The organism is Roseomonas sp. 18066, from assembly GCF_902706185.1.
GTDB lineage: Bacteria > Pseudomonadota > Alphaproteobacteria > Acetobacterales > Acetobacteraceae > Pseudoroseomonas.
Genome location: NZ_CACSJM010000032.1, coordinates 1 through 44725, shown reverse-complemented (window position 1 = coordinate 44725; position 44725 = coordinate 1). Strand labels below are relative to the sequence as shown.

The 44725-nt window shown below is 71.7% G+C and carries 39 protein-coding genes; 16 read left to right on the top strand and 23 right to left on the bottom strand.

Going from position 1 to position 44725, the window contains the following annotated elements; translation table 11 throughout:
- Positions 1 to 22 precede the first annotated feature (22 nt).
- From iolC to GVN67_RS09095, 12 genes are all read right to left on the bottom strand, one after another.
- A complete protein-coding gene (iolC, locus tag GVN67_RS09150; protein ID WP_159995027.1) occupies positions 23 to 1969 on the bottom strand; it encodes a bifunctional 5-dehydro-2-deoxygluconokinase/5-dehydro-2-deoxyphosphogluconate aldolase in 1947 nt (648 codons plus the stop codon).
- Between the two features lie 105 nt (positions 1970 to 2074).
- The gene (locus GVN67_RS09145) at positions 2075 to 2923 is read right to left on the bottom strand and encodes a MurR/RpiR family transcriptional regulator (protein ID WP_159995025.1); all 849 of its coding nucleotides are present in this window, start codon (positions 2921 to 2923) and stop codon (positions 2075 to 2077) included.
- A 52-nt stretch (positions 2924 to 2975) separates the two neighbouring features.
- Positions 2976 to 4052 (bottom strand): ABC transporter ATP-binding protein, encoded by a 1077-nt coding sequence (locus GVN67_RS09140; RefSeq protein WP_159995022.1) that lies wholly within the window; start codon positions 4050 to 4052, stop codon positions 2976 to 2978.
- Entirely contained in the window at positions 4046 to 4897 is an 852-nt protein-coding gene (locus tag GVN67_RS09135; RefSeq protein ID WP_159995020.1) for an ABC transporter permease, read from the bottom strand. The genes GVN67_RS09140 and GVN67_RS09135 overlap by 7 nt, the downstream gene beginning before the upstream one ends.
- Complete coding sequence (locus GVN67_RS09130) at positions 4894 to 5826, bottom strand: ABC transporter permease (RefSeq protein WP_159995018.1); 933 nt, start codon at positions 5824 to 5826, stop codon at positions 4894 to 4896. Before GVN67_RS09130 ends, GVN67_RS09135 begins: the two co-directional genes overlap by 4 nt.
- Before the next feature lie 16 nt (positions 5827 to 5842).
- Positions 5843 to 6946 carry an ABC transporter substrate-binding protein gene (locus GVN67_RS09125; protein ID WP_159995016.1) on the bottom strand — a complete coding sequence of 368 codons (1104 nt, stop codon included), beginning with the start codon at positions 6944 to 6946 and terminating at the stop codon, positions 5843 to 5845.
- 71 nt (positions 6947 to 7017) lie between these two features.
- Entirely contained in the window at positions 7018 to 9075 is a 2058-nt protein-coding gene (tkt, locus tag GVN67_RS09120; RefSeq protein ID WP_159995014.1) for a transketolase, read from the bottom strand.
- A gap of 154 nt (positions 9076 to 9229) precedes the next feature.
- A complete protein-coding gene (locus tag GVN67_RS09115) occupies positions 9230 to 11701 on the bottom strand; it encodes a glycogen/starch/alpha-glucan phosphorylase (RefSeq protein WP_159995012.1) in 2472 nt (823 codons plus the stop codon).
- A gap of 24 nt (positions 11702 to 11725) precedes the next feature.
- On the bottom strand, positions 11726 to 13162 hold the full coding sequence (gene glgA / locus GVN67_RS09110; RefSeq protein ID WP_159995010.1) for a glycogen synthase GlgA: 1437 nt from the start codon (positions 13160 to 13162) through the stop codon (positions 11726 to 11728).
- A 13-nt stretch (positions 13163 to 13175) separates the two neighbouring features.
- Complete coding sequence (glgC, locus tag GVN67_RS09105; RefSeq protein ID WP_235035200.1) at positions 13176 to 14426, bottom strand: glucose-1-phosphate adenylyltransferase; 1251 nt, start codon at positions 14424 to 14426, stop codon at positions 13176 to 13178.
- Between the two features lie 221 nt (positions 14427 to 14647).
- On the bottom strand, positions 14648 to 15985 hold the full coding sequence (locus tag GVN67_RS09100; RefSeq protein WP_235035199.1) for an MFS transporter: 1338 nt from the start codon (positions 15983 to 15985) through the stop codon (positions 14648 to 14650).
- A 58-nt stretch (positions 15986 to 16043) separates the two neighbouring features.
- Positions 16044 to 16463 carry a MarR family winged helix-turn-helix transcriptional regulator gene (locus GVN67_RS09095; RefSeq protein ID WP_159995006.1) on the bottom strand — a complete coding sequence of 140 codons (420 nt, stop codon included), beginning with the start codon at positions 16461 to 16463 and terminating at the stop codon, positions 16044 to 16046.
- Between the two features lie 94 nt (positions 16464 to 16557).
- Here GVN67_RS09095 and GVN67_RS09090 point away from each other — a divergent pair, with 94 nt between their 5' ends.
- From GVN67_RS09090 to GVN67_RS09050, 9 genes are all read left to right on the top strand, one after another.
- Positions 16558 to 18018 (top strand): DUF4403 family protein, encoded by a 1461-nt coding sequence (locus GVN67_RS09090; protein WP_159995004.1) that lies wholly within the window; start codon positions 16558 to 16560, stop codon positions 18016 to 18018.
- 192 nt (positions 18019 to 18210) lie between these two features.
- Entirely contained in the window at positions 18211 to 18297 is an 87-nt protein-coding gene (gene kdpF / locus GVN67_RS30545) for a K(+)-transporting ATPase subunit F (RefSeq protein ID WP_159995031.1), read from the top strand.
- A 2-nt stretch (positions 18298 to 18299) separates the two neighbouring features.
- The gene (kdpA, locus tag GVN67_RS09080; RefSeq protein ID WP_159995002.1) at positions 18300 to 19997 is read left to right on the top strand and encodes a potassium-transporting ATPase subunit KdpA; all 1698 of its coding nucleotides are present in this window, start codon (positions 18300 to 18302) and stop codon (positions 19995 to 19997) included.
- 3 nt (positions 19998 to 20000) lie between these two features.
- Positions 20001 to 22037, top strand: a complete 2037-nt coding sequence (gene kdpB / locus GVN67_RS09075; RefSeq protein ID WP_159995000.1) for a potassium-transporting ATPase subunit KdpB — start codon at positions 20001 to 20003, stop codon at positions 22035 to 22037.
- A gap of 4 nt (positions 22038 to 22041) precedes the next feature.
- The gene (kdpC, locus tag GVN67_RS09070; protein ID WP_159994998.1) at positions 22042 to 22608 is read left to right on the top strand and encodes a potassium-transporting ATPase subunit KdpC; all 567 of its coding nucleotides are present in this window, start codon (positions 22042 to 22044) and stop codon (positions 22606 to 22608) included.
- 50 nt (positions 22609 to 22658) lie between these two features.
- Positions 22659 to 25355 (top strand): sensor histidine kinase KdpD, encoded by a 2697-nt coding sequence (locus GVN67_RS09065; protein ID WP_159994996.1) that lies wholly within the window; start codon positions 22659 to 22661, stop codon positions 25353 to 25355.
- Positions 25352 to 26032, top strand: a complete 681-nt coding sequence (locus tag GVN67_RS09060) for a response regulator (RefSeq protein WP_159994994.1) — start codon at positions 25352 to 25354, stop codon at positions 26030 to 26032. The genes GVN67_RS09065 and GVN67_RS09060 overlap by 4 nt, the downstream gene beginning before the upstream one ends.
- A 55-nt stretch (positions 26033 to 26087) precedes the next feature.
- On the top strand, positions 26088 to 27242 hold the full coding sequence (locus GVN67_RS09055; protein ID WP_159994992.1) for an FIST signal transduction protein: 1155 nt from the start codon (positions 26088 to 26090) through the stop codon (positions 27240 to 27242).
- Entirely contained in the window at positions 27235 to 27978 is a 744-nt protein-coding gene (locus GVN67_RS09050; RefSeq protein WP_159994990.1) for a GGDEF domain-containing protein, read from the top strand. The genes GVN67_RS09055 and GVN67_RS09050 overlap by 8 nt, the downstream gene beginning before the upstream one ends.
- On the opposite strand, the gene GVN67_RS09045 is transcribed toward GVN67_RS09050, so the two are convergent.
- The 3 genes from GVN67_RS09045 to GVN67_RS09035 are packed head-to-tail and all read right to left on the bottom strand — an operon-like array spanning position 27975 to position 31218.
- On the bottom strand, positions 27975 to 28967 hold the full coding sequence (locus GVN67_RS09045; protein WP_159994988.1) for a tripartite tricarboxylate transporter substrate binding protein: 993 nt from the start codon (positions 28965 to 28967) through the stop codon (positions 27975 to 27977). The two genes, GVN67_RS09050 and GVN67_RS09045, sit on opposite strands and share 4 nt — an antisense overlap.
- A 42-nt stretch (positions 28968 to 29009) precedes the next feature.
- The gene (locus GVN67_RS09040) at positions 29010 to 30425 is read right to left on the bottom strand and encodes an FAD-binding oxidoreductase (protein ID WP_159994986.1); all 1416 of its coding nucleotides are present in this window, start codon (positions 30423 to 30425) and stop codon (positions 29010 to 29012) included.
- Between the two features lies 1 nt (position 30426).
- Positions 30427 to 31218 carry an HpcH/HpaI aldolase/citrate lyase family protein gene (locus tag GVN67_RS09035; RefSeq protein ID WP_200845186.1) on the bottom strand — a complete coding sequence of 264 codons (792 nt, stop codon included), beginning with the start codon at positions 31216 to 31218 and terminating at the stop codon, positions 30427 to 30429.
- Positions 31219 to 31342: 124 nt separating this feature from the next.
- On the opposite strand from GVN67_RS09035, the gene GVN67_RS09030 reads away from it, so the two are divergent.
- A complete protein-coding gene (locus GVN67_RS09030; RefSeq protein WP_159994984.1) occupies positions 31343 to 32053 on the top strand; it encodes a FadR/GntR family transcriptional regulator in 711 nt (236 codons plus the stop codon).
- A gap of 7 nt (positions 32054 to 32060) precedes the next feature.
- Here GVN67_RS09030 and GVN67_RS09025 read toward each other — a convergent pair whose 3' ends face one another.
- Positions 32061 to 32447, bottom strand: a complete 387-nt coding sequence (locus tag GVN67_RS09025) for a hypothetical protein (protein ID WP_159994982.1) — start codon at positions 32445 to 32447, stop codon at positions 32061 to 32063.
- A 210-nt stretch (positions 32448 to 32657) separates the two neighbouring features.
- Between GVN67_RS09025 and GVN67_RS09020 the strand changes: the two genes are divergently transcribed.
- The 5 genes from GVN67_RS09020 to GVN67_RS09000 all read left to right on the top strand — a co-directional run bounded on the left by GVN67_RS09020 (position 32658) and on the right by GVN67_RS09000 (position 36246).
- Positions 32658 to 33080, top strand: a complete 423-nt coding sequence (locus GVN67_RS09020; protein WP_200845185.1) for a hypothetical protein — start codon at positions 32658 to 32660, stop codon at positions 33078 to 33080.
- Positions 33081 to 33120: 40 nt separating this feature from the next.
- On the top strand, positions 33121 to 33480 hold the full coding sequence (locus tag GVN67_RS09015; protein WP_159994980.1) for a hypothetical protein: 360 nt from the start codon (positions 33121 to 33123) through the stop codon (positions 33478 to 33480).
- A gap of 101 nt (positions 33481 to 33581) precedes the next feature.
- Positions 33582 to 34529, top strand: a complete 948-nt coding sequence (locus GVN67_RS09010) for an NAD(P)-dependent oxidoreductase (RefSeq protein WP_159994978.1) — start codon at positions 33582 to 33584, stop codon at positions 34527 to 34529.
- Positions 34526 to 35479, top strand: coding sequence for a tripartite tricarboxylate transporter substrate binding protein (locus GVN67_RS09005; protein ID WP_159994977.1), 954 nt, complete (start codon positions 34526 to 34528; stop codon positions 35477 to 35479). The genes GVN67_RS09010 and GVN67_RS09005 overlap by 4 nt, the downstream gene beginning before the upstream one ends.
- Positions 35476 to 36246 carry an enoyl-CoA hydratase gene (locus tag GVN67_RS09000; RefSeq protein WP_159994975.1) on the top strand — a complete coding sequence of 257 codons (771 nt, stop codon included), beginning with the start codon at positions 35476 to 35478 and terminating at the stop codon, positions 36244 to 36246. Before GVN67_RS09005 ends, GVN67_RS09000 begins: the two co-directional genes overlap by 4 nt.
- 38 nt (positions 36247 to 36284) lie before the next feature.
- Here GVN67_RS09000 and GVN67_RS08995 read toward each other — a convergent pair whose 3' ends face one another.
- The 7 genes from GVN67_RS08995 to GVN67_RS08965 all read right to left on the bottom strand — a co-directional run bounded on the left by GVN67_RS08995 (position 36285) and on the right by GVN67_RS08965 (position 43354).
- Complete coding sequence (locus GVN67_RS08995; RefSeq protein WP_159994973.1) at positions 36285 to 36779, bottom strand: hypothetical protein; 495 nt, start codon at positions 36777 to 36779, stop codon at positions 36285 to 36287.
- Positions 36780 to 36854: 75 nt separating this feature from the next.
- Entirely contained in the window at positions 36855 to 37847 is a 993-nt protein-coding gene (locus tag GVN67_RS08990) for a GTP-binding protein (RefSeq protein WP_159994971.1), read from the bottom strand.
- Positions 37844 to 39454 carry an amidohydrolase family protein gene (locus tag GVN67_RS08985; protein ID WP_159994969.1) on the bottom strand — a complete coding sequence of 537 codons (1611 nt, stop codon included), beginning with the start codon at positions 39452 to 39454 and terminating at the stop codon, positions 37844 to 37846. The genes GVN67_RS08990 and GVN67_RS08985 overlap by 4 nt, the downstream gene beginning before the upstream one ends.
- Before the next feature lie 79 nt (positions 39455 to 39533).
- Positions 39534 to 40364, bottom strand: a complete 831-nt coding sequence (locus tag GVN67_RS08980) for an ABC transporter permease (protein WP_159994967.1) — start codon at positions 40362 to 40364, stop codon at positions 39534 to 39536.
- 4 nt (positions 40365 to 40368) lie between these two features.
- Complete coding sequence (locus GVN67_RS08975; RefSeq protein ID WP_159994965.1) at positions 40369 to 41409, bottom strand: extracellular solute-binding protein; 1041 nt, start codon at positions 41407 to 41409, stop codon at positions 40369 to 40371.
- A gap of 48 nt (positions 41410 to 41457) precedes the next feature.
- Positions 41458 to 42513 (bottom strand): ABC transporter ATP-binding protein, encoded by a 1056-nt coding sequence (locus tag GVN67_RS08970; protein WP_159994963.1) that lies wholly within the window; start codon positions 42511 to 42513, stop codon positions 41458 to 41460.
- Positions 42514 to 42544: 31 nt separating this feature from the next.
- Positions 42545 to 43354, bottom strand: a complete 810-nt coding sequence (locus GVN67_RS08965; protein ID WP_159994961.1) for an ABC transporter permease — start codon at positions 43352 to 43354, stop codon at positions 42545 to 42547.
- 146 nt (positions 43355 to 43500) lie between these two features.
- Between GVN67_RS08965 and GVN67_RS08960 the strand changes: the two genes are divergently transcribed.
- On the top strand, positions 43501 to 44472 hold the full coding sequence (locus GVN67_RS08960; RefSeq protein ID WP_235035198.1) for a P1 family peptidase: 972 nt from the start codon (positions 43501 to 43503) through the stop codon (positions 44470 to 44472).
- Positions 44473 to 44725: the final 253 nt, after the last annotated feature.

Sequence of the window (44725 nt, the reverse complement as noted above, 5' to 3'; positions counted from 1 at the left end):
GGCATCGGGCGGTCTCCCGGGATCAACGGGCCAGTGGGGGGGCCAAAGTGGAGGCCGGGGCGCGGCGCGCTTCCCAGGCCTCGGTCAGGGCGGCGAAGCGCTCGGCCATCACCGTCTCGGCGGTGGCGTCGTCGATGCGGCCCGCCAGCCAGGCGCGCGCCGGCTCCGCGAAGATGCTGCGGCCGACGGCGAAGCCGCGCACCCGCGGGGCGGCGATGCTGGACTCGAAGGCGGCGACGAGCTCAGGCAGCGGCGCGTCGAGCCCGAGCATGACGATGCCGCGGCAATGCGGATCGTTGTCGGCAATGACGCGGTCGATGGCGGCCCAGGCGCGCGCATCGGCCTGCGGCTCCAGCTTCCACCAGTCGGGGCGGAGGCCGAGGCCGTAGAGATGCGCCAGCACCCCCGCGATGGTGCCGCTGTCCAGCGGACCATGCGGCCCGGCGATGATTTCGATCAGCAGCTCGCGGCCCAAACGGCGGCAGGCGTCGAAGACGCGGAGCAATTCGCGTTCCTGCTTCGCGCGCAGCTCGGCCGGGTCGGCCGGGTGCCAGAAGCACAGCGCCTTGACCGTGTGCTCCAGCGGCCATTCGACGAGGGAAGACCCCAGGTCGCCGCCGCCCTCGAAATCCAGCGGGCGGGAGCCGGGCTCCTCCACCGGGCGGCCAATCCAGAGGCCCTGGCGCGAGGCCTCGAACAGCGCCTCCCGCCCATAGCGGCCGTCGAGCAGCATGCCGAAGCCCGGCCGCCCCTTGGCCACCCGCGCCGCGGCGCGCACCGCCAGCAGCTTGAATTCGCCGATCTTCTGCGGCGCCTCGGCGGCGGGGATGCCGGCCTCGGCGGCCATGGCGGCCAGCTGCGGCCGGTGGTCGATGGCCAGCGCCATCAGCGTGTCCGGCTGCGGCCGCCGCGTGGTCGACCAATGCAGCGCCGACAGCGCGTCGTCATGCCGCAGCGCCGGCGTGGTGACGCCGCGCTCGAGGAAGAAAGCGAGCTCTTCCCAGGTGGCGTATTCCGGGGCGCAGAGCAGGCGCGACACGGCGATGGCGCCACAGGCATTGGCGAAGGCGCAGGCGCGCTGCAGGGGCTCGCCACGCAGCCAGCCGCGCAGGAAGCCGGCCATGAAAGCGTCGCCGGCGCCGAGGACATTATAGACCTCGACCGGGAAGCCGGGGCCGGCGATGCCGTCCTCCAGCCGCGCCGGGATGGCGTCCGGGAAGACCAGGCAGCCCATCGGGCCGCGCTTGCAGACCAGCAGGGCCTTGCTGACGGCGCGGATATTCTTCAGCGCCTGCAGCGTGTCCTCGGACCCGCCGGCGATATGCAGCTCTTCCTCGGTGCCGACGATCAGGTCGCAATCGGGCAGCAGCGGCGCCAGGCTCTCGGTGACGGAATCGGCCCGGATATAGCGGCTCTCGCCCGCATCATGCCCGGCGACGCCCCAGAGGTTCGGGCGGTAGTCGATGTCGAAGGCGACGCGGCGACCGTTCTCGCGGGCGATGCGCATCGCCTTGCGCTGGGCGGCGGCGGTATTGGCGCGGGCGAAATGCGTGCCGGTGACGACGATGCATTCGGCCGAGGCGATGAAGGCCGGGTCGATATCGGCTTCGTCCAGCGCGGCATCGGCGCAGTCGGTGCGGTAGAAAATCAGCGGGAAGGACGCGGAATCGCGCACGCCCAGCACGGCCAGCGCGGTCAGCCGCTGCGGGTCGGTGCGGATGCCCTGCGTGTCCACGCCTTCGCGCGCCGCCTGCTCGCGGATGAAGCGGCCGAAGGCTTCGTCGCCGACGCGGGTGACCAGCCCGGCGCGCAGCCCAAGGCGTGACGCGCCGATGGCGATATTGGCCGGGCAACCGCCGACCGCCTTGGCGAAGCTCGCCATATCCTCGAGCCGGCCACCGATCTGCTGGCCATAGAGGTCGACCGAGGCGCGGCCGATGGTGATGAGATCCAGCGTCGCTGCCGGCATCCTGGCGATATCCCCTCCAACAAACGGCCCGGTTCTGCGCCGGGCCTCGATGCCGGATGGAATTCTTTTTTCCTTATCCGGTCAAGGATGGAATTTTAATTCCATTCACGCTGTCGCGCGGTGCCGTGCCTCGGCGGTGCCCACCGCCAGCGTCATGGCGAGCGCGAAGGTGCCGGCCAGGGAGCGGAAGCCGGCATGGTCGGCCTCGGCCACCTCCAGCCAGGCGCTGGCCGAGGCCGCCAGCGGCGAGAAGGGCGTGTCGGTCAAGGCGACCACGCCATGCCCCCGCGCGGCGGCCGCCGCCACCAGCTCCAGCGTCGCCGGGGCATAGGGGGAGAAGCTGACGGCGAGCAGCACATCGCCCGGGGCCATCAGCGCCACCTGCTCCGGCGCCAGCCCGCCGGCCTGGTCGATCAGGTGGCAGCGGATTTCCAGCTTGCGCAGCGCATAGGCGAGGTAGGCGGCGACCGGGAAGGCGCGGCGGCTGCCCAGCAGGTGGATGGTGGGCGCTGCCGCCAGCAGCCCGGTGGCGCGGTCCAGCGCGCTGGCATCGAGGGTTTCCGACAGCCGTTCCAGCGAATGCATCGCCGCGCCGGTGAAGCCGCGCAGCAGCGCCGCCGGGCCGTCGCCGCCTTCCTCGCTGCGCAGATGCTCCAGCCGCTCGCGGTAATCCGGCCAGCGGTCGCGGGCATGCGCGCGGAACACCGCCTGCAGCTCGCTGAAGCCGGAATAGCCCAGGCTCTGGGCGAAGCGCACCAGGGCCGAGGGCTGCACCCCCGCCTGCTGCGCGATGGCGCCAATGGTGGCGAAGGCGAATTCCTGTGGATGCGACAGCGCATAGTCGGCCGCCTGCGACAGCCGCTTCGGCAGCGCCTCGCGGCTTTGCAGGATCAGCGCCCGCAACGCGGTCAGCGTCGCGGGCGGGGCGGCGGAATCGGGGGCGTCTCCGGTCATGGCCCCCTTTCTAGCCGCTCTCGCCGCCGGCCGGCGCGGTTTTCCGGCCGCGTCAGGCCGGGAGGGCATGGCCGCATTCGGCCGGCCAGTGGCAGGTGACCCGGCTGCCCAGCGGCAGGACCGGCTCGCCGGCCGGGGCCGCGACCTTCAGCACCAGGTCGCCGGCGACCTTGACCTCGTAGCGGGTGGCAGCCCCCAGGAAGGCCGCCAGCTGGATGGTGCCATCGAGCTGCGGCCCCTCCCCCGGCAGGCCACCGAAAGGCCTCAGCCGGATCAGCTCCGGCCGCAGCGCCAGCTGCACTGCCTGGCCTGGCGTGGCGCGCCCGGCCTGGGCCGGCAGCGGCCCGGCCGCGGTCTGGACCACGGCGCGGCCATCGGCGCCCGCCTGCAGCCGGCCGGGCAGCAGGTTGTTGACGCCGACGAAATCGGCGACGAAGAGCGAGGCCGGCGCGCCATAGATCTCGGTGGGCGAGCCGATCTGCTCGACATGCCCCTTGTTCATCACCACGATCCGGTCGGAGACGGCCATCGCCTCCTCCTGGTCATGGGTGACGAAGACGGTGGTGATGCCAAGCTGCTTCTGCAGCGCGCGCAGCTCGAAGCGGATGCGCTCGCGCAGCTTGGCGTCCAGGTTGGACAGCGGCTCGTCCATCAGCAGCAGCGCCGGGCGGATGGCGATGGCGCGCGCGATGGCCACCCGCTGCTGCTGCCCGCCGGAGAGCTGCTTCGGATGCCGGTCGGCGAAGGCGTCGAGCCCGACCATCTCCAGCACCGCATCGACCCGCGAGCGGATCTCCGCCGCCGGCAGCTTCCGCAGCTTCAGCCCATAGGCGATGTTCGCCCGCACCGTCATATGCGGGAACAGCGCATAGGACTGGAAGACGAAGCCGCAGTCGCGCAGGTTCGGTGGCAGGTGGGTGATGTCGCGGCCGTTCAGCAGGATTTTCCCGCGGTCGGGGGCGCCGAAGCCGCCCACCATGCGCAGCAGCGTCGTCTTGCCGCAGCCCGACGGGCCGAGGAAGGTCATGAACTCCCCCGGCTGGACATCGAGGGAGATCTCTTCCAGCACCGTGTTGGCGCCGAAGGACTTGCTGACGCCCTGGATCGAAAGGGGGGATGCAGTTACCACCAGCGCAGCCTCCGGACGGCGATTTCGAGAATGACGATGACCGCCACGGCGAAGACATTGGTGGCCATGGCGACGGCGGCGCCGAGGCGGGTCGAGCCGCTCTCGAAGGCCTGGTAGATGGCGATCGGCATGGTGCTGATCTCCGGCGTGGTCAGCAGCAGGGTGATCTCGAAATCCGAGATCGAGCGGGCGAAGACCAGGGCCACGCCGGTCAGCACCGAGGGCATGATCACCGGCAGCACCGTGGTGACGAAGGCCCGCAGCGGGCCCGCGCCCAGGCTGCGCGCCGCGTCCTCGACCGAGACATCGACCCGCTGCAGGGCGGCGATGATCGGCTGGATCATGAAGGGCAGCGAGACCACCGCATGGCCCAGCACGATGGCGACCCAGGGGCTGGTGCCCGATAGCGGCCCCTGCTTGAAGATCTGCATCAGGCCGAAGGCGAGGACGATCGGCGGGAAGACCAGCGGCAGGTTCACCAGCTCGGCCAGCAGGCCGCGGCCGGGGAAGCGCAGCCGCACCAGCGCATAGGCCACCGGCAGCCCGACCAGGAAGCAGACCACCACCGTCGGCAGCGCGATGCGCATGCTGTCGGCGACCGAGCGCAGGATGGCCGGGCCGGATTCGCGGTACAGCTCGAAGCTGATATTGGCCGGGAAGATGCCCCAGACCAGGTCGAAGCGGTCATTGACCGACAGCGACAGCAGCGTGATGGGCGGCAGCAGGATGAACAGCAGCAGCCCGATGGTGGTCGCCGGGAACAGCCAGCGGAACGGCGGCAGCAGGCTGCGCGGCGGCCGCGGATCGCGCGGGCTGTCCGCCAGGGACGGAGCGAGGCTTGTCACAGGATCTCCCCCTGCAGCCGGTCGCGGAAGGCGCGGCGCACGATGGCCAGGTAGACGGCGCGGCCCAGCAGCGTGATCGCCGCCAGCACCACCGCGAAGGCGCAGATCTGCGCCATGCTGCCCGAGATGCCGAGCGACTGGATGCGGCTGAAGATTTCCAGCGGCAGCACGACGATGCCCTTGGCGCCGCCGCCCAGCACCAGCGCCGCCACATAGGCGACCATGGTGCGGATGAAGATGAAGACCCAGACCGCCGCGAGCCCCGGTGCTGCCAGCGGCAGCACGACGGACAGAAAAGTCTCGCGGAAGGTGGCGCCGAGCGAGGAGGACGCCTCCTCCAGCGCCGGCTCGATCATCTCGAACAGCGAGGCCATCATCCGCACCGCCAGCGTCGAGAACAGCGCCAGGTCGCCCAGCACGATGGCCATGAAGGTGCCGTTGAATTCCAGCGGCGCGTCGATCAGCTCCAGCTGCTGGAACAGGATGTGGTTGACCGGCCCGGTCGGCGCCATGAACCACAGGATGGCGAAGATGATGGTCACCGCCGGCGCCAGCGACGGATAGGTGACGATGGCCGCGATGGTCGGCGCCAGCCGCGGGCGGCGGGCCATGTAGTAGCCGGTGCCGATGCCGATCAGCGTCAGCAGCGTCGCCACCACCGCCGAGATCGCCAGCGTCACCAGGATGACCCGCTGGTTGTGCGGCTCGGTCAGGATGGCGACGTAATGCGCCGTCGTCGGCTGCAGCCCGGCGATGCCGTCGGCCCCGCCCAGGAAGGGCAGGCCGAAGCTCGTCGAGGCGGAGAAGCTTTTCAGCGCGATGGACAGGAAGGGCGCGACCAGCAGCCCCAGCAGCATCAGGGTGAAGGGCGCGGCCAGCAGCCAGGCCAGCCAGGTTTCGCGCCGGATCAGGGGTTGTGATGGTGGCATCGGTCGCGCCCCCCGCTCAGCCGCGGCGGCGGAGGATCTCGGCCTCCCAGGTCTGCACGTAGCGGTCCATCTTGCCGGCCCAGGCGACCCAGTCGGTCTTCATCGTGTGCTTCTGCACGTCCGCCCAGGAATTCAGCCCGACCTTGCTGGCATTGTTCAGCTCGAGGATCTTGTCGGACATCGGATGCGGGTAGTTGGCCGGGTTGTTGCTCGGGTTCAGCCCGATATCCATCATCACCTTGGCGTAGCGCGCCGAGCTGATCAGGTTCAGCACCTTCAGCGCCCCCGTCCGCGCCGGCGCCGACTTCAGCAGCGCGATCGAGACCGGCAGCACGCCGAGGCCGACCTCAGGCTGGGTGATCGGGAAGCCGCTGACCGAGGCCTTGTCGATCTGCGTGCTGATATAGACATTCGCCAGGTTCATGAAGGTGATCCAGGCGTCGCCCCGCTGCAGCCCGATCCGGTTGTCGATCCAGCGCGCATTGTAGGTCTTCACATTGGCATCGATCCGGCGGCAGTAGTCGATCCAGCCATCCTCGCCATAGAGCTCGACGACGATCGGGATCCAGACCGGGAAGCCGCGCGGGTCGGACCAGCTCAGCCGGTTCTTCCAGCGCGGATCGGCGAAGACCTCCCAGGTCAGCGGCGTGGTGAAGCTGCTGGCGCGGACGAAATTGGTGTTGAAGGCGGCGACGCCCCAATTGGTGCGGAACACCTCCAGGGTGAACTCGCCGCGCGCGAAGCCATCCAGCTCCTGCGCCAGCGGCAGGTCGTCATAGGGCAGCCGCTCCAGCAGCCCGTCCAGCGCCAGCCGCTCCGGGAAAGGGCTGTCGCCATAGAACAGGTCGGTGCTGAAGCTGCGGCTCTCCGCCTCGGTCTTGATCTTGGCGAAGGCCGGCGCATAGCCCAGCGGGTCGAAGCGCACCTCGACCTCGCCCTTGGTCTCCTCGCGAATCATCGCGGACCATTCCTGCCACAGCTTCACATGCAGGCCAGGAACACCCAGGACATTGACCACCTGGGCCGCATTGGCGCGCCGTCCGAGAAACGGCGTCGCCAGGCTCGCCCCGCCAGCCGCCTGCAACAGGCGACGACGAGGCAGGATAAAGCTGCTTTCCATGATTCCGTTTTCCTTCCCCGAGACAAAAAGTAAGGCTGGGGGGAGGTATCCCCCCAGGCCCCCTTCTATTTTTATTCTTTGAGAGCGGCCTGGACGGTGGCCGCCACGGCGTCTGCCGTGATGCCGAAATGCTCGTACAATTCGGCAGGGGCGGCGCTGGCGCCGAAACCATGCATGCCGACGAAGCGGCCACGCCGGCCGATGATCGCATCCCAGCCCTGGCGGATCGCCGCCTCCACCGCCACCTTCACCGGGGCGCGGCCAATCACCGCCTCGATGTAAGCCTCGTCCTGCTCGAAGAACAATTCGAAGCACGGCACCGAGACCACGCGCACCGGCACGCCGGCCGCCTGCAGCGTGTCGCGCGCGGCCAGCGCGATGCTCACCTCGGAACCGCTGGCGAACAGCGTCGCCGCCGCCTCGCCATCGGCGGCCGCGATCTCATAGGCGCCGCGGTAGGACAGATTCTCCACCTCCGCATGGCGGCGCAGCGCCGGCACCTCCTGGCGGCACAGCGCCAGCACGCTGGGGCGCTCGCGCTCGGCCATGGCGATCTGCCAGCATTCGGCGGTCTCGATCGGATCGGCCGGCCGCAGCAGAAGAAGGTTAGGGATCGCCCGCAGCGCCGCCAGATGCTCGACCGGCTGGTGCGTCGGGCCGTCCTCGCCGAGGCCGATGCTGTCATGCGTCATCACATGGATGGCGCCGACCCCCATCAGCGCGGCCAGCCGCAGCGCCGGCCGGCAATAATCGGAAAACGCCAGGAAGGTGCCGCTGGCGGGAATGATGCCGCCATGCAGCACCATGCCGTTCATCGCCGCCGCCATGGCATGCTCGCGGATGCCCCAATAGACATAGCGGCCGGCGAAATCGCCCTCGGCAATCGGGCCGAAGCCCTCGATCTTGGTGAAGTTCGCCGAGGTCAGGTCGGCCGAGCCCGTCACCAGCTCCGGCACCGCCGGCATCAGCGCTTCCAGCACCGCCTCGGAGGCCTTGCGCGTCGCCAGCTTCGGCGCCTGCTCGGCGAAGCGCTGCTTGATCGCCAGGATCGCGGCATCCAGCCCGGCCGGGCGGCCGGCGGCCAGCGAGGCCTCGAACTCGGCGCGCTGCGCCGAGGCTTCCAGCCGCTTCTGCCAGCCAGGATGCGGCGCCCGCGCGCGCGCGGCGGCGGCGTCCCAGGCGGCGCGGGCGTCGGCCGGGATCTCGAAGGGCCCGGCGGTCCAGCCGAGATGCGCGCGGACGCCCTCGACCTCCTTGGTGCCCAACGGCGAGGAATGCGCCGCCGGCGTCCCCTGCTTCACCGGCGCGCCATAGCCGATGACGGTGCGGCAGGCGACCAGGCTGGGCCGCGGATCGGCGATGGCCTGGGCGATGGCATCCGAGATCGCCTCCGGGTCATGCCCGTCGACGCGGATGGTGTGCCAGCCCGAGGCCTGGAACCGCGCGACCTGGTCCGTCGCATCGACCAGCGAGATCTTGCCGTCGATGGAAATGTCGTTGTCGTCGAACAGCACGATCAGCCGGCCGAGGCCGAGCCGCCCGGCCAGGGTCAGCGCCTCCTGGCTGACGCCCTCCATCAGGTCGCCGTCGGAGGCCAGCACCCAGGTGCGGTGGTCGGCCAGCGCCGCGCCGAAGCGCGCCGCCTGGATCCGCTCGGCCATGGCCATGCCGATGGCGGTGGCCAGGCCCTGGCCCAGCGGCCCGGTGGTGGTCTCGATGCCGGTGGCATGGCCGTATTCAGGATGGCCGGCGGCCGGGCTGCCCAGCTTGCGGAAGCGCTTCAGCGCCTCGATGGACATGTCCGCATGGCCCATCAGATGCAGCAGCGCATAGAGCAGCATCGAGCCATGGCCGGCCGACAGCACGAAGCGGTCGCGGTCGGGCCAGTGCGGCGCCTGGGAATCGGCCTTGATGAAGCGGCCGAACAGGGTCGCCGCCACATCGGCCATGCCCAGCGGCAGGCCCGGATGGCCGGACTGGGCGTGCTCGATGGCATCCATGCTGAGGGCGCGGATGGCATTGGCCATCAGCCGCAGCCGGCCGGCATCCGGCAAGGTGGAGGCAGTGGCCGCGCGCTGCGCGTCGGCGGCCTCCCGCGCCGCGCCGGGGGCGGGCATCAGGTCGGGCATGGCGTTTCCTCGGCTGGCGCGCCGCATCACTGCGCGGCGGCTTGTTCTGTGCCGGCATGGAAACACATTGCTGCAGATCGGTCAAAACGGAATTTTTGTTCCAAATGGCGGAAAGGGGGGGGGTCCGCTGGCCCCCCCGCCCCGTGGCCGGGCCTCAGCGGGCCGGCAGGGTCCAGATCTCCTCGGCATATTCGCGGATGGTGCGGTCGGAGGAGAACCAGGCGACATTGGCCGTGTTCAGCACGGCGCTGCGCCACCAGTCGTCCGGCTGCCGCCAGCGCTCGGCCACCTGGCGCTGGCTGCGCTGGTAGCTGTCGAAATCGGCGGTGACCAGGAAGCTGTCATGGCCGAGCAGCCCCTCGACCAGGCCGCGATAGCGGTCGGGCTCCTCCGGCGAGAAGACGCCGCCCACCAGCGACTCCAGCACGCCCTGCAGCTCCGGCGAGGCGGCGACGGCGGCGCGCGCATCGAACCCGTCCCGCCGCATCGCCCCGGCGGCATCCGCCTTGAGGCCAAAGATAAAAATATTTTCGAGGCCGACGCGCTCGCTGATCTCGACATTGGCGCCGTCCAGCGTGCCGATGGTCAGCGCGCCGTTCAGCGCGAACTTCATGTTGCCGGTGCCCGAGGCCTCGAGGCCGGCGGTGGAGATCTGCTCCGACAGGTCGGCGGCGGGGATGATGCTCTCGGCCAGCGTCACGTTGTAGTTGGGCAGGAAGGCCACCTTCAGCAGCCCGTGCAGCGTCGGGTCGCTGTTGACCACGCGGGCCACGTCATTGGCCAGGCGGATGATCAGCTTGGCCTGGTGGTAGCTCGGCGCCGCCTTGCCCGCGAAGATCTTTACCCGCGGCGTCCAGCGGCTCATGGGTTGCGCCCGCATCGCGTTGTACAGCGCGATGGTGTGCAGGATGTTCAGCAGCTGCCGCTTGTATTCGTGGATCCGCTTGATCTGCACGTCGAAGATGGCGGCGGGGTCGATGGCGACGCCGATGCGGGCGCGCACGACATCGGCCAGGCGGCGCTTGGCGGCCAGGCGCTGCGCCGCGAAGGCCTGGCGGAACGCCGCGTCGTTGGCCAGCGGCGCCAGCTCCGCCAGGTGCTCCGGGTCGTCGAGGAAGCGCGGGCCGATGCTGTCGGCGATCAGCCGGGTCAGGCCGGGATTGGCCCGCATCAGCCAGCGGCGGAAGGTGATGCCGTTGGTCTTGTTGGTGATGCGGCCCGGGCAGGCGCGGTCGAGCTCGGCGAAGACGGTGGTCTTCATCAGCCCGGTATGCAGCGCGCTGACGCCGTTCACCTTGTGCGAGCCGACGAAGGCCAGGTGCCCCATGCGGACGCGGCGCCCGGCATGCTCGTTGATGATCGAGATGGCGGCCAGCATGCCGTCATCCGCCCCCGCCTTGCGCCCGGCCTCCAGGTGCTGGGCGTTGATCAGGTAGATGATCTGCATGTTGCGCGGCAGCAGCCGCTCCATCAGCGCGACCGGCCAGCTTTCCAGCGCCTCCGGCATCAGCGTGTGGTTGGTGTAGGAGAAGGTGGCCAGGCCGATGCGCCAGGCCTCCTCCCATTCCAGCCCGTGCACGTCGATCAGCAGCCGCATCAGCTCGGCGACGCCGATGGCGGGGTGGGTGTCGTTCAGCTGGACCGCGTTCTTCTCGGCCAGCGTCGACACATCGCCATGCAGCCGCTTGTGCCGCCGGATCATGTCCTGCAGCGAGGCGGAGGCGAAGAAGTATTCCTGCCGCAGCCGCAGCTCCTGCCCGGCCGGGCTTTCGTCGCCGGGATAGAGCACGCGGGAGATCGCCTCGGCCCGCACCCGGTTCAGCTGCGCGCCGATATGGTCGCCGCTGTTGAAGGCGTCGAGCTGCAGCGGGTCGGTGGCGCGCGCCGACCACAGCCGCAGCGTGTTGACCCACTTGCCGCCCCAGCCGACGACCGGGGTGTCATAGGCGATGGCGCGCACCACCTCGCCCGGGTGCCAGACCACGCCGCCCTCGGCGCGCGGCGCCACATGGCCGCCGAAGCCGACGTCGCAGACGATATTGGCGCGCTCGAATTCCCAGGGGTTGCCCAGGCTCAGCCAATCCTCCGGCACCTCGCGCTGGCGCCCCTCCTGGATCAGCTGGCGGAACAGCCCGTGCTCGTAGCGGATGCCGTAGCCGAAGGCCGGGATCGACAGGCTGGCCATGCTGTCCATGAAGCAGGCCGCCAGCCGCCCGAGGCCGCCATTGCCCAGCGCCGCATCCGGCTCCTGCGCATAGACCTCCTCCAGGTCGACGCCGAGGTCAGCCAGCGCCTCCCGCATCGTCTCGGTCAGGCCGAGATTGCCCAGCGCGTCGGACAGCAGCCGGCCGATCAGGAACTCCATCGACAGGTAGCAGACCTGGCGATGGTGCTCGGCGGCGGACTGGTCGTTGGCGGCGCGCCAGCGGTCGGTGATGCGGTCACGCACCGCCAGCGTCGCCGCCAGGAACCAGTCGCGCGGGCTGGCGCGCTCGTCGCGGCCGCCGACCTGATAGATCAGCTTGTCCAGGATCGCCGCGCGCAACGCCGCCACCTCGGGCGAGACGGCAGGGTTTTCCTCCCCCGGCGTCGGAAAGCTGTCCCGGATCGGGCTGTCGTCGGTCATGCGGCGGGATCCCTTCTGCCGTGGTCAGGCGACGGCGCGATACAGCGCCGCATAGTGGCGGGCCGGGCGGCGCCAGCTGACATCGGCTTGCATGCCGTTGCGCTGCAGCTGCTGCCAGGCCGGGCGATCCTGCCATAGCTGCGCCAGCCGCCCCAGCGCCGCCTCGAGCGGCGCGCGGGCGGCGGCGGTGAATTGCAGCCCGGTGCCGACGCCGGCGGCCAGCGCCATCTCATTGGCATCGATGATGGTATCGGCCAGGCCGCCGACGCGGGCGACCACCGGCACCGCCCCGTAACGCAGGGCGCAAAGCTGCGTGAGGCCGCAGGGCTCGAAGCGGGAGGGCACCAGCAGCGCGTCGCTGCCGCCCTGCACCAGATGCGCCAGCGCCTCGTCATAGCCGCGATGCAGCCCGACCTGGCCGGGATGCGCAGCGGCGGCGGCGGCGAAGCCTTCCTCCAGCGCGCGGTCGCCGCTGCCCAGAACGGCCAGCTGCATGCCGTGGCCGAGCAGCGCCGGCAGCGCCTCCAGCACCGCATCCATGCCCTTCTGCCAGGACAGCCGGCTGACGATGCCGAGCAGCGGCGCCAGCGGCCTCTCCGCCAGGCCCATCCGGGCGCGCAGCGCGGCCCGGCTGGCCTCGCGCGCCGGCAGGTTCTTCTCCGAATAGGGTGCCGGCAGCGCGGGATCGGCGGCCGGGTCCCAGACCCCCGTGTCGATGCCGTTCAGGATGCCGGACAGGTCGGCGGCGCGCGTCCGCAGCAGCCCGCCCAGGCCCATGCCGCCCTCCTCGGTGCGGATCTCCGCGGCATAGGAGGGCGAGACGGTGGTGATGCGGTCGGCGAAATGCAGCCCGGCCTTGAGGAAGCCGATGCCGCCGAAATACTCGACCCCGTCGATCGCCCAGGCATGCGGCGGCAGGCGCAGCGCGGAGAGCAGCTCCGGCGCGCATTGCCCCTGGAAGGCCAGGTTGTGCACGGTCATCACCGTGCCCGGCCGGCTGGCCTCGGCATAGTGCAGATAGGCGGGCGCCAGGCCGGCCTGCCAGTCATGCGCATGCACGACATCCGGGCGGAAGCCGGAAAGGCGCCCGAGGCCGAGCTCGGCGGCGACCCAGCCAAGGGCAGCGAAGCGCTGCGGATTGTCGCCCCAGTCGCCCTGCGGCCCCGAATAGGGATTGCCCGGCCGGGCATAGAGATGCGGCGCGTCGATGACGAACAGGTCGAGCCCGGCGGCGCGCGCCGCCAGCAGCCGCCCTGCCCCGCCGAACAGGTCGTCCCAGCGCAGCACCACCTCCGCCTGCTCGAGCTTCTCCAGCACCGCCGGATAGCCGGGCAGCAGGGAATGGACAGCGATCCCCTCGGTGGCCAGCGCCCCGGGCAGGGCGCCGGCCACGTCGGCCAGCCCCCCGGTCTTGATCAGCGGATAGAGCTCGGAGGCGACCGAGAGGACGGTGAAGGTCATGGGCAGGCGGAACTCACGCGGTGAGGGCGTCGATCATCGGCTGGGTGATCAGCGTAACGCCCCCTGCGGTGCGGCGGAAGCGGCGGGCATCGGCCTCCGGATCCTCGCCCACCACCAGGCCTTCCGGCAGCCGCACGCCGCTGTCGACCACGGCCCGCGTCAGCCGCACATGGCGGTTCACCGTGACCCCGGGCAGCAGCACGCTGCCATCGAGGGTGCAGTAGGAATGCACCCGCACATTGGTCGAGAGCACCGAGCGCGCGACATGCGAGCCGGAGACGATGCAGCCGCCGGAGACCAGGGAATCGACCGCCATGCCGCGGCGCTCGGCGTCGTCGAAGACGAACTTGGCCGGGGGGGCCAGCTCGCTATGGGTCCAGATCGGCCAGTCGCGGTCATAGAGGTCGAGTGGCGGGACGACGCCGCACAGGTCGATATTGGCCTGCCAATAGGCGTCGACCGTGCCGACGTCGCGCCAGTAGGAGGAGGCCTCCTCGCCGGTGGTGACGCAGCTGTCGGTGAAGCGATGCGCCTGGGCGCGGCCGTTGCGGACGATATGGGGCACCAGGTCGGAGCCGAAGTCGTGGCTGGAATGCGGGTCGGCGGCGTCGCGCCGCAGCTGCTCGGCCAGGAAGCTGGTGGAGAAGACATAGATGCCCATGCTGGCCAGCGCCATCTCGGGCTTGTCGGGCATGCCCGGCGGGTCGGCCGGCTTCTCCAGGAAGGAGACGATCCGGTCCTCGCCGTCGACCTGCATCACGCCGAAGGCGGTGGCCTCCTCGCGCGGCACCTCGATGCAGCCCACGGTCACATCGGCGCCCGAGGCCTCGTGCTGCTGCAGCATGACCTCGTAGTCCATCTTGTAGACATGGTCGCCGGCCAGCACGATCATGTAGCGCACGCCATAGGCCTCGATGATGTCGAGGTTCTGGTAGACGGCGTCCGCCGTGCCGGAATACCAGCCGCTGCCCTCGACCCGCTGGCTGGCGGGCAGGATGTCGAAGCTCTCGTTGCGCTCGGCGCGCATGAAGTTCCAGCCGCGCTGCAGGTGGCGGATCAGGCTGTGCGCCTTGTACTGGGTGGCGACGCCGATGCGGCGGATGCCCGAATTCAGCGCATTCGACAGCGCGAAGTCGATGATGCGGGACTTGGCGCCGAAGAAGACGGCGGGCTTCACCCGGCGCTCGGTCAGCTCCATCAGCCGGGTGCCACGGCCCCCGGCCAGGACATAGGCCATGGCGTGCCGCGACAGCGGCGCAGGCATCTGCGGCTTCATCATGCGGCGTCTTCGGTGTTCATTGGCGTCTGGCTCCCCCGATCCCTCGGCCATGGCATGGCAGCCCGGTCAGGATAGGCCCATGCCGATGCCCGGCGACAGGCAGACGGCGCAGAATGTCAAAAGTTTCCGCCACGCTGTCGCTTTTCACGCTTTCCCACCCCGGCCTGACATCGGGGCGTCACGCCGGGGCGGCAGGATCGGCCGCTTCAGGCCGTGACCGGAGCTGGGGCCGGAGCAGGCGCCGGAGCCGGAGCCGGGTCCGGGCCGGCGAGCGGCTTCGGCGCCGGGCGGCTGAGCGACAGCACCATCAGCGCGGCCAGCAGGCAGAAGCCGCCGGCCACGAACAGCGCCGGCAGGTAGGTGTCGAAGGCGCTGCGGACGCCGCCGGCGGCGAAGGCGGCGGTGGCCGCCCCCAGCTGGTGGCCGGCGAAGATCCAGCCGAAGACCAGCCCGGCGCGCTCGGCGCCGAAGCGCTCGGCGGCCAGGCGCACGGTCGGCGGCACGGTCGCCACCCAGTCCAGCCCGTAGAAGACGGCGAAGAAGCCCAGCGCCACCAGGTTGAACTCGGTGAAGGGCAGATAGAGCAGCGACAGCCCGCGCAGCGCATAGAACCAGAACAGCAGCCAGCGATTGTCGTAGCGGTCGGCGAGCCAGCCGGAGGCCACGGTGCCGACCAGGTCGAACAGCCCGATCACCGCCAGCATGCCGGCGGCGCCGACCGGCGCCACGCCGAAATCGCCGCAGAGCGAAACCCAATGCGTCTGGATCAACCCATTGGTGCTGAGGCCGCAGATGAAGAAGCTGCCGAACAGCACCCAGAAGGCCCGGCTGCGCGAGGCCTCCTTCAGCGCCAGCAGCGGCGAGGTGAGCAGCGCGAGCAAGCCGCCCTTGGGCTTCGCCGGCAGCACCACCGCGGTCCCGCCCAGCGGCGCCAGGCCGAGCTCGGCCGGGTGGTCGCGCATCAGCAGCGTGACCAAAGCAAGCGCCAGCAGCAGCATGGCGATGACGAAGCCCAGCGCCGTGCGCCAGCCGATCGCCTCGGTCAGCGCCGCCAGCAGCGGCAGGAAAACCAGCTGGCCGGTGGCGTTGCTGGCGGTCATCAGCCCGACCACCAGCCCACGGCGATGCACGAACCAGCGGGTGGCCACCGTCGCCCCCAGCACCAGGGCGGTCATGCCGGTGCCCAGCCCCACCACCCCGCCCCAGAGCAGCAGCAATTGCCAGTGCTGGGTCATCAGGGTGGAGGCCGCCAGCCCGCCGACGATCATCAGCAGCGCCACGGTGACCACCCGGCGCAGGCCGAAATGGTTCATGCAGGCGGCGGCGAAAGGCCCCATCAGCCCGAACAGCACCAGCCGCAGCGCCATGGCCGAGGAGACCTCGGCATTGCTCCAGCCGAACTCCGCCTGCAGCGGCGCCAGCAGCACCCCGGCCGAGCCCATGGCGCCGGCGGTGGCCAGCATGGTGACGAAGGTCGCCGCCACCACCGCCCAGCCATAATAGATCTTCCGGTCGTTCAGCCAGCGGGCCAGGACTGCCTGCATCTCCGTCATCCCCATGAAGCGGGCATATACCCGCATTTCCGCGCGAAAAATCCGTTGGTCAAAAATCCTCGGCGAGCCGGGCAATGGCGGCCAGGCCCTCGGCGCCCAGCCGGCCCTCGATCTCGGCCTGCGCCGCATCCCAGAGCGGCGCCGCCTGCTCCAGCAGCGCCAGCCCGGCCGGCGACAGCGCCAGCAGCGCCTCGCGCTGGTCGGCGCCCGTGCGGCCCTCGACCAGCCCCATCTTCTCCAGCACCCGGGCATTGCGGCCGATGGTGGAGCGGTCGAGCTCCGCCAGCCGCCCGAGCTCGGTCAGCGACAGCGGCCCGTGCCGCCGCACCCGCCGCAGCAGGCTGAGCTGGCCGATCGTGACGCCCACCGGCGCCAGGGCGGCGTCGTAGATGGCGCTGATCTTCCGCGCGGCGCCGCGCAGCGTGATGCAGTAGCAAGACGAACTGGGGGGAGAGGAGCTGGCCGGCATGACGCGGGTATATGCCCGGAACCCGACGTGGTGCAAGCGCGCTGGAAGAAAAGTGTGCAGCCTGATCGCGGCCGCGATGGCATAACCCGCGGCGATGAGAGGATGGAAAGCCTGGGCCAAGCTTGGCGGCGCCGCGGTGTCGCTGGCGCTGTGGGGCGCGGTGCTCTGGACCGGCCAGGCCTGGTACCAGGAGCGTGACGCCCGGCTGACCGCCGACCCGCCGCGCCGCGCCGCGCAGCTGACCCTGCCGCCGCGCGACAGCGAGGCGACCGTGCGGCTGCGCATCCCCTTCGCCGTGCTACAGCAGGCGGCCGAGCGCGACCTGCCGGCCGAATTCAGCCAGAGCGGCGAGGGCGATGGCACGCGCTATCGCTTCACGCTGCGCCGCACCGCGCCGATCCGCTTCCGCGCGGTGGACGGGCAGCTGCGGGCGACGACCAGCCTGCAGGTCAATGGCCAGGCCGGGCTGACCGGGGGCGTCGCCAGCCTGCTCGGGCTGGACGCCAAGAATTTCGACGCCGCCGCCGATATCGAGGCGGAGATCCAGGCGACGCTGGATGCCGACTGGTGCCCGAAGGTCTCGGTCCGCATCGGCTACCAGTGGAGCAAGGCGCCGCGGCTCGAGATCATCGGCGGCGTCTGGGTCGGCATCGAGGAGAAGGTGCGCGCCCTGGTCGATGCCGCCCTGGTGAACCTGCCGCAGACCCTGAAGGAAAACATCCCCTGCGAGCGGCTGCGGGCGGCGGCGGCCGCGCAATGGCGCCGCCACGACATCCCCGTGCAGCTGCCCGCCGCCCCGCCGCTGCTGGTGCAGGTGGAGCCGCAGGCGCTCGGCAGCTCCGAGCTCGCGGTGGAGCCCGACCACCTGCGGCTGGTGCTCGCCCTGCAGGCGCGCACCGCGGTGACCGAGCGGGCGGCGGCGACGACCCCGCGGCAGATCTTCCTGCCGCCGCTGCGCGACGTGCCGAACCGCGACGGGCGCATCGCGCTGAACATCCCGATCCGCGCCGGCTACGACATGATCCGCGACTGGATGATGCGCGAATTCGGCAACCAGGATTTTTCCGTGCCCCTGGGCGGCATCACCGCGGTGTTCCGCATCCAGGCGCTGACCGTCTATCCGAGCGATCCGAACATCGCCCTGGCGGTGGAGTTCTCCGCAGCCCTGCCCGGCCGCGTGCTGAACACCACCGGCCGGATGATCTTCACGGCCAGGCCGGTGGTCGAGCAGCGCGGCAGCCAGGTGCGATTGACAGAGATCCAGTTCGCCCGCGACTTCGACAATCCGCTGTGGTCGCTGGCCACCGCCGCCTTCGAGGACCGCATCCGCGCGGCGCTGTCCGAAGTGGCCGTCTACGACCTGAAGGACATCATCGCCGGCGCCCAGGCGGAGCTGCGCCGCCGCCTGGCCGATCCGGCGGTGACCGGCCGGCTGCGGGTGACGCTGGCCCGCCCGGCGCTGCGGCTCGACCGCCTGGTGCTGGAGAATGACGCGCTGACCGTGCTGGGCACCGCCGAGGCCGGCCTCGAGGCCGAGGTCACCGCCCTGCCCTGAGGCCGCCGGCGATCTTTACGCGGCCCTTACACCCGCCCGCCGGCTTCCGCATGGCGCCCTGACGCGCGCCGGCGCCACCTTCCGCGACCGGAGGTGGCCCATCATGCCCGATCTTCTTCTGCTCCTGCTCGGTGGCGGCAGCTTCGCGCTGCTCGCCCTCTATGTCGTGGCCTGCGACAGGATCTGACGCCGATGCTCGATCTCATCCTGGGCGGCGCCGTCGCGGCGGGGCTGCTCGTCTATCTGGTGGCCGCGCTGCTGCGGCCTGAAAGCTTCTGACCATGACCTGGCAAGGCTGGGAACAGGTCGCGCTGGTGCTGCTGGCGGCGGTGCTGGCGGCAATCCCGCTCGGGCGGCTGATGCTGCCCATGGCGCGCGGCGACGGCGGCGCGCTCGCCGCCCTGGAACGCCCGCTCTTCGCCGCCTGCGGCATCGACCCGGCGCAGGCGCAGTCCTGGCGCGGCTATGCGCTGGCGATGCTCGCCTTCAATGCCGGCGGCTTCCTGCTGCTCTACGCGCTGCTGCGGCTGCAGGGCATGCTGCCGCTCAACCCGCAGGGCTTCGACGGGCTGCCGCCGGCGCTGGCCTTCAACACCGCCGTCTCCTTCGTCACCAACACCAACTGGCAGGCCTATTCGGGCGAGGCGGCGATGTCGCATCTCTCGCAGATGGCCGGCCTGGCGGTGCAGAATTTCCTGTCCGCCGCGACCGGCATCGCGCTGGCCTTCGCGGTGATGCGCGCCTTCGCCGGCGGCGGGCTGCGGCGGCTCGGGAATTTCTGGGTCGACGTGACGCGCGCCACGCTCTGGCTGCTGCTGCCGCTGTCGATCCTGCTGGGCCTGGGCTTCGTCGCCCTGGGCATTCCGCAGACCCTGGCCGGCAGCGTCGAGCTGACCACGCTGGAAGGCGCGCGCCAGACCATCCCGCTGGGCCCGGCCGCCTTCCAGGTCGCCATCAAGCACCTGGGCACCAATGGCGGCGGCTTCTTCGGCGCCAATTCGGCGCATCCGCTGGAGGGGCCGAACGCGCTGGCCACCGGCCTGCAGATCTGGGCGCAGATCGTCATCCCCTTCGCGCTCTGCCTGACCTTCGGCCATCTGGCCGGCGCGCCGCGCCAGGGGCGGGTGCTGCTCGGCGTCATGCTGGGCTTCCTCCTCGCCGGCACGGCGGTGGTCTATGCGGTCGAGGCCGGCGGCAACCCGCTGCATCTCGCCGCCGGCCTGGATCCGGCCCTCGGCAACATGGAGGGCAAGGAGCTCCGCTTCGGCCTGCCGCTGACGGCGCTGTTCACGGCGACCACCACCGGCGCCTCCTGCGGCGCGGTGAACGCCATGCTCGACAGCCTGATGCCCCTGGGCGGCATGGTTCCGCTGTTCCTGATCCAGCTCGGCGAGGTGCTGCCGGGCGGCGTCGGCTCGGGCCTCTACGGCATGCTGCTCTTCGCGCTGCTGGCGGTCTTCGTCGCCGGGCTGATGGTCGGGCGCACGCCGGAATATCTCGGCAAGAAGGTGCAGGCGCGCGAGGTCAAGCTGGCCATGCTGGCGGTGCTGGTGCTGCCGCTGGCCATCCTCGGCTTCACCGCGGTCAGCCTGGTGCTGCCGGCGGCCACCGCCTCGATCCAGGATGCCGGCCCGCACGGATTGACGGAGATGCTCTATGCCTTCTCCTCGGCCGCCGGCAACAACGGCTCGGCCTTCGGCGGGCTGACCGCCGACACTCCCTGGCTCGACGTCACGCTGGGCATCGCCATGCTGGCCGGGCGCTTCGCCTATGTCGTGCCGGTCATGGCCATCGCCGGCAGCCTGGCCGCCAAGCCGCGCCTGGCCGAGGGGCCCGGCACGCTGCCCACCGGCGGCCTGCTGTTCGGCGGCCTGCTGGCCGGCGTGATCCTGATCCTGGGCGGGCTGCAATTCCTGCCCGCCCTCGCCCTCGGCCCGCTGGCCGAGCATTTCTCCCTGCTGGCCGGAAAGACCTTCTGAGCGATGACCGCATCCCTGCAGGCCAGTCCTGCCCTGATGGACCGCGCGCTGCTGCAGCGCGCCGCCATCGACGCGCTGCGCAAGCTCGATCCGCGCACGTTGCTGCGCAACCCGGTCATCTTCGTCACCGAGGTCGTCTCGGTGCTGGTCACGCTGCTGGCGCTGCGTGACGCGGCGGCCGGCGCCCCCTGGGGCTTCCAGGCGGCGATCGCGGCCTGGCTGTGGCTGACCGTGCTGTTCGCCACCTTCGCCGAGGCCATCGCCGAGGGCCGCGGCCGGGCGCGGGCCTTGTCGCTGCGCGCCGCCCGCAGCGACACGCCGGCCAGGCTGCTGCGCTCGGCCGACAGCCGCGACTGGCAGCCGCGCCCGGCCGATGCGCTGCGCCCGGGCGACCTGATCCTGGTCGAGGCCGGCGACCTGGTCCCGGCCGATGGCGAGGTGGTGGCCGGCATCGCCAGCGTCAACGAGGCGGCGGTGACCGGCGAGAGCGCCCCCGTCATCCGCGAATCCGGCGGCGACCGCTCGGCGGTGACCGGCGGCACGCTGGTGGTCTCGGACAGCCTGGTGGTGCGCGTCACCGCGGGTCCCGGCAGCAGCTTCCTCGACCGCATGATCCGCATGGTCGAGGGCGCCGAGCGGCAGAAGACGCCGAACGAGATCGCGCTGAACATCCTGCTCGCCGGCATGACCATCATCTTCCTGATCGCGGTGGCCACGCTGGCGGGCTTCGCCAGCTGGGCCGGCACGCCGCCCTCGGTGACGGTGCTGGCAGCCCTGCTGGTCACGCTGATCCCGACCACCATCGGCGGGCTGCTCTCGGCGATCGGCATCGCCGGCATGGACCGGCTGCTGCGCTTCAACGTGCTGGCCACCTCCGGCCGCGCGGTGGAGGCGGCGGGCGACGTCGATGTCCTGCTGCTCGACAAGACCGGCACCATCACGCTCGGCAACCGCCAGGCGGCCGCCTTCATCCCGGCGCCGGGCGTCTCCGCCGCCAGCCTCGCCGAGGCCGCCATGCTGGCCTCGCTCGCCGACGAGACGCCGGAGGGCCGCAGCGTGCTGGCCTTCGCCAGCGCGCAGCACGGCATCCTGCCGCCCGCCCTGCCCGACGGCGCGGCGGTGGTGCCCTTCACCGCGCAGACCCGGCTGTCCGGCATCGACCTGCCGCAGGGCCGCTTCCGCAAGGGGGCGGTGGAGGCGCTGGTCGCCACGCTGGGCACCACGCTGGCGCCTGAGCTGCAGGAGGCGGTGGAGCGCATCGCCCGCGGCGGCGGCACGCCGCTGGCGGTCTCCCGCGACGGCCAGATCCTCGGCGCCATCGCGCTGCAGGACATCGTCAAGCCCGGCGTGCAGCAGCGTTTCGCCGCGCTGCGCCAGATGGGCATCCGCACCGTCATGGTCACCGGCGACAACCGGCTGACCGCGGCCGCCATCGCCGCCGAGGCCGGCGTCGACGACATGATCGCCGAGGCCCGGCCGCAGGACAAGCTGGACTACATCCGCCGCGCCCAGGCCGAGGGCCGGCTGGTCGCCATGTGCGGCGACGGCACCAACGACGCGCCGGCCCTGGCCCAGGCCGATGTCGGCATGGCGATGCAGACCGGCACCCAGGCGGCGCGCGAGGCCGGCAACATGGTCGACCTGGACAGCGACCCGACCAAGCTGATCGAGGTGGTGGGCATCGGCAAGCAGCTGCTGATCACCCGCGGCGCGCTGACCACCTTCTCGATCGCCAACGACGTCGCCAAGTACTTCGCGATCCTGCCGGCGATCTTCGTGGCGCAGTATCCGGCGCTGGACGCGCTGAACGTCATGCGCCTGGCCAGCCCGGAAAGCGCCATCCTGTCCGCCGTCATCTTCAACGCCGTGGTCATCGTGGCGCTGGTGCCGCTGGCGCTGCGCGGGGTCGGCGCCAGCCGCGGCGGCGCCGCCGCGCTGCTGCGCCGCAACCTTCTCGTCTATGGCCTGGGCGGGCTGGTGGTGCCCTTCCTCGGCATCAAGCTGATCGACCTGCTTCTGCAGACCCTGGGGATCTTCTGACGCCATGACCGCGATCATCCGCCCTGCCTTGTCGCTGCTGGCGGGCTTCACCCTGCTGCTGGGCGTCGCCGTGCCGCTGGCCTTCACCGGCGTCGCGCAGCTGCTGATGCCGGGCGCCGCCAATGGCTCCCTGGTGCTGCGCGAGGGCCGGCCGGTCGGCTCGGCGCTGGTCGGCCAGGCCTTCACCGGCCAGGAATGGTTCCAGCCGCGGCCCTCGGCGACGCTGGCCGATGGCGAGGCCGCCGCCTACAACGCCATGGCCGGCGCCGCCTCCAATCTCGGCCCCTCCAGCGCCGCGCTGCTGCAGGCCATCGAGGGCCGCGTCGCCGGGCTCGGCGGCGGCCCGGTGCCGGCCGATGCGGCGACCGCCTCCGCCTCCGGCCTCGACCCGCATGTCTCGCCGGAGAACGCGGCGCGGCAGGTGGCCCGCATCGCCGCGGCGCGCGGCCTGCCGGCCCCGCGCGTCGCCGCCCTGGTGGCCGAGATGACCGAGGGCCGCGAGCTGGGCATCTTCGGCGCGCCCAGGGTCAATGTCCTGGCGCTGAACCTGCGGCTGGCCGCGCTGCGGTGAGGCGACCGCTGCCGGCGGGGCCATATCCGCGCTAGGATGCGGCCCTGACCATGCCCGACCGTCCTGACGACCGTCCCGATCCCGACGCCCTGCTGCGCCATGCCCGGCGCGAGGGGCGCGGCCGGCTGAAGGTCTTCCTCGGCGCCGCCCCCGGCGTCGGCAAGAGCTTCGAGATGCTGGCCCAGGCGCGCCGCCTGGCGGCCGCCGGCACCGATATCGTGGTCGGGCTGATCGAGACGCATGGCCGGGCCGAGACCGAGGCGCAGCGCGGCGCGCTGGCGGAGATCCCGCGCCGCGCCATCGCCTATCGCGGCCAGGTGCTGGCGGAATTCGACCTCGACGCCGCGCTCGCCCGCCGCCCGGCGATCCTGGTGCTGGACGAGCTGGCGCATTCCAACGCCCCCGGCAGCCGCCACCCGAAGCGCTGGCAGGACGTGGAGGAGCTCCGCGCCGCCGGCATCGAGGTCTGGACCGCGCTGAACATCCAGCACCTGGAGAGCCTGGGCGAGGTGGTCGCCCGCATCACCGGCATCCGCGTCGCCGAGCGGGTGCCGGATGCCGTGCTGGAAGGCGCCGACAGCATCGAGCTGGTCGACCTGCCGGCGGCCGAGCTGCGCGAGCGGCTGCGCCAGGGCCGCATCTACCGCCCGGCCCAGGTCGAGCAGGCGCTGCGCGGCTTCTTCCGCGAGGGCAACCTCGCCGCGCTGCGCGAGCTGGCGCTGCGCCGCACCGCCGAGCGCGTCGATGCCGATCTGGCCGACTACATGCGCGCCAAGGCGATCGAGGGGCCCTGGCCGGTGGCCGACCGGGTGCTGGCGCTGCTGGCCGGCGACGGCAGCGCGGCGACCGTGCTGCAGCATGCGCGCCGGCTGGCCGATGCGCTGCGCGCGCCGCTCTCCGCGCTGCATGTCGAGCATCCCGGCAGCCCGCCCTTGCCCGAGGAGGCGCTGCGGCTGGCCGAGGCGCTCGGCGCCCGGGTCGAGCTGCTGGCGCAGGACGACCTGGCCGCGGCCATCCTGGCCCGGGCGCGGGCGCTGAACGTCACCCATCTGGTCGCCGGACGGCCGCCGCTGCAGGGCTTCCTGCGCCGGCTGCGCGGGCGGCGGCTGGCGGCGGTGCTGCTGCGCCGGGGCGGCGACTTTCATCTGCACTGGGTCGCCTCGCCGCTGCCCCGCCCCCCGGCTGGGCCCCTGGCCGGCCGAACCCCCGCCGAAGCCCGGCTGCTGCCGCGCTGGGCCGGCTGGCTGGCCCTGCCGCTGCTGGCCGGCGGCGCCACCCTGCTGGCCTTCAGCCTGCAGGGCGAGCTGCCGGAGGCGGCGCTGGGCATGCTCTACCTGCCCGTGGTGGTGGCGCTGGCCGCCTGGTTCGGGCCGCTGCAGGGGGCCGCCGGCGCCCTGCTGTCCTTCATCCTGTGGAACTTCCTGTTCCTCGAGCCGCGCTACACCCTGACCCTGGCTTCGGGGCAGGAGGTGGTCGGCGCCGCGGTCTTCGGCCTGGTCTCGCTGCTGCTCAGCGGCACCACCGGGCGGCTCGGGCGCTCGGTGCGGCGCGGCCGGGCGCGGCTGACGCAGCTGCGTCGGCTGATGGATTTCGCCCGCCGCCTGGCCGCCGCCGAGCGCGTGGCCGAGCTGCTCGACACCGTGGCGGAGGAGGCCCGCCGCCTGGTCGACGGCCCGGTCTGCCTGCTGCTGCCGCTGCACGAGGACCCGACCGGGCTGCTGCCGGTCCCGCCCGGCGCGCCGCCCGACCTGGTGCTGCGCGTCGCCCTGCCGGCCGAGGCCGAGCCGGACGAGGCGGCGCTGGCCGCCGCCCGCTGGGCGCTGCAACGCGGCCGCCCGGCCGGGCGCGACACCGACACCCTGCCCAATGCCGGCTGGCAGTTCCGCCCGCTGCGCACCCCGCGCGGCGTGCTGGCGCTGCTCGGCCTGCAGGTCCCCCGGCTGGAGGCGGAGCGCGAGGCGACGCTGGACGCCATGCTCGACCAGGCCGGGCTGGCGCTGGAGCGGCTGCAGCTGCTGGAACACTCCGCCCGCAGCGCGGCGCGGGCCGAGACCGAGCAGCTGCGCTCCACCCTGCTGGCCTCGGTCGGCCACGACCTGCGCACGCCGCTGACCAGCGTGCGCGGCGCACTGGAGACGCTGCGGCTGTCCGGCGACCGGCTGTCGCCGGCCACCCGCGACGACCTGCTGCGCGCCGCCGAGGAGGAGAGCGAGCGCCTCTCGCGCTATCTCAGCAACCTGCTCGACCTGGTGCGGCTGGAGGCCGGCCAGGTCACCGCCCGGCGCGAGACGGTCGAGGCCGCCGAGATCTTCGCCGCCGCCGCCGCCCGGCTGGGGCGGCAGCATGGGCGGCCGGTGGCGCTGGCGCTGCCGGCGGCGCCGCTGCTGCTGCGCTCCGATGCCAGCCTGCTGGAGCAGATCCTGTCGAACCTGCTGGACAATGCGCTGAAATTCTCCGGCCCGTCCGGCACGGTGCGCGCCTCGCTGCGCCGCGAGGGCGCCGAGGCGCTGTTCACCATCGAGGATGACGGCCCGGGCATTCCGGCCGAGGACCTGCCGCGCATCTTCGACCCCTTCTTCCGCGCCGCCCGCACCGACCGGGTTTCCGCCGGCACCGGCCTCGGCCTTGGCATCGCCCGCGGCCTGGCGCATGTGCTGGGGGGCCGGCTGGCGCCCGAGAGCCCCCGCTTCCGCGGCGCGGCCGGCGAGCAAGGCGGAACCCGCATGACCCTGCACCTGCCCGCATGACCGCGCCCCTGCCCAGCGTGCTGGTCGTCGACGACGAGCCGCAGATCCACCGCTTCCTGGCGCCGGCGCTGGAGATCGGCGGCTTCCGCGCGCTGCGCGCCGAGACCGGGCGCGAGGGGCTGCGCCTGGCCACCACCCAGGCGCCCGACGCCGTGCTGCTCGACCTCGGCCTGCCGGACATGGACGGCAAGGAGGTGCTGACCCGGCTGCGCGCGCTGTCGCAGGTGCCGGTCATCATCCTGTCCGCCCGCGACCGCGAGGGCGAGAAGGTGGCGGCGCTCGATGCCGGCGCCGACGACTATGTCGAGAAGCCCTTCAGCGTGGCCGAGCTGCTGGCGCGGCTGCGCGCCGCCATCCGCCGCTCGCTGCGCACGGAGGGGGAGCCGGTGGTCCGCTGCGGCGCGCTGGAGGTCGATCTGGAGCGGCGGCTGGCGCTGCTGGACGGCGCCGGCCTGACCCTGACCCCGCGCGAATGGGACCTGCTGGCGCTGCTGGCGCGCAATGCCGGCAAGGTGGTGACCCAGCGCGCGCTGCTGACCACCGTCTGGGGCCCGGCCCATGCCGAGGATTCGCAGTATCTGCGGGTCTATATCTCGCAGCTCCGGCAGAAGCTGGGGGAGGCGGCGGCGCTGCTGCAGACCGAGCCGGGGGTGGGCTACCGGCTGCTGCAGCCCTGATCCGGCAGGCCCGCTCTTCACGCTTCGCTCAGCACCCGCATGCTTCCCTGCCGCGATGCGCCTTCGCCAGTTCCACTGGACCGCCGATCGCGGCTGGTCCCCGCCCCTGGAGGCGCTGGGCTTCGTGCCCGGGCTGGTCCTCTGCTTCGGCCGCGGCGCCGTGCTGGAGGCCGCGCTCGCCCCCCTGCGCGACGCGTGCCCGCAGGCGCGGATCGTCGTCGGCGGCGCCCAGGCGGTGATGCGCGGGGCGGAGCTCGACCGCGACGGCGCCGTCGCCGTGGCGCTGCGCTTCAAGGCCACGCCCTTCCGTATCGTCGAGCAGGCGGTGGCCGGCACCGGCGACGACCGCCGCGCCGGCCAGGCGCTGGGGGCGGCGCTGGCCGCGCCGGACCTGGCCGGGGTGCTGGTGCTGGCCGACGGCATCTGGGTCAATGGCAGCGAGCTGCTGGCCGGCCTGCGCGACCGGCTGGGCCGCGGCTGCGCGCTGTTCGGCGGCATGCTGTCCGACACCGAGCGGCCGGAGGAGCCGGGGCCGCCCGGCCTCGGCATCGACGGGCCGCCGCGCCAGGGGCTGGCCGCCGCCATCGGCTTCTACGGGCCGCATATCCGCATCGGCGCCGGCGCCGCCTCGGGCGTCGACCCCTTCGGGCCGCGCCGCGTCGTCACCTGCGCCAGCGGCAGCCTGCTGCAGGAGCTCGATGGCCGCCCGGCGCTGGAGCTGTACCGGCGCTACCTGGGCGATGAATTTGTGGGCTCCAGCGACGCGCTGACCTTCCCGCTGCTGGTCTGGCCGCCGGGCCAGCCGGAGCAGGCGGTGGTGCGCACCCTGATCCGCTTCGACCCCGCGACCGGCAGCATGAGCTTCGCCGGCAATGTCCCGGCCGGCCACCTGGCGCGGCTGATGCGCGGCGACCTGGACCGCGTCGCCATGGCGGCGGCCGATGCGGCGCGCCAGGCGCGGGCGGCGATGCCCGCTTTGCCCGGCGACCGGCTGGCGCTGATGGTCAGCTGCATCGGCCGGCTGCAGCTGCTGGGCGAGCGCGCCGCCGAGGAGGTGGAGGATGCCGCCCTGGCGCTGGGCGAGGGCAGCCCGCCGATCGGCTTCTACGGCTATGGCGAGATCTGCTGCGCCGCCGGCGCGCCGGAGACCGACCTGCACAACCAGACCATGACCACCCTGCTGCTGGCGGAAGCCATCGCCGATGATTGAGGGCGCTGGCTGCCACCGCCTGCTGGCCCGCCAGCTGCGCCGCGCCCGCCGGACCGGGGGCGACTACGACATCCCGCTGCTGCTGGCCTCCGTCAGCGCCGCCTATGAGGAGGCCGATCGCGAGCGCCGCCGCATCGACCGCGTCGCCCAGCTGATGTGCGAGGAGATGGAGGACCTCAACGAGCGCTTCCGCCACCAGTCGCTGCATGACGCGCTGACCGACCTGCCCAACCGCCTGCTGTTCCGCGAGAAGCTGACCGAGGCGACGCTGCGGGCCCGCGGCGGAAACGGCTTCGCGCTGCTGGCCATCGACCTGGACCGCTTCAAGCTGGTCAACGACACGCTGGGCCATGCCCAGGGCGATGCGCTGCTGGTGCAGGTCTCGGCGCGGATGCGGGCGCAGCTGCGCGGCAGCGACACGCTGGCGCGCCTGGGCGGCGACGAGTTCGGCCTGCTGCTGGAGCCGCTGGCGACGCCCGAGGATGCCGCCCAGGTGGCCCAGCGCCTGGTCGAGAGCGTGGCGCAGCCCTTCGACCTTGCCGGCAACTTCGCCTCGGTCGGCGCCAGCATCGGCCTGGCGCTGAGCAGCCGGCAGGAAGGGCCGCAGCCGGAGGGCATCGACGCGCTGATGGCGCGCGCCGATGCCGCCCTCTACCAGGCCAAGGCGCATGGGCGGAACGGCTGGTGCTTCGCGCCCAGCCCCCTCGCCCGCGGCACCCTGCCTGGTAGGGGCTAGCTCGGCTGGATCTTCCGCTCGGCGATCAGCTGGCCCCAGCGCTGGGTTTCCTGCTTCACGAAGGCGGTGAACTCGGCGGGCGTGCTGCTATAGGCCGTCGCCCCCAGCTCGGCGAAGCGGGCGATGGTGGCGGGCTGCTTCATGAAGGCGATGATCGCCTGCGACAGCCGCCCGGCGATCTCCGGCGAGGTGCCCTTGGGCAGGAAGAAGCCGTGCCAGGCGACCGCCTCGAAGCCCGGCAGGGTCTCGGCGATGGCGGGCAGGCTGCGGTCGAAGTCGGGGCGCTCGCGGGTCGCGCTGCCCAGCAGCACTAGGCGCTTGTCGGCCACATAGGGCAGCAGCAGCGGGATATTGTCGAAGGACAGGTCGATCGAGCCGCTCAGCAGGTCGACCACCATCGGCCCCGAGCCGCGATAGGGGACATGCACCATCGAGGTGCCGGTCATCGCCTGGAACAGCTCGGCCGCCAGGTGCTGGCTGGTGCCGACGCCCGGGGTGCCATAGGTGGCCTTGCCCGGATTGGCCTTGGCCCAGGCGATGAACTCGGCGACCGACCGCGCCTGCACCGTCTTCGGGTTCACCGCCAGCACGTTGGGGATCGTCGTGATCTGCCCGAGCAGCAGAAAGTCGTCGACCTTGTAGGTGATCGGCACATTGCCGAAGGCCGGGATGATCGACAGGCCGGAGATCGAGCCCAGGCCGATGGTCTGCCCGTCGGGGGCGGCGCGCGCCACCTGGCCGATGCCCAGGGTGCTGCCGGCGCCGCCGACATTCTCGCAGACGAAAGGCTTGCCAAACTCGCGGCCGAGATGCTCGGCGATCATGCGGCCGAAGACATCGGCCGAGCCGCCGGGCGCGAAGGGGATGACCACCCGCACCGGGCCGGAGGGATAGGCCTCGTTGGCGGCGATCGCGGGACGCGCGCCGGTGAAGGGGGTGGCGCCCAGCGCCAGGCCGGCGGCGCCAAGGCCGCGACGGGTGATGTTCATTGCTTGTGTTTCCTCAAAGCTTTCCCGGACGCTGCCGGGTGGCTAGACCAGGATCTTGCCGGGATTCATCAGGCCCTGCGGATCCAGCAGGTCCTTGAAACGTCGCATCAGCTCCAGCTCCAGCGGCGGCGCGGCGCGGGCCAGCCGGGCGCGGTTGGCGATGCCGATGCCATGCTCGGCGCTGATGGCGCCGCCCAGCGGCACCAGCACGCCATCCACCGCCAGGCTGATCGCCGCCGCGCGGTCCTGCAGCGCCGCGGCATCGGCGAAGGCTTTCGGGTCGAGGATGGCCAGCACATGCATGTTGCCGTCGCCGACATGGCCATGCATGACCACCGTCGCGCCGGGCGAGACCGCCTCGATCGCCTGCTCGACGCCGCGGATGAAATCGGCCTGGCGCTCCAGCGGCACGACGCTGTCATGGCTGACGACATAGCCCTCGGCCTTGCTGCTTTCCGAGACGCTGTGGCGGATGCGCCAGAGCCCTTCGGCCTGGGCCTGGCTGCTGGCGACGATGGCATCCATCACCAGTTCTTTTTCGAGTGCCTCGCCCAGCATTTCTTCCAGCAGCGCCGGCAGGGCGTCGCCCCTCAGCGTGTCGGACAGCTCGACCAGCACGTACCAGCCGGCCTCGAGCGAGAAAGGAATCGCCACCTGCGGCATGTGGCGGGCGATGACCTCGACCTGGCGGCGCGACATGGCCTCGAAGCTGGACAGGCGGTCGCCCAGCCGGCTGCGGGCCAGCGCCAGCAGCGCCTGCACCTGCTCGAAACTCTCCGCCATGCCCATGGCGACGGCCGAGGCGCGCGGCCGCGGAAACAGCTTCAACACCGCGCCGGTGATGATCCCGAGCGTCCCCTCAGCGCCCACGAACATCTGCTTGATGTCGTAGCCGGTGCTGTCCTTGCGCAGCGCCGTCATGGTCTCCAGCAGGCGTCCGTCCGGCAGCACCACCTCCAGCCCCAGGCAGAGCTCGCGCATGGTGCCGTAGCGCAGCACCTGGGTGCCGCCGGCATTGGTCGACAGGTTGCCGCCGATCTGGCAGCTGCCCTCGGCGCCGAGGCTCAGCGGGAACAGCCGGTCGATGCGCTCGGCCGCCTGCTGGATCTCGGCCAGGATGCAGCCGGCATCGACGGCGATGGCGTCGCCCAGGCTGCTGACCCAGCGGATGCGGTTCAGCCGGTCGAGCCGCAGCACCACGGCGCGGCCCTCGGCCGGCGGCACGGCGGCGCCGCACATGCCGGTGTTGCCGCCCTGCGGCACCACCGCCACGCCTTGCGCCACGCAGAGCTTCACCACCTCGGAGACCTGCGCCGCGTCGGCCGGGCGGACCACCGCCTCGGCCCGGCCGTGGTAGCGACCGCGCCAGTCGGTGACGAAGGGCGCCTGGTCATGGCCGGGGGCGATGACATGGGCGGGGCCGACAATGGCGGCGAGCGCGGGCAGCAGGTCCGTCATGTCAGTAGCCGGCGCGCGGCGCCGGGGCGGCGGCCTTGCGGTCCAGCGCCGTCATCAGCTGCTGCGTGCCGATGCCGAACAGCCGGTTGTCGTTCGGCGCCGTGACCATGTCGAAGCCGCGGCCCCACATGGCGACGCAATAGTCGATCGCCGAGCTGTGCATGGCGACCTTCTTCCCCGCCCGCCGCGCGGCATCCCGGATGGCGTCGATCCGGGCCAGCATTTCTGCCTGTTCCGGTCCGGTCACGGGATCATGGCCATGCGTAAAGCTCAAATCCGAAGGACCGATGTAGACGCCATCGAGGCCCGGCACCGCCAGGATCGCGTCGACATTGTCGAAACCCTCGACCGTCTCGATCATGGCAAAGGTCAAGATAGTCTCGTTCGCCTTGGCCACGTAGTCGCGGCCGGCATAGAGCTGCGCCCGGGTCGGGCCGAAGGAGCGGCCGCCGAAGGGCGGGTAGCGGCAGGCCGAGACGAAGGCCGCGGCCTGGGCCGCATTGTCGATCAGCGGGCAGATGATGCCCATGGCCCCGGCATCCAGCAGCTTCATGATCGCCGGCGGCTCCAGCCCGGCGACGCGGGCCAGCGGCGTCACGTCGGTGGTGCTGATCGCCTGCAGCATGGCCAGCGCCGCGTCGAAGGAGATCAGCCCGTGCTGCAGGTCCAGCGTGATGGAGTCGAAGCCCTGATGCGCCATGGCCTCGGCCAGGAAGGGGCTGGGGATGGCCGACCATCCGTTCAGGGCGCAGTCGCCGCTGGCCAGCATCCGGTGCAGTCGCGTGCCTCGCATCGCATTCCCTCCAAGTTGAAATCTGGTTATCATAAGACTTCGCGGCTTGGCAATCCGGGCTGCGCGGAAGATCGCGCGGTGCTAGGATGGCCGGGCGGGTTGCATGGACAGGGGACGAGGACAGATGCCGGAGGGCTTGGCCAGGGGTGTCGTGGGCGTGGCGAAGCCGAGCCTGGCCGACCATGTGGTGGGCGCGCTCAGCCGCGGCATCGCCGAGGGGCGGCTGGCGCCGGGCGCGCGCCTGCCCACCGGCCAGCAGCTGGCGGAGCAATATGGCGTCAGCCTGGCGGTGATCCGCGAGGCCATCTCCAGCCTGCGCGCCGAGGGGCTGATCGAGACCCGCCAGGGCGCCGGCGCCTTCGTGGCCGCGCCCAGCAGCAACCAGCCCTTCCGCATCCAGCCGCTGCTGCAGCCCGGCCCCGATTCCGCCCGCAAGATTTTTGAGCTGCGCATGGGCGCCGAAATTTCCGCCGCCGGGCTGGCCGCGGCGCGCGCCACCCGGGGGCAGCTCGCTGAGATCAAGCGGGCGCATCAGGCAATGGAGGCCGCGGTCGCCGCCGGCGGCAATGGCGTCGAGGAGGATCTCGACTTCCACCGCGGCATCGCCGAGGCCGCGAACAACGAGCTTTTCGTCAAGTTCGTGACCTTCCTCGGCCATCATATCCGCGACAGCGTGCTGGCCTCCCGCCCCGAGGGCAGCCAGTGGGAGGCGGCCGAGGTGCTGGCCGAGCATGCCGCCATCCTGGCCGCCATCCGCGCCGGCAATGTCCCCGGCGCCCAGGCCGCGGCCGCCGCCCATATGAGCAGCTGCCTGGCCCGCTGCGCGGTGAAGTGAAGGCCGCTCAGGCCTGGGCGACGATGTCCTCGGGCCGGATATTGTCGACCTGGCCGTAGATGCAGACGGCGTCGATGAAGCCGCCCTCGCCATATTCGAAGACATGCCATTCCAGCTCGGCGAAATGCAGGATGGTGCCGGCGGTCACCGGCACCTTCTCCGGCAGGTCGTCCTTGGCCGGGCCCTTGCGGATCCAGCCATCCTGCGCGGCCAGGATCACCACCGTCTCCTCGGCATGGTGGTGCGGCTCCATCGGCCCGCTCTCGGCGGCATAGCGGCAGAAGGACACCGTCATCTTGCCGCTGCCGGAAGCCGAGTTGCGGCCGATCGCCCGCTGCAGCACGCGGCCGGGCAGCGGCTCCTGGGTCAGCTCGTCGCGCTGCAGAACCTTCATCTCGCACTCTCCTGTCAGGGGGCTGGCGCGGGTCGCCCCGGCCTCTCGAACAAGTCTTAAGGTTATCAGAAGACTTGGGCAAGGCCGCCGCGCCCGGCCCCCTCCCCGCCGTTTCGTGAGCGCACATCCGCGCGAAACCCGGCTTGGCCGTCTTGGGCGCCGCCCCGCCCGCGCAGTAGTCAGAGCAGGCAAGCGAGCGAGGGTGGAAAAATGATCATCTGGCAGGGCTGGGGCATCCTGACGGTGCTGATCCTGGTGGGGGTGCCCGGCGCCGGCATGGCCGCGCTGTTCGCGGTGCTGGGCTCGAAGCCGGCGCCGCTGGCCTTCGGCCTGGCCACCGCCCTGCTGGTGCTGCTGGGCGGCGCCGCCAATTGGTGGGTCGGGCGGCGGCTGAATGGCGGGCCGGGGCGCGAGCTGATCGACGCCCGCACCGGCCAGCGGCTGATCCTGCGGCCGCGGCATTCGCTGTTCTGGATCCCAATGCAATACTGGTCGGTGCTGTCGCTGCTGGCGGCGCTGGGCCTGGGCGCCACGGTGATCGCGCAGGCGAACCGCGGCGACGCCCCGCTGTCCGGCGCGACCCCCACCAGCACGCCCAAGGCGCCGCGCAGCGCCACCGAGCGCCAGATCTAGCCGATCCGGTGACGCCTGGACGTGCATCCCGGCCGGCGCCGTGCTGACCCGGCTTCTCGCCCGGCTGCGGCGGCGGCGCGGCTGGCAGGTGGCGCTGCAGGACGGCGCGCTGCGGCTCACCGACCCCGCCGGCCACCGGCATGACCTGGCCCTGGCCAGGATCGCCGGCGTGCGGGTCGAGGCCGAGGCCAGCGGGCCGCTCGGCGCCGATGGCTGGTGGCAGTTCCTCGATGCCCGGGGCCAGCTGGCGCTGCGCTGCCCGCAGGGCGCGGCAGGCGAGGCCCAGCTGGTCGACTGGCTGCTGGCCCTGCCCGGCTTCGACCATGCCGGGCTCGCCGCCGCCATGGGCGCCACCCGCCCCGGGGTCTTCACCGTCTGGGAACGCGGCGCCGCCGGCTGAGCCGCTCGCGGGAAAGCGGTTGGCCCCGCGCGAAAGCGGTTGGCAAGCCCCGGCGGCCGGGTGGATCATCCTTCGCAAGCAAGAATGCGAGGGAAACGTCGATGGACAGCCTGCCCGCGGCCACGGCCGCCGCCTGCCCTGCGCCCGGACCATCCCCCCGGCTCGGCTTCATCGGCCTCGGCATGATGGGCCGGCCGATGGCGCTGCGCCTGCTGGCCACCAGCCCGCCCGGCGCCCCGCCGCTGCGCATCGCCGACCGCAGCCCCGAGGCGCTGGCCGCCCTGGCCGCCGCGGCGCCGGCCGGACACCCGCCGGAGACCGTCGCCGACCTCGCCGCGCTGGCGGCCGGCAGCGACATCCTGCTGCTGATGCTGCCCGACAGCCGGGCGGTGGAAGCGGTGATGGAAGGGCTGCTGCCGCATCTGCGCCCCGGCATGCTGCTGGTCGACATGGGGTCCTCCGTCCCCGCCGAGACGCGGCGCTGGGCGGCGGCGGCGGCCGGGCGCGGCGCAGCGCTGGTCGATGCCCCGGTCTCCGGCAGCGTGCCCAAGGCGCGGGACGGGACGCTGGCCATCATGCTGGGCGGCGCCGAGGCCGAATGCGCCCGTGCCCGGCCGGTGCTGGCACGGCTGGGGGCGACGATCATCCGCACCGGCCCGGTCGGCTCGGCGCATGCCATGAAGGCGCTCAACAACTTCGTCTATGCCGCCGGGCTGCTCGCCGCCTGCGAGGCGGTGCACATGGCGGAGGAGCTCGGGCTCGACCCCGAGATCTTCACCGAGGTGCTGAACGCCTCCTCCGGCCGCAATGTCGCGACCGAGACCAAGCTGCGCCAGGCCATCCTGAACCGCCGCTACGATGCCGGCTTCCAGCTGGGGCTGATGCGGAAGGACCTGGAGACGGCGGGCAGCATCGCCGAGGAGACCGGCTTCCCCGCTGCCGCGCTCGCCACCTGCCGGCTGCGCTGGTCGGCGGCGCTGGACGCGCTGGGGCCGCAGGTCGACAACACGGCGATCCACCGCTTCCTGGCCAGCGAGGCCTCGCCATGATCGGCCGCCGTTCCCTGCTGGCGGCCCCGGCGCTGCTGGCCGCCCTCCCCGCCGCGGCCGCCTGGCCGGAGCGGCCCCTGCGCATCATCGTCCCCTTCCCGCCCGGCAGCATCACCGACGCCATGACCCGGACGGTGGCCGAGGCGCTGGGCCAGGCGCTGCACCAGCCGGTGGTGGTGGAGAACCGCGCCGGCGGCAATGGCGTGGTCGGCACCCAGGCCGCCATCCAGGCGCCGGCCGATGGCAGCGTGCTGCTGGCGATCAGCGTCTCCACCGCCTCGCTGAACCCGCATGTGCTGCGCGCCCTGCCCTATGACCCGCTGCGCGACCTGGCGCCGGTCGGCTATCTCTGCGACTGCCCCTACATGCTGGCGGTGACGCCGGGGCTGCAGGCGGCCAACCTGGCGCAGCTGCTGGAGATCGCCCGCGCCCGGCCCGGCCAGCTGACCTACAGCTACGGCAACCAGAGCGCGATGATCTGCTCGGCGCTGCTGGCGCAGCGCGCCGGGGTGCAGATGCTGGGCGTGCCCTATCGCGGCGGCGCCGAGGCGCTGACCGATGTGGTCGCCGGCCGCATCACCACCACCTTCACCGACTTCGTCAACGGCCCGGCGCAGCTGCGCGAGGGCCGCATCAAGGCCTTCGCCGTCACCTCCGGCCAGCGCTTCGCGCTGGCCCCCGACACGCCGGCGGTGGCCGAGACCCTGCCCGGCTACGACCTGTCGGTCTGGTTCGGCCTGGCCGCGCCGCGCGCGACGCCGGAGCCGGTGATCGCCCGGGCCAATGCGGTGCTGGCCGGGGTGCTGGCGCAGCCGGCGCTGCGCGACCGGCTGGCCCTGCAGGGCCTGGCGCCACGCAGCATGGGCCCGGCCGAATTCGGCGCCTTCATGCGGCGCGAGCTGGATATCTGGGGGGATCGGGTGCGACGCCTGAACATCGAGCCGACATGAGCGAAGGACTGATCCGCCACGCGCGCGACGAACAGGGCATCGCCCGCGTCACCATCGACCGCCCGGCCAAGCTGAACGCCATGACCGAGGCGATGTTCTTGCAAGTTGCCGCCGTGGTGGGCGGCTACGCCGACGATCCCGGGCTGCGCGGGCTGGTGCTGCAGGGCGCGGGCGACCGCGCCTTCGTCGGCGGCGCCGATATCGGCGTCATGGCCGGGCTGTCGGGGCCCGAGGAAGCGCGCCGCTTCATCGAGGCGGTGCATGCCGCCTGCCGGGCCTTGCGCGACCTGCCGGTGCCGGCCATCGCCCGCATCCAGGGGCTGGCGCTGGGCGCCGGGCTGGAGCTCGCCGCCGCCTGCGACCTGCGGATCGCGAGCCACGCCGCGCATCTGGGCATGCCGGAGGTGGTGGTCGGCATCCCCTCGGTCGTCGAGGCCTCTCTGCTGCCCGGCCTCATCGGCTGGGGGCGGACGCGGCGGCTTCTTCTCCTGGGCGAGACCATCACCGGCGAAGAGGCCGAACGCTGGGGGCTGGTCGAACGCTGCGTCGCGCCAGAGGCCCTCGACGCCGCGCTGGAGGAATGGATCGCTCTGCTGTTGAAGACCGGCCCCGCCGCCATCCGGTCGCAGAAAGCCCTGCTGCGACAATGGGAATCGATGACCCCGGATGCCGGGGCGGAAGCCAGCATTCCGGTTTTTGCCGCCGCCTTCGAGGGCGACGAGCCGGCGCGGATGCTGGGCGCCTTCGTGGCCCGCAAGCGAAAATAGAAAAAACGCCGCCCGGTTGGACCGGGCGGCGTCGACCCTCAGCGGCCGCGGCGCGACAGGCCCAGCACCAGCATGCCCAGCACCACCAGCCCCATGCCCAGATGCGGCCCGAAGCTGATCGGGTTGCGCATCGCGCCGCCCAGGCTGCCGGCCAGCTGCGACAGCTGCGCCGCCTGGCCGGCGACCGGGTTGTAGAACCAGGCCCAGGCCAGCATGCCCGCCGCCATCAGCAGGGCGGCAATGTCGATCAGGCTGCGATAGGGCTGCAGCGGCGCGATGCGGCGGGCGGCGACGGCGACCAGGAACAGCAGCAGCGTCGCCCAGGCGGTCCAGCCGGCCGCGTCGGCACCGTTCAGCGCGCCGCTGCGCTGGCCGGCGAAAGGCAGGTTGGTGTGGACGGCGAGGAAGGGCACGAACAGCGAGACGGCCACCAGCGCCGCCGCCGCCAGCGCCAGGCCGAAGGAGGATTTCGACAGGCGCAGGAAGGCCTGCTGCGCCGAAAGCTGCGGGATCGCGGGCGGTGGGTTGGACATCGAGGCACCTTTCAAGGACTTCAAGATGGCGAAGCCCATGCTGCAGCCGGCGCCGCAGGGGAAATCATTTTGCGTTCAACGCAATCCGGCCGGCTCCGCCCGGCGCGCGCCATCGGCATAGCGCGAGATCCGCACCGGCGCGTCGGGCGCCATCGACCACAGCTCCTGCGCCGTCAGGTCGCGGGCGATGACCACCAGGGCTTCCGGCGTGCGCGCGGTCCGCGCCATGCGCGACAGCGGGCTGAACAGCGTGCCCACCACCTGCACCAGCAGTGCCGCGCTGTCATCCTCGGCGGGATGCAGGAAACCCTTCAGCCGCAGCAGCCGCTCGCCGGCGAAAGCGGCCAGATTTTCCATCCAGTCGAGGCGGTCGTCCCAGCTGGCCTCGTCGAGAAATTCGACGAGATGGACGCCGATGCGCGGATGGGGACCAGCCTCCGCCGGCATCGGCATGGCGGCGCCCGGCGGCGTGGTGAAGGCGGCGAGCGCACGGCGGGCCGGGTCGGGCTCGACGACGCGGGCGGCCAACGGGTTGACGGCGGCGGCCAGGGCGGTCGCGGTGTCGCCCTCGGCCTGGTCCAGCTTGGTGACGACGATCACGTCGGCGGCGGCGATCTGCGCCGCGAACTCGTCGAAATGCGCGGCGCGGGCCTCGGCCTGGGCCGCGTCGCAGGTGGCGACGGCGCGCACCCGCAGGCCGAGCGGCGCCAGCGGGCCCAGGCTGCGCAGGATCGGCCCCGGCCGCGACAATCCGCTGCATTCCAGGATGATGCGGCGATAGGGCGGCAGCCCGGCCTTCTCGCGCCCCTCCAGCAGGGATTGCACGGTGAAGACCAGGTCGTTGGTCAGCGAGCAGCAGACGCAGCCATTGCTGAGCATGGCCAGCGGCAGCGGGCCGCTCTCGGCGATGACGGCGCCGTCGATGTCGATCTGGCCGGCCTCGTTGACGATGACCGCGGTGTCCGCGGCCTCCGGCAAGGCCAGCCAGTCGCGCAGCAGCGTGGTCTTGCCGCTGCCCAGGAAGCCGGCGAGCAGGATGAACTCGGCCGGCATCGTGGCGTCATTCATGCCGGCGCGGTTTCCGGCGTCTTCGCCGCCTCGGCCTCGAGCGCCTTCTGGTCGGCGACCATCTTCCTGATGTCCGCCAGCATGGCGGGGATGTCGAAGACCAGGCCGGCGCGGATGGTGTGGCGCAGCGCCTGGCGCCATTCGACCTGGCCGGTCGCGTCGTTCAGCCGCAGCGCGCCGGTGGCGTAGAGCAGCTTGAAGTCTTCCAGCGGATTCTCGTCGAGCACCAGGAGATCGGCGCGCTTGCCGGTCTCGATGCTGCCGGTCTCGGCATCGACGCCGAGCAGCTCGGCGCTCTGGATGGTGGCGCTGCGCAGGACTTCCAGCGGGTTGAAGCCGGCCTCCTGCAGCAGCTCGAGCTCGCGCACATAGCCGAAGCCATAGGTCTGGAAGATGAAGCCGCTGTCGCTGCCGGTGCAGACCCGCCCGCCGCGGTTCTTGTACTCGTTCAGGAAGGTCATCCACAGGCGGTAGTGCTGCTTCCAGTCGATCTCGTTGCCCGTCGACCACTTGAACCAGTAGGAGCCGTGGCCGCCGCGGGCGGGCTGGAAGAAGCGCCACATGCTGGGCCAGGTGTAGTCGTCATGCCAGTCGGCGCGGCGGGTGCGCATCACGTCGCGGTTGGCGTCGTAGATGGAGAAGGTGGGGACGAAGGTGAAGTCGAGCGCCAGGAAGCGCTCCATCACCTCGTTCCATTTCGCGCTGCCGGGCTCGGCCGCCTGCTGGAAGGTCTGGCCCGCCGAGGAGAAGCGGAAATACTCGTCATTGTAGTTGTAGCCGGCCGGGTAGCTCTGGACGACGCGGTTGTCGTAGAGCGCCTCGGGCAGGCCGTAATAATGCTCGGCGCTGGTCAGGCCCCATTCGGCCGTCGTCAGCGCGTTCATCCGCGTCACCGCCTGCTGGGCGTGGTGGCAGCCGGTGCGCAGGCCGAGCTCGCGGCATTCGGCCAGCGCCGCCTTCATGATCGCCGGGGGCGCGCCGAAGAACTTCACGCCATCCGCGCCACGCGACTTCAGGTCGCGCAGCCAGCTGCGCGCCTCGTCCGGCGTGTGCAGGGTCTTGAGCATGTCGTTGACGGCGGGGAAGTAGGAATGGACCACCAGGTGGGGCGCCGCGATGCGGTTCTCCTGCGAGGCCTTCTTCTGCTCCAGCATCCAGCCGAGGCCGCTGAAGCCGCCCATCTCGCGCGCCGTGGTGACGCCATGCGCCAGCCACAGCTTGTAGACGTAATCGGCCGGGGCGGGCGTGCCGTGCAGCGCGTGGTAGGGGACGCCGGCATGGGCGTGGCAGTCGATCAGGCCCGGGGTCACGAACTTGCCGTGGCAGTCGATTTCCTGGTCGCCGGCGGCCGGGCGGCGGGACGGGCTGATCGGCTTGCCCGGGGTGCCGACGGCGACGATGGCCGCGATGCGGTCGTTCTCGATGACGATATCGGCCGGGCCCCAGGGCGGCGCGCCGGTGCCGTCGATGATGGTCGCGCCGCGCAGCACCAGCCGCTTGAAGGGCCCCGCGCCGCAATCGCGGCCGGTCGAGGCCGGCACCGGCGGCATGCCGTTCTTCTGATTGCGCCAGGTGATTTCCTCACCCGTCTGCGGCTTCGCGTCCATCTTCTTTGTCCCTGTCTGGTGGGAGGTCCAGGAACCTAAGGTTCCTGGCGGGGAGAGTTTGAGAGGGGCTGTGCCCCTCTCAAGCCGTCCGGTATTTCCGTCCGAGCAGTGTGCTGCCGATGATGGTCAGCAGCAAGGTGACGGCGAGCAGAATGAAGGCGAGAGCGGCGCCGAAGGGCCAGTTGTTGCCGCGGACGAACTGGTCGTAGACGGCCGGCGCCATCATCTTGAACTGTGGTCCGCCGAGGAGGACCGCGGAGGCGTAGGTGTTCATGCAGAGGATGAACACCAGCACCGAGCCGGCGGCGACCCCTGGCAGCGCCAGCGGCAGCACCACGCGGCGGAACACGGTGAAGGGCCTGGCGCCCAGGTTGGAGGCCGCTTCCTCCGCCTGGCGCGGGATGCTCTCGATCACCGAGGCCAGCGTCAGGATCATGTAGGGCAGCACCACGGCGACGATGCCGGTGACGACGGAGCCGGTGTTGTAGAGCAGCGGCAGCGAGGTGGTGATCAGCCCGAGCCCCTTCAGCGCCGCGTTGATCGCCCCCTCATTGCCGAGGAGGGCCATCCAGCCGGCGGCGCGCACCACATTGCCGACCAGCAGCGGGAACAGCACCAGGATCGTGGCGATGCTCTTCCAGCGGCTCTGCATGCGGGCCAGCCAATAGGCGGCGGGGAAGCCGAGGGCCAGCGCCAGCAGCGTGCTGCCCAGGGCCACGCCGAGCGTGGTGGCCAGCACCTGCTGGTAATACGGGTCCTGCAGCGCCCGCAGGTAGTTCTCCGCGGTCGTCGCTTCCACCATGAGCTCGGTGGGGCTGAACTGGTTCAGGGAGATGCGCGCCAGCAGCAGCATGGGCGCGACCAGCAGCAGCAGCACCAGCAATCCGGCGGGAAGGACGAGCGCGGCCATCGGGTTACGCCTTGAACTGCTTGTTCCAGAAATCGAGGATCTCGGCATGGGTCTTCAGCAGGTAGTCGTAGTCCGGCGCCCGCAGCCGGGCCTGCTCGGCCTCGGTCAGGCTGATCTGGCTGGCGATCTCGGCCGGCAGCGGCGCGTCCTTGACCGTCGGCAGATAGCCCATGCGGTCGGCGAAGGCGGCCTGGGCGGCCGGCTGCAGCGCCGCGTCGATATAGGCGTAGGCATTGTCCTTGTTGCGGCTGTTCTTCGGCACCGCCATCTCGAAGACGATGGCATAGGCGCCTTCCGACGGGACGACATGCTTCACCGGGATGCCGGCCTTCTGCCACATGAAGCCGCGGGCGAGCCACATCGGCGTCATCCAGACCTCCTCCGACTTCAGCGCGCCGGCCAGCGCCTCGTTCGACGGATAGACCTTGGCGTCGAGCGAGCGCAGCTCCATCAGCTTCTTCTGCGACGGCGCGTAGTTGTTGAAGGCGCCGCCGCCGGCCATGGCGGCCGCGAAGGTGTTGGTGCTGTAGAGGATGTCGGAGAAGCCGACGCGGCCGCGATACTTCGGGTCGAACATGTCGGCGAAGCCCTTGGGCGGCGTCGTGATCTTGTTCGGGTTGTACAGCAGCACCAGCGCCGAATAGATGTGCGGCACGGCATAGGGCTTGGCCAGCGCCGGCAGGATGGCCGGGCCGCGCTTCAGCTTGGCCATCTCCAGCGTGTCGAAGCTGCCCTGGGCCGAGAGCATGTGCATGTCGGTGTCCGACAGGCAGGCGACGTCGAAGGTGCCGCGGCGGGCCTGGCGCTCGGCCAGCAGCTTGGTCTTGCGCGGATCGGCATTGGCGATGTCCTGCAGGACCTCGATGCCCTGCGGCCCCATCAGCGGCTGGTCGATATTGGCGCGCAGCAGCTCGCCGTAATCGCCGCCCCAGGTGCCGACCACCACCTGCTTGGCCTGGGCCCGGGCCAGGCCGGGCAGGCCCGCGGTGATGGACGCGAAGGCGGCGCCAGCGCCGGCCAGGGTCGCGCGACGGGTGATGTTCATGCCAGCTCTCCCAGAGTCATGTCAGAGGGTCAATTCAGAACGATCGAGTCACGCGGCCGGCAGCAGGCGGGCGGCCGCGGCCTCCCAGCTCAGCGTCACGGCATCGCCCACCGCCAGCCGCCGCAGCGGGTCGGCCAAAGTGGGGGTGGGGCGGATGATCAGCAGCGCGGTGCCATCCTGCTCCACCAGATATTCGGTCTGCGCGCCGAGATAGGTCACCGCCGTGACCCGGCCGCCGCCCTGCGGGTCCGGCTGCAGCGCGATGCGCTCCGGCCGCAGCGCCAGCAGCGCCGCGTAGGGATGCGCCTGCGCCGCCGCGGCATCGCAATGCAGCAGGGCGCCGCTGGCGGCGCGGAAGCCGTCGGCCCCCTCCAGCCGGCCCTCGACCAGGTTGCAGCGGCCGACGAAGCCGGCGACGAAGGGGTCGGCGGGGTTCTCGTAGAGCTCCTCCGCCGTGCCGACCTGGCGCACCCGGCCGCGCTCCATGACCACCAGCCGGTCGGCCATGGTCAGCGCCTCCTCCTGGTCATGGGTGACGATCAGGGTGGTCAGGCCGAGGCGCTGCTGCAGCGCGCGGATCTCCATCCGCACCTCGCCGCGCAGCTTGGCGTCCAGGTTCGACAGCGGCTCGTCCAGCAGGAACACCGCCGGATTGACCACCAGCGCGCGGGCGAGCGCCACGCGCTGCTGCTGCCCGCCCGACAGCTGCCGCGGCAGCCGGTCGGCCAGGTGGTCGAGCCGCACCAGCCGCAGCGCCTCCATCACCCGGGAATCGCGCTCGGCGCGGCCGACCTTGCGCATCTCCAGCCCGAAGGCCACGTTCTGGCCGACGCTCATATGCGGGAACAGCGCATAGGACTGGAACACCATGCCGGTGTCGCGGGCATAGGCCGGGCGGCGCGTCACATCCTGGCCGCCGATCAGGATGCGGCCCTCGCTCGGCGGGATGAAGCCGGCGACCATGCGCAAGGTCGTGGTCTTGCCGCAGCCCGAGGGGCCGAGGAGCGCCACCATCTCGCCCTGCTTCACCTCCAGGTCGACCCGCTCCACCGCGGTGGACGACCCGTAGCGCTTGCACAGCGCTTCCAGCACCAGATTGCCCATCAATGCTCTCCTTCGGCGTGGTGCAAGCGCGTCACACGACCCTCGACAGTTTCACGAAGCGGTCGGTCAGCAGCATCAGCCCGGCGACCAGCAGGATCTGCACCGTGGCCACGGCGGCGAGCGTCGGGTCGATGCGGAATTCAAGATAGCTCAGCATGGCGACCGGCAGGGTCGTCCGCCCCGGCCCCACCAGCAGCAGCGACAGCTCGAGGTTCTCGAAGCTCTGGATGAAGGAGAACAGGCAGGCGGCGACGATGCCCGGCCGCATCATCGGCAGCGTCACCCGGCGGAACACGGTGAAGGGCCGGGCGCCCAGATTGGCCGCCGCCTCCTCCGCCGAGGTGTCGAGATTGGCCAGGCTCGCCGAGACCAGCCGCACCGTCCAGGGAATGGTCAGCAGCACATGCGCGGCGACCAGCCCGTGCAAGGTCGCCGTGATATCGGCATCCACCCAGAATTCCGCGCGCAGGTAGAACATGTACAGCGCGGTGCCCGCCACCACCCCCGGCACAGCCAGCGGGCTGAGCAGCAGGGTGTTCACCGCACCCTTCCCCGGCAGCCAGCCGCGGGCGATGGCATAGGCCGCCGCCGTGCCGGTCGGCACCCCGATCAGCGTCGCCAGCAGCGCCACCTGCAGGCTGGAGACGAAGCCGCGGGCGAATTCCTGCCGGTCCCAGGCATTGACATACCAGTTCAGCGTCAGCCCCAGCGGCGGGAAGCTGACGATCTCCTGCCGGAAGACGCTGATCACCATCACCATCACCACCGGCGCCAGGATCAGCGCGAAGGCGGCGGCGACGGCGGCATGGAACAGCAGACGGCTTGGCGCGGGCATACTCATCAGGCGACCTCCGGGGCGCAAACTGCCCGCAGACGGGCGCCACGTCAAAATTCCTTCACAGCCGCGGGAGCGACCGGCCGGCCCCACCAGCAAATGCCGGGCCAGACCGGCTTGAACCGCGCCACCAGCCGGGCATGATGGCGGCCATGCTGAACCTGCTCACCGACATCGCCGGCGTCAGCGTCGGCCACTGCACCGACCTCACCCTCGGCTCCGGCGTCACCGCGGTGATCTTCGAGCCGCCGGCGGTGGCCGCCGTCCATATCGGCGGCGGCGCCCCGGGGTCGCGCGACACCGCGCTGCTGGACCTCGACGCCACGGTGCAGCGCATCGACGCCATCACCCTGTCCGGCGGGTCCACCTTCGGGCTGGACGCGGCGGGCGGCGTCCAGGCGATGCTGCGCGAGGCCGGGCGCGGTCAGATCTTCGGCGGCATGCCCATTCCGCTGGCACCCCAGGCCATCCTCTTCGACCTGGCGAATGGCGGCGACAAGGACTGGGGCCGCTTCTCCCCCTATCGCCAGATGGGCTACGACGCGGCGCTGGCCGCCCGGCCTGGCGCCTTCGCGCTCGGCAGCGTCGGCGCCGGCACCGGGGCCACCACGCCCCTGGTGAAAGGCGGCATCGGCAGCGCCAGCGCCATCGCCAGCAGCGGCCATATCGTCTCGGCCCTGGTGGCGGTGAACGCGGTGGGCTCGCCCCTGATCGGCGACGGGCCCCATTTCTGGGCCGCGCCCTTCGAGCAGGACAAGGAATTCGGCGGCCTCGGCCTGCCCCAAAGCTTCGACCTGCGCCCCCGGCTGAAAGGCGCCGTCACCGCCACCACCATCGGCATGGTCGTCACCGACGCCACCCTGACCAAAGCCGAATGCCGCCGCCTGGCGCTGATGGCCGATGACGGCCTGGCCCGCGCCATCCTGCCCGCCCATGCGCCCAATGACGGCGACACCGTCTTCGCCGCCGCCACCGGGGAGAAGCCGGGGGGGTCGCTGGTCGAGCTGGGGCACCTCGCCGGCATCGTCATGGCGCGCGCCATCGCCCGAGGGGTCTACGAGGCCACGGCCCTGCCCTACCCCAACGCGCTCAGAAGCTGGAAAGACAAGTATCAGGGGGAATGAATTCCCCCTGAACCCCCTTCTTTTCTTTCTATCCGTGCTGCCGCAGGCCGTTCGGAGGCGGGTCGCTGGCAATTGCATGGAGTTCATGAAGCGTAACGGGCAAGCTCGGCAGCGGTGGCCCGGTCCGAAGAGGCCGGCCGCCGGGAGCCAACCAAGCAAGAACCGGAAGAAACGCCCATGCAACGTCGCCCGATCCTCGCCGCCATGGCGGGGCTGCCGCTGCTGCCCGCCGTCTCTCTCGCCCAGCCCGCCC

Excerpts from the sequence above, each read along its gene's own strand:
- iolC (WP_159995027.1), bottom strand. The coding sequence starts at position 1,969 with ATGCCGGCAGCGACGCTGGATCTCATCACCATCGGCCGCGCCTCGGTC.
- GVN67_RS09145 (WP_159995025.1), bottom strand. The coding sequence starts at position 2,923 with ATGACCGGAGACGCCCCCGATTCCGCCGCCCCGCCCGCGACGCTGACC.
- GVN67_RS09130 (WP_159995018.1), bottom strand. The coding sequence starts at position 5,826 with ATGCCACCATCACAACCCCTGATCCGGCGCGAAACCTGGCTGGCCTGG.
- GVN67_RS09125 (WP_159995016.1), bottom strand. The coding sequence starts at position 6,946 with ATGGAAAGCAGCTTTATCCTGCCTCGTCGTCGCCTGTTGCAGGCGGCT.
- tkt (WP_159995014.1), bottom strand. The coding sequence starts at position 9,075 with ATGCCCGACCTGATGCCCGCCCCCGGCGCGGCGCGGGAGGCCGCCGAC.
- GVN67_RS09115 (WP_159995012.1), bottom strand. The coding sequence starts at position 11,701 with ATGACCGACGACAGCCCGATCCGGGACAGCTTTCCGACGCCGGGGGAG.
- glgA (WP_159995010.1), bottom strand. The coding sequence starts at position 13,162 with ATGACCTTCACCGTCCTCTCGGTCGCCTCCGAGCTCTATCCGCTGATC.
- glgC (WP_235035200.1), bottom strand. The coding sequence starts at position 14,426 with ATGCCTGCGCCGCTGTCGCGGCACGCCATGGCCTATGTCCTGGCCGGG.
- GVN67_RS09100 (WP_235035199.1), bottom strand. The coding sequence starts at position 15,985 with ATGCAGGCAGTCCTGGCCCGCTGGCTGAACGACCGGAAGATCTATTAT.
- GVN67_RS09095 (WP_159995006.1), bottom strand. The coding sequence starts at position 16,463 with ATGCCGGCCAGCTCCTCTCCCCCCAGTTCGTCTTGCTACTGCATCACG.
- GVN67_RS09090 (WP_159995004.1), top strand. The coding sequence starts at position 16,558 with ATGAGAGGATGGAAAGCCTGGGCCAAGCTTGGCGGCGCCGCGGTGTCG.
- kdpF (WP_159995031.1), top strand. The coding sequence starts at position 18,211 with ATGCTCGATCTCATCCTGGGCGGCGCCGTCGCGGCGGGGCTGCTCGTC.
- kdpA (WP_159995002.1), top strand. The coding sequence starts at position 18,300 with ATGACCTGGCAAGGCTGGGAACAGGTCGCGCTGGTGCTGCTGGCGGCG.
- kdpB (WP_159995000.1), top strand. The coding sequence starts at position 20,001 with ATGACCGCATCCCTGCAGGCCAGTCCTGCCCTGATGGACCGCGCGCTG.
- kdpC (WP_159994998.1), top strand. The coding sequence starts at position 22,042 with ATGACCGCGATCATCCGCCCTGCCTTGTCGCTGCTGGCGGGCTTCACC.
- GVN67_RS09065 (WP_159994996.1), top strand. The coding sequence starts at position 22,659 with ATGCCCGACCGTCCTGACGACCGTCCCGATCCCGACGCCCTGCTGCGC.
- GVN67_RS09060 (WP_159994994.1), top strand. The coding sequence starts at position 25,352 with ATGACCGCGCCCCTGCCCAGCGTGCTGGTCGTCGACGACGAGCCGCAG.
- GVN67_RS09055 (WP_159994992.1), top strand. The coding sequence starts at position 26,088 with ATGCGCCTTCGCCAGTTCCACTGGACCGCCGATCGCGGCTGGTCCCCG.
- GVN67_RS09050 (WP_159994990.1), top strand. The coding sequence starts at position 27,235 with ATGATTGAGGGCGCTGGCTGCCACCGCCTGCTGGCCCGCCAGCTGCGC.
- GVN67_RS09045 (WP_159994988.1), bottom strand. The coding sequence starts at position 28,967 with ATGAACATCACCCGTCGCGGCCTTGGCGCCGCCGGCCTGGCGCTGGGC.
- GVN67_RS09040 (WP_159994986.1), bottom strand. The coding sequence starts at position 30,425 with ATGACGGACCTGCTGCCCGCGCTCGCCGCCATTGTCGGCCCCGCCCAT.
- GVN67_RS09035 (WP_200845186.1), bottom strand. The coding sequence starts at position 31,218 with ATGCGAGGCACGCGACTGCACCGGATGCTGGCCAGCGGCGACTGCGCC.
- GVN67_RS09030 (WP_159994984.1), top strand. The coding sequence starts at position 31,343 with ATGCCGGAGGGCTTGGCCAGGGGTGTCGTGGGCGTGGCGAAGCCGAGC.
- GVN67_RS09025 (WP_159994982.1), bottom strand. The coding sequence starts at position 32,447 with ATGAAGGTTCTGCAGCGCGACGAGCTGACCCAGGAGCCGCTGCCCGGC.
- GVN67_RS09020 (WP_200845185.1), top strand. The coding sequence starts at position 32,658 with ATGATCATCTGGCAGGGCTGGGGCATCCTGACGGTGCTGATCCTGGTG.
- GVN67_RS09010 (WP_159994978.1), top strand. The coding sequence starts at position 33,582 with ATGGACAGCCTGCCCGCGGCCACGGCCGCCGCCTGCCCTGCGCCCGGA.
- GVN67_RS09005 (WP_159994977.1), top strand. The coding sequence starts at position 34,526 with ATGATCGGCCGCCGTTCCCTGCTGGCGGCCCCGGCGCTGCTGGCCGCC.
- GVN67_RS09000 (WP_159994975.1), top strand. The coding sequence starts at position 35,476 with ATGAGCGAAGGACTGATCCGCCACGCGCGCGACGAACAGGGCATCGCC.
- GVN67_RS08995 (WP_159994973.1), bottom strand. The coding sequence starts at position 36,779 with ATGTCCAACCCACCGCCCGCGATCCCGCAGCTTTCGGCGCAGCAGGCC.
- GVN67_RS08990 (WP_159994971.1), bottom strand. The coding sequence starts at position 37,847 with ATGAATGACGCCACGATGCCGGCCGAGTTCATCCTGCTCGCCGGCTTC.
- GVN67_RS08985 (WP_159994969.1), bottom strand. The coding sequence starts at position 39,454 with ATGGACGCGAAGCCGCAGACGGGTGAGGAAATCACCTGGCGCAATCAG.
- GVN67_RS08980 (WP_159994967.1), bottom strand. The coding sequence starts at position 40,364 with ATGGCCGCGCTCGTCCTTCCCGCCGGATTGCTGGTGCTGCTGCTGCTG.
- GVN67_RS08975 (WP_159994965.1), bottom strand. The coding sequence starts at position 41,409 with ATGAACATCACCCGTCGCGCGACCCTGGCCGGCGCTGGCGCCGCCTTC.
- GVN67_RS08970 (WP_159994963.1), bottom strand. The coding sequence starts at position 42,513 with ATGGGCAATCTGGTGCTGGAAGCGCTGTGCAAGCGCTACGGGTCGTCC.
- GVN67_RS08965 (WP_159994961.1), bottom strand. The coding sequence starts at position 43,354 with ATGAGTATGCCCGCGCCAAGCCGTCTGCTGTTCCATGCCGCCGTCGCC.
- GVN67_RS08960 (WP_235035198.1), top strand. The coding sequence starts at position 43,501 with ATGCTGAACCTGCTCACCGACATCGCCGGCGTCAGCGTCGGCCACTGC.